48 protein-coding genes and 2 pseudogenes (1 of these 50 only partly in view) are annotated in these 56361 nt (G+C 72.0%); 25 read left to right on the top strand and 25 right to left on the bottom strand.

Translation table 11 applies throughout. The features are described from left to right. Nucleotides 1-1997, top strand: partial view of a DUF5107 domain-containing protein gene (locus ABZV34_RS19540; RefSeq protein WP_356277812.1) — the 3' portion only. 7 nt of this gene lie to the left of the window's left edge; 1997 of the gene's 2004 nt are visible here — the last part of the coding sequence; its start codon lies beyond the left edge, outside the window; its stop codon occupies nt 1995-1997. An 88-nt stretch (nt 1998-2085) separates the two neighbouring features. Here the strand turns inward: ABZV34_RS19540 and ABZV34_RS19535 are convergent, their stop codons facing one another. The 3 genes and pseudogenes from ABZV34_RS19535 to ABZV34_RS19525 form a co-directional block, all read right to left on the bottom strand. After that, complete coding sequence (locus ABZV34_RS19535; protein WP_356277809.1) at nt 2086-2439, bottom strand: VOC family protein; 354 nt, start codon at nt 2437-2439, stop codon at nt 2086-2088. Nucleotides 2440-2550: 111 nt separating this feature from the next. Continuing rightward, on the bottom strand, nt 2551-3372 hold the full coding sequence (locus tag ABZV34_RS19530) for a class I SAM-dependent methyltransferase (RefSeq protein WP_356277806.1): 822 nt from the start codon (nt 3370-3372) through the stop codon (nt 2551-2553). Between the two features lie 117 nt (nt 3373-3489). Beyond that, a pseudogene (locus ABZV34_RS19525) lies at nt 3490-4065 on the bottom strand (phosphatase PAP2 family protein); the annotation flags it as partial. A gap of 230 nt (nt 4066-4295) precedes the next feature. Here ABZV34_RS19525 and ABZV34_RS19520 point away from each other — a divergent pair. The 3 genes from ABZV34_RS19520 (at nt 4296) to ABZV34_RS19510 (ending at nt 7680) form a co-directional block, all read left to right on the top strand. Continuing rightward, nucleotides 4296-5915 (top strand): ATP-binding cassette domain-containing protein, encoded by a 1620-nt coding sequence (locus tag ABZV34_RS19520; protein ID WP_356277803.1) that lies wholly within the window; start codon nt 4296-4298, stop codon nt 5913-5915. 170 nt (nt 5916-6085) lie between these two features. Next, a complete protein-coding gene (locus ABZV34_RS19515; protein ID WP_356277800.1) occupies nt 6086-6322 on the top strand; it encodes a DUF6158 family protein in 237 nt (78 codons plus the stop codon). Between the two features lie 563 nt (nt 6323-6885). Beyond that, complete coding sequence (locus ABZV34_RS19510; protein ID WP_356277797.1) at nt 6886-7680, top strand: RNA polymerase sigma factor SigF; 795 nt, start codon at nt 6886-6888, stop codon at nt 7678-7680. Between the two features lie 108 nt (nt 7681-7788). Here ABZV34_RS19510 and ABZV34_RS19505 read toward each other — a convergent pair whose 3' ends face one another. After that, nucleotides 7789-8910, bottom strand: coding sequence for a PAS domain-containing protein (locus ABZV34_RS19505; RefSeq protein ID WP_356277794.1), 1122 nt, complete (start codon nt 8908-8910; stop codon nt 7789-7791). Between the two features lie 108 nt (nt 8911-9018). Between ABZV34_RS19505 and ABZV34_RS19500 the strand changes: the two genes are divergently transcribed. The 4 genes from ABZV34_RS19500 to ABZV34_RS19485 all read left to right on the top strand — a co-directional run bounded on the left by ABZV34_RS19500 (nt 9019) and on the right by ABZV34_RS19485 (nt 13842). After that, entirely contained in the window at nt 9019-9750 is a 732-nt protein-coding gene (locus ABZV34_RS19500; RefSeq protein ID WP_356277791.1) for a GAF and ANTAR domain-containing protein, read from the top strand. Nucleotides 9751-9902: 152 nt separating this feature from the next. After that, a complete protein-coding gene (locus ABZV34_RS19495) occupies nt 9903-11345 on the top strand; it encodes a hypothetical protein (protein ID WP_356277789.1) in 1443 nt (480 codons plus the stop codon). 152 nt (nt 11346-11497) lie between these two features. Further along, entirely contained in the window at nt 11498-12745 is a 1248-nt protein-coding gene (locus ABZV34_RS19490) for an aminotransferase class I/II-fold pyridoxal phosphate-dependent enzyme (RefSeq protein ID WP_356277990.1), read from the top strand. Continuing rightward, a complete protein-coding gene (locus ABZV34_RS19485) occupies nt 12742-13842 on the top strand; it encodes an MBL fold metallo-hydrolase (RefSeq protein WP_356277786.1) in 1101 nt (366 codons plus the stop codon). Before ABZV34_RS19490 ends, ABZV34_RS19485 begins: the two co-directional genes overlap by 4 nt. A gap of 107 nt (nt 13843-13949) precedes the next feature. On the opposite strand, the gene ABZV34_RS19480 is transcribed toward ABZV34_RS19485, so the two are convergent. Further along, nucleotides 13950-14570, bottom strand: a complete 621-nt coding sequence (locus tag ABZV34_RS19480) for a VTT domain-containing protein (protein ID WP_356277987.1) — start codon at nt 14568-14570, stop codon at nt 13950-13952. 119 nt (nt 14571-14689) lie between these two features. Then, a complete protein-coding gene (locus ABZV34_RS19475) occupies nt 14690-15463 on the bottom strand; it encodes an MBL fold metallo-hydrolase (RefSeq protein ID WP_356277783.1) in 774 nt (257 codons plus the stop codon). Between the two features lie 84 nt (nt 15464-15547). On the opposite strand from ABZV34_RS19475, the gene ABZV34_RS19470 reads away from it, so the two are divergent. The 6 genes from ABZV34_RS19470 (at nt 15548) to dnaK (ending at nt 23731) form a co-directional block, all read left to right on the top strand. After that, a complete protein-coding gene (locus ABZV34_RS19470; RefSeq protein ID WP_356277780.1) occupies nt 15548-15982 on the top strand; it encodes a hypothetical protein in 435 nt (144 codons plus the stop codon). A gap of 177 nt (nt 15983-16159) precedes the next feature. Next, on the top strand, nt 16160-18223 hold the full coding sequence (locus ABZV34_RS19465; RefSeq protein ID WP_356277777.1) for a phage holin family protein: 2064 nt from the start codon (nt 16160-16162) through the stop codon (nt 18221-18223). A gap of 97 nt (nt 18224-18320) precedes the next feature. Next, nucleotides 18321-19382 carry a MoxR family ATPase gene (locus tag ABZV34_RS19460; RefSeq protein ID WP_356277774.1) on the top strand — a complete coding sequence of 354 codons (1062 nt, stop codon included), beginning with the start codon at nt 18321-18323 and terminating at the stop codon, nt 19380-19382. Then, nucleotides 19379-21181 (top strand): hypothetical protein, encoded by a 1803-nt coding sequence (locus ABZV34_RS19455; RefSeq protein ID WP_356277771.1) that lies wholly within the window; start codon nt 19379-19381, stop codon nt 21179-21181. Before ABZV34_RS19460 ends, ABZV34_RS19455 begins: the two co-directional genes overlap by 4 nt. A 95-nt stretch (nt 21182-21276) precedes the next feature. After that, a complete protein-coding gene (locus tag ABZV34_RS19450; protein WP_329320403.1) occupies nt 21277-21702 on the top strand; it encodes an OsmC family protein in 426 nt (141 codons plus the stop codon). Nucleotides 21703-21847: 145 nt separating this feature from the next. After that, on the top strand, nt 21848-23731 hold the full coding sequence (dnaK, locus tag ABZV34_RS19445; protein WP_356277767.1) for a molecular chaperone DnaK: 1884 nt from the start codon (nt 21848-21850) through the stop codon (nt 23729-23731). A 160-nt stretch (nt 23732-23891) separates the two neighbouring features. On the opposite strand, the gene ABZV34_RS19440 is transcribed toward dnaK, so the two are convergent. From ABZV34_RS19440 to ABZV34_RS19425, 4 genes are all read right to left on the bottom strand, one after another. Continuing rightward, a complete protein-coding gene (locus tag ABZV34_RS19440) occupies nt 23892-24758 on the bottom strand; it encodes a helix-turn-helix transcriptional regulator (RefSeq protein WP_356277763.1) in 867 nt (288 codons plus the stop codon). Nucleotides 24759-24868: 110 nt separating this feature from the next. Continuing rightward, nucleotides 24869-25708: a helix-turn-helix transcriptional regulator gene (locus ABZV34_RS19435; RefSeq protein WP_356277760.1), complete on the bottom strand. Its 840-nt coding sequence runs from the start codon at nt 25706-25708 to the stop codon at nt 24869-24871. A gap of 267 nt (nt 25709-25975) precedes the next feature. Beyond that, entirely contained in the window at nt 25976-26881 is a 906-nt protein-coding gene (locus ABZV34_RS19430) for an NADP-dependent oxidoreductase (RefSeq protein WP_356277757.1), read from the bottom strand. 91 nt (nt 26882-26972) lie between these two features. Further along, nucleotides 26973-28043, bottom strand: coding sequence for an alkene reductase (locus ABZV34_RS19425; protein WP_356277754.1), 1071 nt, complete (start codon nt 28041-28043; stop codon nt 26973-26975). 272 nt (nt 28044-28315) lie between these two features. Here ABZV34_RS19425 and ABZV34_RS19420 point away from each other — a divergent pair, with 272 nt between their 5' ends. Both ABZV34_RS19420 and ABZV34_RS19415 read left to right on the top strand, forming a co-directional pair. Next, the gene (locus ABZV34_RS19420; RefSeq protein ID WP_356277751.1) at nt 28316-28900 is read left to right on the top strand and encodes a MarR family transcriptional regulator; all 585 of its coding nucleotides are present in this window, start codon (nt 28316-28318) and stop codon (nt 28898-28900) included. 767 nt (nt 28901-29667) lie between these two features. Then, nucleotides 29668-31044 carry an IS1380 family transposase gene (locus ABZV34_RS19415; protein ID WP_356277748.1) on the top strand — a complete coding sequence of 459 codons (1377 nt, stop codon included), beginning with the start codon at nt 29668-29670 and terminating at the stop codon, nt 31042-31044. Nucleotides 31045-31206: 162 nt separating this feature from the next. Here ABZV34_RS19415 and ABZV34_RS19410 read toward each other — a convergent pair whose 3' ends face one another. Continuing rightward, nucleotides 31207-31854 (bottom strand): LysE family translocator, encoded by a 648-nt coding sequence (locus ABZV34_RS19410; RefSeq protein ID WP_356277745.1) that lies wholly within the window; start codon nt 31852-31854, stop codon nt 31207-31209. 380 nt (nt 31855-32234) lie between these two features. On the opposite strand from ABZV34_RS19410, the gene ABZV34_RS19405 reads away from it, so the two are divergent. The 3 genes from ABZV34_RS19405 (at nt 32235) to ABZV34_RS19395 (ending at nt 33955) form a co-directional block, all read left to right on the top strand. Further along, on the top strand, nt 32235-32489 hold the full coding sequence (locus tag ABZV34_RS19405; protein ID WP_356277742.1) for a hypothetical protein: 255 nt from the start codon (nt 32235-32237) through the stop codon (nt 32487-32489). Between the two features lie 405 nt (nt 32490-32894). Then, entirely contained in the window at nt 32895-33200 is a 306-nt protein-coding gene (locus ABZV34_RS19400; RefSeq protein WP_356277739.1) for a 4a-hydroxytetrahydrobiopterin dehydratase, read from the top strand. A 5-nt stretch (nt 33201-33205) separates the two neighbouring features. Then, on the top strand, nt 33206-33955 hold the full coding sequence (locus ABZV34_RS19395) for a class I SAM-dependent methyltransferase (protein ID WP_356277736.1): 750 nt from the start codon (nt 33206-33208) through the stop codon (nt 33953-33955). On the opposite strand, the gene ABZV34_RS19390 is transcribed toward ABZV34_RS19395, so the two are convergent. Together ABZV34_RS19390 and ABZV34_RS19385 are read right to left on the bottom strand one after the other, a co-directional pair. Next, nucleotides 33933-34403: a hypothetical protein gene (locus tag ABZV34_RS19390; protein ID WP_356277733.1), complete on the bottom strand. Its 471-nt coding sequence runs from the start codon at nt 34401-34403 to the stop codon at nt 33933-33935. The two genes, ABZV34_RS19395 and ABZV34_RS19390, sit on opposite strands and share 23 nt — an antisense overlap. After that, nucleotides 34400-34915 carry a hypothetical protein gene (locus ABZV34_RS19385; protein ID WP_356277730.1) on the bottom strand — a complete coding sequence of 172 codons (516 nt, stop codon included), beginning with the start codon at nt 34913-34915 and terminating at the stop codon, nt 34400-34402. Before ABZV34_RS19385 ends, ABZV34_RS19390 begins: the two co-directional genes overlap by 4 nt. A 138-nt stretch (nt 34916-35053) precedes the next feature. Between ABZV34_RS19385 and ABZV34_RS19380 the strand changes: the two genes are divergently transcribed. Further along, nucleotides 35054-35998 carry a YafY family protein gene (locus tag ABZV34_RS19380; RefSeq protein ID WP_356277727.1) on the top strand — a complete coding sequence of 315 codons (945 nt, stop codon included), beginning with the start codon at nt 35054-35056 and terminating at the stop codon, nt 35996-35998. Nucleotides 35999-36271: 273 nt separating this feature from the next. On the opposite strand, the gene ABZV34_RS19375 is transcribed toward ABZV34_RS19380, so the two are convergent. After that, nucleotides 36272-37042, bottom strand: a complete 771-nt coding sequence (locus ABZV34_RS19375) for a phytanoyl-CoA dioxygenase family protein (protein ID WP_356277724.1) — start codon at nt 37040-37042, stop codon at nt 36272-36274. A gap of 141 nt (nt 37043-37183) precedes the next feature. Between ABZV34_RS19375 and ABZV34_RS19370 the strand changes: the two genes are divergently transcribed. Then, nucleotides 37184-38107: a class I SAM-dependent methyltransferase gene (locus tag ABZV34_RS19370; protein ID WP_356277984.1), complete on the top strand. Its 924-nt coding sequence runs from the start codon at nt 37184-37186 to the stop codon at nt 38105-38107. A gap of 33 nt (nt 38108-38140) precedes the next feature. Then, nucleotides 38141-38417 (top strand): annotated as a pseudogene (locus tag ABZV34_RS19365) (short-chain dehydrogenase); the annotation flags it as partial. Between the two features lie 118 nt (nt 38418-38535). Here ABZV34_RS19365 and ABZV34_RS19360 read toward each other — a convergent pair. From ABZV34_RS19360 to ABZV34_RS19340, 5 genes are all read right to left on the bottom strand, one after another. Continuing rightward, the gene (locus ABZV34_RS19360; RefSeq protein ID WP_356277722.1) at nt 38536-39237 is read right to left on the bottom strand and encodes a glycoside hydrolase family 75 protein; all 702 of its coding nucleotides are present in this window, start codon (nt 39235-39237) and stop codon (nt 38536-38538) included. Between the two features lie 213 nt (nt 39238-39450). Beyond that, the gene (locus ABZV34_RS19355; protein WP_356277719.1) at nt 39451-40335 is read right to left on the bottom strand and encodes an aldo/keto reductase; all 885 of its coding nucleotides are present in this window, start codon (nt 40333-40335) and stop codon (nt 39451-39453) included. Between the two features lie 225 nt (nt 40336-40560). Then, entirely contained in the window at nt 40561-42387 is a 1827-nt protein-coding gene (locus ABZV34_RS19350; protein ID WP_356277716.1) for an AMP-dependent synthetase/ligase, read from the bottom strand. A 395-nt stretch (nt 42388-42782) separates the two neighbouring features. Beyond that, nucleotides 42783-43316, bottom strand: coding sequence for a GNAT family N-acetyltransferase (locus ABZV34_RS19345; RefSeq protein WP_356277713.1), 534 nt, complete (start codon nt 43314-43316; stop codon nt 42783-42785). Nucleotides 43317-43403: 87 nt separating this feature from the next. Then, entirely contained in the window at nt 43404-44306 is a 903-nt protein-coding gene (locus ABZV34_RS19340) for a LysR substrate-binding domain-containing protein (protein WP_356277710.1), read from the bottom strand. 135 nt (nt 44307-44441) lie between these two features. On the opposite strand from ABZV34_RS19340, the gene ABZV34_RS19335 reads away from it, so the two are divergent. Further along, a complete protein-coding gene (locus ABZV34_RS19335; protein ID WP_356277707.1) occupies nt 44442-45515 on the top strand; it encodes a bile acid:sodium symporter family protein in 1074 nt (357 codons plus the stop codon). A gap of 150 nt (nt 45516-45665) precedes the next feature. Here ABZV34_RS19335 and ABZV34_RS19330 read toward each other — a convergent pair whose 3' ends face one another. Beyond that, the gene (locus tag ABZV34_RS19330; protein ID WP_356277704.1) at nt 45666-47555 is read right to left on the bottom strand and encodes an exo-alpha-sialidase; all 1890 of its coding nucleotides are present in this window, start codon (nt 47553-47555) and stop codon (nt 45666-45668) included. A gap of 305 nt (nt 47556-47860) precedes the next feature. Here ABZV34_RS19330 and ABZV34_RS19325 point away from each other — a divergent pair, with 305 nt between their 5' ends. After that, nucleotides 47861-48403 (top strand): isochorismatase family protein, encoded by a 543-nt coding sequence (locus ABZV34_RS19325; RefSeq protein ID WP_356277701.1) that lies wholly within the window; start codon nt 47861-47863, stop codon nt 48401-48403. 145 nt (nt 48404-48548) lie between these two features. On the opposite strand, the gene fdhD is transcribed toward ABZV34_RS19325, so the two are convergent. Genes fdhD through ABZV34_RS19300 form a run of 5 tightly spaced genes read right to left on the bottom strand, consistent with a single transcriptional unit; the run spans nt 48549 to nt 54990 of the window. Continuing rightward, nucleotides 48549-49406 carry a formate dehydrogenase accessory sulfurtransferase FdhD gene (gene fdhD / locus ABZV34_RS19320; RefSeq protein ID WP_266703488.1) on the bottom strand — a complete coding sequence of 286 codons (858 nt, stop codon included), beginning with the start codon at nt 49404-49406 and terminating at the stop codon, nt 48549-48551. Nucleotides 49407-49413: 7 nt separating this feature from the next. Continuing rightward, nucleotides 49414-50274, bottom strand: a complete 861-nt coding sequence (locus ABZV34_RS19315; protein WP_356277697.1) for a 2Fe-2S iron-sulfur cluster-binding protein — start codon at nt 50272-50274, stop codon at nt 49414-49416. Then, nucleotides 50271-52094, bottom strand: coding sequence for an NAD(P)H-dependent oxidoreductase subunit E (locus tag ABZV34_RS19310; protein ID WP_356277694.1), 1824 nt, complete (start codon nt 52092-52094; stop codon nt 50271-50273). The genes ABZV34_RS19315 and ABZV34_RS19310 overlap by 4 nt, the downstream gene beginning before the upstream one ends. An 8-nt stretch (nt 52095-52102) precedes the next feature. Further along, nucleotides 52103-54022, bottom strand: a complete 1920-nt coding sequence (locus tag ABZV34_RS19305) for a molybdopterin-dependent oxidoreductase (protein WP_356277691.1) — start codon at nt 54020-54022, stop codon at nt 52103-52105. After that, nucleotides 54019-54990 carry a 2-dehydropantoate 2-reductase gene (locus tag ABZV34_RS19300; protein ID WP_356277688.1) on the bottom strand — a complete coding sequence of 324 codons (972 nt, stop codon included), beginning with the start codon at nt 54988-54990 and terminating at the stop codon, nt 54019-54021. Before ABZV34_RS19300 ends, ABZV34_RS19305 begins: the two co-directional genes overlap by 4 nt. A gap of 388 nt (nt 54991-55378) precedes the next feature. Between ABZV34_RS19300 and ABZV34_RS19295 the strand changes: the two genes are divergently transcribed. Then, complete coding sequence (locus tag ABZV34_RS19295; protein ID WP_356277685.1) at nt 55379-56278, top strand: aldo/keto reductase; 900 nt, start codon at nt 55379-55381, stop codon at nt 56276-56278. Nucleotides 56279-56361: the final 83 nt, after the last annotated feature.

Genomic DNA, 56361 nt, shown 5'->3' with positions numbered 1-56361 from the left:
TCGTGACGACGATCCGACGTGACGTAATGACGCTGCCGTCAGCGGAGTTGGGCCCCAGCAACCCCCTGCCGCCCCTGCGGCCGCTCGACGAGGCGCATCGCATCGACGACCGGGACCGCGAAGGACTGCCCCGGGACATGGCCCGGCAGATCGGCTACGAACCCCTGCGCGACATCCTGCCGGAGCGCCTCCGCGACGGCTACGACAGACACCGCACGCCCCGCGCGACCGACACGATCGTGATCGAGAACGACCGGCTGCGAGTCACCGTACTGCCGTCCCGCGGAGGCCGTGTCGCCTCCCTCTTCCACAAGCCCTCGCGGCGCGAACTCCTCTACCGCAACCCGGTGTTCCAGCCCGCCTGCTTCGCCCTCAACGGCGCCTGGTTCTCCGGCGGCATCGAGTGGAACATCGGCGCGACCGGCCACACCACCCTGTCCTGCGCACCCGTCCACGCGGCCCGGGTGGCGGCCCCCGACGGCGGCGAGATGCTCCGCCTGTGGGAGTGGGAACGGCTGCGCGACCTGCCCTTCCAGGTCGACCTGTGGCTGCCGGAGGGCTCCGACTTCCTGCACGTCGGCGTCCGCGTCCGCAACCCGCACGAGAAGCCCGCCCCCGTGTACTGGTGGTCCAACATCGCCGTCCCCGAGCGGCGCAGGGTGCTGGTACCGGCGGACGAGGCCTGGCACTTCGGCTACGAACGCCGGCTGCGCCGGGTACCGGTACCGGAGCACGAGGGCGTCGACCGCACCCGCCCGCCGCGCGCCGACTTCCCCGCCGACTACTTCTACGAAGTACCGGACGGCCAGCGCCGCTGGATCGCCGCCCTCGACGACGCGGGTGAGGGGCTCGTGCAGACGTCCACCGACGTACTGCGCGGACGCAAGCTGTTCGTCTGGGGTTCCGGCGCGGGCGGCCGGCGCTGGCAGGAGTGGCTCACCGAGCCCGGCACCGGCGGCTACTGCGAGATCCAGGCCGGGCTCGCCCGCACCCAGCTGGAGCATGTGCGGCTGGACGCGGAGAGCGAGGTCACCTGGCTGGAGTCGTACGGGCCGCTGGCGGGGGACGACGCCGGCGCGCGGACGGTCCACGGAGCCGACTGGGCCGCGGCGCGGGCGGAGGTGGAAAGCCGTCTGGAGCGCGCCCTGCCACGGGCCGACGTCGAGGCGGCGTACGCGGCCTGGCTCCCGCACGCCGACACCGAACCCGGCGAGGTGCTCCACGTCGGGTCCGGCTGGGGAGCCCTCGAAGTGCTGCGCGCCACCTACAAGTTGGCGGGGACGCCGTTCGACGAGTCCACGCTGGGAGCGGCACAGGCGCCGTGGGTGGAACTGCTCAGGACCGGTGCCTTTCCCGAGCAACGACGGGTCGCGCCGCCGGGCGAGACGCTGGTCGCCCCGCACTGGCGGGACATGCTGGAGACCGCGCCCGCCAAGCCGCTCGCCGAGTACCACCTCGGCGTCGCCCAGTGGCACGCGGGGGACGTGGCACAGGCTGTGCGCAGTTGGGAGCGAGCACTCGAACTCGCCCCGTCCCTCTGGCCGTTGCTGCGCTGTCTGGCCGTCGCGGACCAGCAGGCGGGCAACCGCGAGCGGGCCGCCGACCGGTACGCGGAGGCCTTCGACGACCTGTGCCAGGAGCGTCGCGACGACGGTGCGGCGTGGACCGCGGCCACGGCCGCGCTCGGGCGGGAGGCGCTGACGGCGCTGCTCGCGGTGCGGCGTACGGCGGAGGCGCGGAGGGTCTGGGATCGACTGCGGCCCGCCACCCGGACAAGGGGTCGATTCCGGCTGGTCGAGGCGGAGTTGCTGCTCGCGGAGGGGGACCGGGAAGGCGCGCGGGCCGTGTTCGACGCGGGGTTCGAGGTCGCCGATCTACGGGAGGGAGCAGAGGTGATCGGTGCGCTGTGGGCCCGGCTCACCGACGAGGCGCTGCCCGAACGGTACGACTTCCGGATGCGGCCCCCGGCGGTCGAATGGCGCGTCGATCCGGCCTGAACGGGACCCGCCCTCGTATGCCGGGATCCGGGGCGGACCGGCCCGCCCCGGATCCCGGCATACGAGGCCGGAAAGGGATCCGGACCGGCTACTGGGCCGTCCCGCGGTCCACGTACTCGTACACGGCTCCGTCCGGATGCATGGCGATCAGGTTGCGGCCCGCGGGTGTCCCCACGGGCCCCGCCAGAATGTGCGCGCCCAGTTCGCCGAGCACCCGATGGGCCTCCTCGACGTCCTTGACGGCGATGGTCGCGGCGACCTTGCGCAGGACGTCCAGCTCGGCCTCCGGTCCGCTCATCAGCAGGAAGCAGCCCACCGCGGCGACCGACACTCCGCCGCGCTCGAACCGCAGGGCGCGCACGCCCGCGAGCCTTTCGTAGAAGGGGACCGAAGTCTCCAGGTCGTCGACGCAGATGCGCAGCGTGGTTCCCAGAATCTCCATACGGGGGAGCCTAGTCGGGGCAGTCTCGGGAGGAGATCGTTTCGGACGCAGCCCAGGCGGCCGGTCCGCCGGTCGCGGAGCGGGCGGTCCCCTCGTCCTCGACCGGGCGGGTCACACGTCCTTCCGGCAGAGGATCTCCCCGTGCAGCACGGAGAACCAGCCGTCCTCCCGCCGCCCCCACTCACGCCACGCGTCCGACACGGCCCGCAGTCGTCCGGCGGTCGCGTGGCCGCCCTCGGTGGCCCGGTCCGCGTACGCCGAGGCCAGGGTGCGATCGGCCCACAGCCCGCTCCACCACTCCCGCTCGGCCTCGGTCGCGAAGGTCCAGGTGCTCGACGTCGCGGTGATGTCCGTGAGCCCCGCGGCCAGTGCCCACGACCTGAGACGGCGGCCCGCGGCCGGCTCGCCCCCGTTGGCACGGGCGACGCGCAGATACAGGTCCTGCCAGTCGGTCATGCCCGGCACCTCGGGATACCAGGTCATGGCCGAGTAGTCCGCGTCGCGCACGGCGATGAAGCCGCCGGGCCTGGTGACCCGGTGCATCTCGCGCAGCGCCTGCACCGGGTCGCCCACGTGCTGCAGCACCTGGTGGGCGTGGACGACGCAGAAGGTGTCGTCGGGGAAATCCAGGGCGTGCACGTCCGCGACCCCGAACTCCACGTTGCGCAGACCGCGGCCGGCCGCCGTGGCACGGGCCTGGTCCAGGATCCCGGGGGCGTGGTCGACGCCGGTGACCTGTCCGTCCGGAACCAGTTCCGCGAGGTCGGCGGTGATGGTGCCCGGGCCGCAGCCGATGTCCAGGATCTTCATGTGGGGCTTGAGCGAGTCGAGCAGGTAGGCCGCGGAGTTGGCCGCGGTGCGCCAGGTGTGCGAGCGCAGTACGGACTCGTGGTGGCCGTGCGTGTAGACGGCGGTCTCCTGCGGCTTCGGCATGACCGTTCCCCTTCGTCTGCTTCTCCTCGGTCATGGATCACCGTACGCCCGCGTGTCGGATGATGAGACCTGCGTCTCGCCATATGGGCATCGCGCTCAGTGACGCGGCCCGTGCTCCGGGAGCATGCCCCGTACGGCGTACGCGGCGGCGGCGCCCAGGGCCGCGCCCGCGAGGACGTCGCTCGGGAAGTGGGCTCCGGTGTAGACACGGGACAGGGCCACCGCCGTGGCCAGCGGTGCCACGGCGGCGCCCCAGCCGCGCGACTCCAGCGCCACGCCTGTCGCGAAGGCGGCGGCCGACGCGGAGTGACCCGACGGGAACGAGGTCGTGATCGGCTGGCGCTTGAGCCGGCGCGCCCGGGGGACCGGGGCGAGGGACGGGCGGGGGCGGCGCACCGTGCGTTTGCCGACCGTGTTGATCGTGGCGGAGGCGAGGCTCAGTGAGGCGAGACCCCTGGCCGCGGCCCGGCGCGCGTGGGGCGTGCGGGTGGCGGCGAGGGCCGCTGCCGTGGCGAACCACAGCAGGCCGTGGTTCGCGCTGCGGCTCAGCTTCGGCAGGAGACGGTCGCCGCCCGGCCAGTGGCGGGACGCGACGGCTTCGAAGAGGCGGGAGTCCGCCGTCAGGAAGCGGCTCCGAAGGGGGTGAGGGCCCGGGGGACCGGCGGTGAGGTCGATGTCAGGCGTGGTGGTCATGGGGTGCGACTACCCGCGCCGGGGCGTTTTCCGCCCCCCGCTGTCCGTCCCCCGCTGTCCGTCCCGGCCTGCGCCGCCCCGGCCGGGCACGGGACCCGGGATCGCGGGTGCGCCCCGGGCGGGGCGGGGGCGTGGTTCCGGGCTTCACCGGGCCCACGGGGACGTGTGATGGCCCACCCCTCGGATATGGGTTTGCCGGGCGGCCCCGCCTCCACGGAGAATGCCTCACCATGGGACACCTCGAAGCCGCACATCTTGAGTACTACCTTCCCGACGGGAGGGCGCTGCTCGGCGACGTGTCGTTTCGGGTGGGGGAAGGGGCCGTCGTCGCCCTGGTCGGACCGAACGGAGCCGGCAAGACCACGCTGCTCCGGCTGATCTCGGGGGAGCTGAAGCCGCACGGGGGGACCGTCACCGTCGGTGGCGGCCTCGGTGTGATGCGCCAGTTCGTCGGCTCGGTACGGGACGAGACGACCGTACGGGACCTGCTCGTCTCCGTGGCACCGCCCCGCATCCGGCAGGCCGCGAAGGCCGTCGACGCCGCCGAGCACGATCTCATGACCGTCGACGACGAGGCCTCCCAGCTCCGCTACGCGCAGGCCCTGTCCGACTGGGCCGAGGTGCGCGGATACGAGTCCGAGACGCTCTGGGACATGTGCGTCATGGCCGCGCTCGGCGTCCCGTACGAGAAGGCGCAGTGGCGTCTGGTGCGGACGCTGTCCGGCGGTGAGCAGAAGCGGCTGGTGCTGGAGGCCCTGCTGCGCGGCACCGACGAGGTCCTGCTCCTCGACGAGCCGGACAACTATCTCGACGTACCGGGAAAGCGCTGGCTGGAGGAGCGGCTCAAGGAGACCCGCAAGACCGTGCTGTTCGTCTCCCACGACCGGGAGCTGCTGGCGCGCGCCGCCGAGAAGATCGTCAGCGTCGAGCCCAGTCCGACCGGCGCCGACGCCTGGGTGCACGGCGCCGGCTTCGCGACGTACCACGAGGCCCGCCAGGAGCGCTTCGCCCGCTTCGAGGAGCTGCGCAGACGATGGGACGAGAAGCACGCCCAGCTGAAGAAGCTGGTGCTGAACCTGCGTCAGGCGGCGTCCATCAGCCATGAGCTGGCGTCCCGCTATCAGGCCGCGCAGACCCGGCTGAGGAAGTTCGAGGAGGCCGGCCCGCCGCCCGAGCCGCCGCGCGAGCAGGACATCAGGATGCGGCTGCACGGCGGACGGACCGGTGTACGGGCCATCACCTGCCAGGGGCTCGAGCTCACCGGTCTGATGAAACCCTTCGACCTGGAGGTCTTCTACGGCGAGCGCGTCGCCGTGCTCGGTTCCAACGGCTCCGGGAAGTCCCACTTCCTGCGCCTGCTCGCCGGGGACACCGTCGCGCACACCGGCGCCTGGAAACTCGGCGCGCGGGTCGTCGCGGGGCACTTCGCGCAGACGCACGCCCATCCCGAGCTGCAGGGGCGCACGCTTCTCGACATTCTGTGGAGCGAGCACTCCCAGGACCGTGGCGCCGCGATGTCCCGGCTGCGCCGCTACGAGCTGACCGCCCAGGCCGAGCAGCGGTTCGAGAAGCTCTCCGGCGGCCAGCAGGCCCGCTTCCAGATCCTGCTGCTGGAGCTGGAGGGCTCCACGGCCCTGCTGCTGGACGAGCCGACCGACAACCTGGACCTGGAGTCGGCGGAGGCACTCCAGGAGGGTCTGGAGGCGTACGAGGGGACGGTCCTCGCGGTCACCCACGACCGCTGGTTCGCCCGCTCCTTCGACCGCTACCTGGTCTTCGGTTCCGACGGACGGATCCGGGAGACGACGGAGCCGGTCTGGGACGAGCGGCGCGTGGAGCGCACCCGCTAGGCAGCGTCCGGCGCCCGTGGAATGCCCGGGACCCCGGATGTTCGTAGAGTGGAGGGAGGACGGCGAGATCCATGGTTCCCTCCCGGACGCCGCTCGGGTGCCGCTCGCGGGAGTGTGTGCCCGGCGGGCACCCGGACCGCGCCGCAGGACACGACGAGCGGGGTACCACCATGACCGGAGTCGACCCGGACCGGCTGGACGACCAGCAGCTGATGAGAGAGCTGGAGACGATCCACCGGACGCGCCACGACACGCTGCTCCACGGTTCGAACGACGCGCTGCGGACCCACAACGTGCGCATGGCCGAGCTGGAGGGCGAGTACCTGCGCCGCCACCCGCGCCGCCCGGTGGCCCCGGGCCGGACCCGCGACGGAGCCCGGGAACGGGTCTTCGGAGGATCCGTCTGAACGCTCCGGGCGGTGCCCCCGGCGGGGGCCCGGTCGCTCCCCTCGCACCCGCGACCGGACCCCCGCCGCTCCGGCGCCGTCACTGACACCGGCGCCGAGTCCGGCCGCCCCGTGCACGGATCGGCACGGCTGATGTCGGCGGGCGCCGAGCCGGGGGCCTCGGACACCGCGACGTCCCCGACCCGGGCCGACACGGCGACGTCCCCGACCCGCGCCGGCTCCGCGAGGTCCCGGCGACGGGCCGGCTCCACGCGCTGAACCCACTCCCCGCACGCATCGGACAGGGCCGCGGACCCTCGCCGGATTCTCGGCCGCCGGGATGCGGGTGCCTCAGCAGTACCCCCGAGACCGCGGCCCATGCCCGACGGATACGTATCAACCCGCCCGGTGCGCAAGGGGTTTGCCCCGACCGCGCAGGGGCAGGCGGAATTTCAGTGCTTCGGACAGGAGGCACGTCCGTGGGAGCCGTCAGGTTCTCGCCACGGGTGTGCCTGTCCGGCGTACCCCGCGCTCCCACGGTGACCGTCCAACCCAAGGCACTTATAAGGGAGTTGCGACGCATCATGGGAAACCGAGTGAGCGCGAAACGCCACCCGCACGACGACGCCCCCGACACCGCGGAGGCGTTCCGCAGGCTGGCCGCGCTCCCCGCGGGGAGCGCGCGCGACGCACTTCGCGAGGAGATCGTCGAGGCCTGGCTGCCCATGGCCGACCGGCTCGCGGGCCGGTTCCGCAACCGTGGCGAGAGCCTGGAGGATCTGCGGCAGGTGGCGGCACTCGGCCTGGTCAAGGCCGTCGACCGGTACGACCCCGAACTCGGGAACGCCTTCGAGAGCTACGCGGTGCCGACCGTGACCGGTGAGATCAAGCGCCACTTCCGCGACCACATGTGGACCGTCCATGTGCCGCGCCGGGTCCAGGACCTGCGCAACCGTGTGCGGTTCGCCCAGCAGGAACTGTCGGGGACCGTCTCCGGCCACGGGCCCACCGTCGCCGAGATCGCCGCGCACGCCCGGATGGACGAGGAGGACGTCCGGGCCGGCCTGGAGGCGCTGGAGAGCTTCAGCGCGCTCTCCCTCGACGCCGAGCTCCGGGGCGGCGACGACGGGTACTCGCTCAGCGACGCCCTCGGCTCGGCCGACCCCGCCCTCGACGTCGTGATCGACCGCGAGGCCGTCAAGCCCCGGCTGCGGGCCCTGCCCGAGCGTGAACGCACCATCCTCTACATGCGGTTCTTCGGCGACATGACCCAGAGCAGCATCGCCGAGCAGCTCGGCATCTCGCAGATGCACGTCTCCCGGCTGATCAGCCGCTGCTGCGCGCGGCTGCGGAACCAGATCCTGCGCGACGCGGTGTGACCGGTCCACCGGGCGCGGTCCGACCGGACCCGGCGGTGGGAAGGCACGGGTGAAGGCGGTCCGGCACCCGGACCCCCACGCGCCCGGCGGACGCGCCGTCATGGTGCGTCACCCGCGCTCCATGGCCAGGGCGATGTGGCGGGACATCATGTCCATCGCCTGGGCCTCCGCCATCGAGAAGGCGAGGCGGCCGCCGCCGCGGAACAGCGTCAGGACTCCGCTCGCGGGGCCGGCCCCGCGGAGCAGGGGGACGCACAGCAGCGAGGTCACGTTCGCGCGCACGAGGACGGGGGCGCCCGAGGTGTCACGGCCGAAGGCGTCCGGGTCGGCGGCCCGGACCTGGAGCACCGCCGAGCCGCCACGCGCGGCCTCGGCGACGAGAGGGCACGTGGCGGGATCCTGCCCGGCCACGGCACTCGCTCCCTCGGCGTCCTCGGCGGGGGCGAGCACCGTCGTACGCGACAGCCGCCCCGGACCCGTGTCGGCCACCACCCAGTCCGCGAACCTCCCGTGCAGCACAGCGGCAGCCCGGGCCAGTACCGCGGACGGAGCTCCGGCCGGTCCGCCGAGCAGCGCCGTGGTCATGGCGTCCACCAGGTCCATCAGGGCCGCGTGCCGGGTCGTCCCGGTGAGGTCCGGCACCGGGTCCGGCACCCGATCGTCCGACGGCACCCGGGAACCCGCGGGCTGCAGCACGACGAGGACGGCGGTGCGCGGCTCGCCGTTGGGGCGCAGGGCGGTCAGCGTCACCCGTACCGGCACCGAGGGATGCTGCTGGAGGTGCACGGTGAGACCGCGGTCGCCCTCCCCGCGCGCCACCGCCGCAGCCTGCGAACGGAACGCGGCGCGGTCGCCGTGCGCGAGGAACCCGGTCAGCGGCCGGCCGGTCGCGTAGCCGGCCCGGACACCGGTGAAGTCGGCCGCCGCGAAGTTCAGCCTGCGGACCACCGTCTCGCGGTCCACCAGCGCGACGGGCACCGGAACCCGCTGGAAGAGGGCCTTGAGAAGCTGCTGCTCCTGGCGGTCGACCGGAGCCACCGCGGCCGGCCCGCCGGAGGACAGCCGCTCGTACCGGGGCCACAACTGGCCCGCCACGTGGTCGAGTTCGAAGATCGCCGCGTCGAGCACCGTCGGCAGGGCGTCGGCCGGTACGGAACGCGCCGCCTTGAGTTCCGAGACGCGGCGCACGAAATCCGCGAGTTCTTCACCGAATTCGTCCGTGTGGGCCATGCGATGAACGTAACCCGAAGGACAGGTTCCGGGTGTGGGCAGGGTGTGTCCGGCCGAGTCGTTTTCCGTGCGGGGGAGCGGGAAAGCGCGCAGAGAGGAGGCGCGAACATGACGGACACCGGTCAACTCGGTCAACTGAGAGCGGAATCGGCGGAGTCGACACTTCCGGGCAGACGGCTGTCGGAACTGGCCGACCGGGCGGTCCGGTGCACCACCGACTGCTGCGGTGCCAGTTGCGTGGTCTCCGAGGGTGCCCCCGACCGGTCCGCCGCCGTCACCCACCCCGACCTCGCCGGACTCGTAGCCGTCCAGCTGCGCTCCGGCGACGGTCCGATCCCCACCGCGGTGGAACGCGGCGAGCCCGTCGACTCGGCGGACCTGCTGCGCGAGGAGCGCTGGCCGCAGTACCGCGCCCTGGCCCTCGACTCGGGGGTGCGCTCCACCGTCACGATCCCTTTCCGGCGCTCCGGGCTGACCGTCACCCTCAGCCTCTACAGCTTCCGGCCGGGCGCCCTGGAGGACGCCCCGCACGGCCCCGCCCGCGCGCTCGGCGAGCTCGCCGTGACCTGTCTCGTCCGCGACCGCTCCTACCGTTCCGCGCTGGCCGAGCTCGACCAGCTCGGCACCGCGCTGCGCACCCGGCCGGTGGTCGACCAGGCGTGCGGCATCGTCATGTACGTACTGGGCTGCGACGCGGACGCGGCCTTCGGGGTGCTGCGCCGCATCTCGCAGGGGAGCCAGCGCAAACTGGCCGACGTGGCCTCGACCGTCGTGGACAGGCGTGGCCGCGGTCTGGAACGGGAGATGCGTTTCCACTCGGACCGTCTCCTCCCGGACTGACGGGCGTCTCGCCGTTGTCACCCGCTCGGGTGCCGCCGTCCCGCGAATGGTGTCCGGCCGCGCGCGCCCCGGGGCAGGGCGGGCTGTGATGGGCTCGGGGAGCACGACGGCCGTGCCCCTTCAGACGCAGCCGTTCCGAAGGAGCCCAGCCGATGCGCCGTACCGCCCGTGTGCTGTCCGCCACCGCCCTGGCCTGTACCGCGCTGGGCGCGGCCGCCTCGGCCGCGTCCGCGGATCCGGGCGCCCAGGTCGTGCCGGTCTCCGTGAGACCCGGGGAGTTCGTCACCGTCTCGGTCTCCTGCGACGCGACGGGCGGTGCGCCGCCCGAGTTCGTCGACGCCCGCTCCGTCGCCTTCGAGGGGAGGGAGGTCCGGTTGCACCGGGTGAGCGACGGCGCGGACAAGAAGGCCGTGACCTACCGCGGAACGGCCCGTGTTCCGTCCCGGGCTCCGGCCCGCGGGGGTCCCGGCGGCGGCATCGGCACCGCGAGTCGTGCGGCGGGTCCCGGCGCCTCGCGCGGAGTCGGTGAGCGGGCTGTCGAGGGCGTGTGCCCCGGCGCGCCGGGTGGCCGCGCGAGACCGTGGAAGGCCTCGTACAGCGTGGCCCGCGACACCCCCGACACCGCGCACGGCACGTCTCGGAAGGTTCCGAGTGAGGCGGCCGACGTTCCCGGGAAGGCCCCGCGCGAGACGCCGGCTGTTCCCCGCGAAGCCGCGAGTGCGGCCCCGGCCGCCCCCCGGGAGGCTGGTCCGGGTGTGGCTTCGGTTGTTCCTCGGGAGGCTGGTCCGGGTGTGGCTTCGGCCGTCCCTCGGGAGGCTGGTCCGAGTGTGGCCTCCGCCGCCCCTCGGGAAGCCCCACGCGACGTCCCGGTCACCCCTGGGAGCACCGCAGGTGAGGGTGCTCCGGAGGGCGTTTCTCCGGGGACGGCCCGTGACAGCGCTCCGGTCATCCCCGGAGCGGCGGGTGCGCCGGCCGCTCCTCGGAAAGCTCAGGGCGACGTCCCGGTCGTTCCCGGGAGCGCCGCGGACGAGGGCCTCCAGGACCCGCTCGCGGGTGCCGCTCCCGACAGCGCCCCGGTGGTTCCCGGGAACCCGGCCCTTGAGGGTGTCCAGGATGTTCCTCCCGCAACGGCACGCGACAGCGCCCCGGTCGCCCCTGAGAAGGCGGTCGGCGGGGACGCCCAGGACGTACCTCTCGGTACCGTCCGTGAAGGCGGTCAGGACGTACCTCCGGGTACCGCTCGGGAAGGCGCTCAGGACGTACCTCCGGGTACCGCTCGGGAAGGCGGTCAGGACGTTCCTGGTGGCGCGGGTCGCGACCACGCACCCGGCACCGCCCAGTCCGCCCCCCACGACAGCGCCCCGGACCATCCGAAAGGCGCGGGGCGCGGGGACGCTCCTCAGGACGCCGGTCACGACGGCGCGGACGACACGGCGAACCGTCCCGCGGGCGCCCAGCACGGGGTGGAGGCCGGTGAGGGCGGCTCCTTCGGTGAGTCCGTCCCGGCCCTGATCGCCGGAGCGCTTCTCATCGCGTGTGCGCTGGGCGCGGCCGCCCACCGTCTGTGCCGCGAGCGCCTGTCCACCGGCCGCTGACGATGTGACGGGCGCGACCCGGCGGCCGCCCATGGCGGGACCGAAGCGTGGGTACGGAGTCACCGAAGCGGATCACGCACGGCGACGCGGCGGAGCGTAGGGCAGCGGCGGCGGAGACAGGGCACGGCATCACGGACTGCGCGGAGGCACGGATGCGGCGGACGGTTCCGGAAGGGCACGGTCCGGTCCGCTACGGCCCGCCGCTCCCCGATCAGGGACTGCCGGTGCTGCCGGAACTGCGCGCCGCCCTCGCCGCCGCCGCGGACCACACCGAGGCGGAGCCCCCCGGCGGCGGCCCCGACCTCCTCGACGCCGCCCGCGGCTACTGGAACCGGCGGGGTCTGGCCGCCGAACGCGACCGGGTGGCCGCCGCCCCCGGCGCCCCCGCGCTGCTCCTCGCGCTGACCGGCGCCCTCGGTGGTGACGTCCTGGTGCCGAGGCCGTGCGCCGCCTGGTGGGCGCCGCAGGTGCGGTTGCTGGGCCGGTCCGTGTTCCATGTGGCGACGCCCGCGGAGTGCGGCGGCCTGCCGGACCCGTATGCGCTGCTGGAGACGGTCCGCAGGGTCCGTGCCGAGGGCGGCGATCCACGGCTGCTCGTCCTCTCCGTCGCCGACGACCCCACGGCCACCGTCGCGCCGCCCGAGGTGGTCCACGAGACCGTCGAGGCCGCCGTGGCCGAGGGGCTGCACGTGGTCAGCGACGAGACCTGGCGAGACACCCTGCACCGGCCGCACGACACCATGCTGCTCAGCCCCGCCGAGATGCTTCCCGGAAAGGTCACCGTCATCGCGGACCTCTCCGGGGCCTTCCTGCCGCAGGGCTGGCCCGCCGCCGTGGCCCGCTTCCCGGTCACCGACGCGGGTGTCCTGCTGCGCGCCCGCGTCCTCGACGTACTCACCGTGCTCGGGGCCCGCGTCGCGCGACCGGTCGCCGTCGCGGCCTCGTACGCGCTCGGCGAGCCGGACGCGGTCACCGAGCGGCTCACGGTGGCCGTAGGCCTGCACGCGCGCGTGGCCGACGCCGTGCACCGCGCGGTGACCGGCGCGGGTGCCCTCGCGCGGCCGCCCCGGGCCGGCCGGCATCTGTACGTGGATCTCGGCCCGTTGCGCACCGCGCTCACCGCGCACGGCGTCGGCGACGCACAGGAACTGGAGGACTTCCTCACCGCCCGGCTCGGCATGCCCGCGCCGGGCGGCCATCGCTTCGGCGACGATCTCGGAGCGCTGCGGGTCCGGCTGGGGACGGGACCGCTGTTGGGAGCGAGCGACGAGGAGCGGACGGAATGCCTCAGTTCATCCGCGCCGTTGGAACTGCCACATGTGCAACGTGCGTTGACCCTCTTGGGGTCGACCTTCGACGATCTCCGCGACGACGCTCAGCGATGGGAGCCTCTTCGATGACGCAGCAGTCCCGGTCGACCACGAGCACCGACGCCGGCGCACCGGACACCGACGAGCCGGCGTCCTCCCCGGCTCCGGCGGCGCGTTCCTCGCCCGCCACCCCACCTGTCGTACCGCTTCGTCCCGCCGTTCCGCTCGCCGAGCCCCGACCGCTCGGCGAGCGGCGTGTGTGGCCGAGATCGTTCGTCGACCGGCTGACCGCTCCGCTGCCGGGGCTGCGGGCCTTCGCCCGGTTGGCCCGCGAGGGCGCGCTGCGGCCGCGGCCCGAGGGGCTCGCCGACATCCCCTCACTGCCGTTCGAACCGGTACCGCTGCCCCGGGTCGGCGCGCGCGCCGTCGCCGTCTCCTGGGCGGGGCACGCGAGTTGGGTGGTCCACATAGGCGGGCTCACCGTCCTCACCGACCCGGTCTGGTCCCGCAGGATCCTCGGCACCCCGGCCCGGATCACCCCCGTCGGCGTGCCCTGGAGCGCGCTGCCGCACGTCGACGCGGTCGTCATCAGCCACAACCACTACGACCATCTGGACGCCCCGACCCTGAGCCGTCTCCCGCGTCACACACCGGTGTTCGTACCGGCCGGACTCGGGCGCTGGTTCCGGCGCCGCCGGTTCACCCGGGTCACCGAGCTGGACTGGTGGGAGGCGGCCGAACTCGACGGTGTGCGCTTCGACTTCGTGCCCGCCCACCACTGGTCCAAGCGCGGTCTCACCGACACCTGCCGGACCCTGTGGGGTGGTTGGGTCCTGACGGAGCCCGGCGGACAACGGGTGTACTTCGCGGGGGACACGGTGTACGGCCACTGGTTCGAGCGCATCGGCCGGCGGTATCCGGGCATCGGCCTCGCCCTGCTGCCCATCGGCGCGTACGACCCCCGGTGGTGGCTCAGTGACGTCCACTGCGATCCGGAGGAGGCCGTCCAGGCAGCCGTCGACCTCGGCGCCCGCCGGATGGCGCCCATGCACTGGGGGACGTTCGTGCTCTCGGCGGAGCCGGTGATGGAGCCCTTGGCCAGAGTGCGGGCGGCCTGGGAGCGGGCGGGACTCGAGCGTGCGGATCTGTGGGATCTGCCGGTGGGGGGTTCCCGGGTGCTGGGGTGAGGACACACGGGCGGGAGTGGTGGGTGAGGGCAGGGGGTGGCAGGGGATGGTGCGAAGGCGAAGGCGAACGTGACGGTACGGGGAGGGCGCGGGCCGTCAACGGGCCGTCAGCGGTTGCCCGGGTCGCCCGCGGGGTTCTCCGTACCCCTGCCGGGACCCTCGCGCGGCTCGGTCCCGCGCACACGGCGCCACAGCCCCGGCGCCAGGCCGAGAGCCACCGTCAGGACGACCGCCGCCACCACTCCCTCCCAGGGTTGGTCGAAGAGGGATCCGCCCAGAATGCCGATGACCTGGTAGGTGGCCGCCCAGGCCAGGCACGCGGGTATGTCGCCGCGGGCGAAGGCGCGCAGCGGCATCTTCGCCAGCAGACAGGCCAACATGACCGGTATGCGGCCCGCCGGGACCAGCCGGGACAGCACGAGTACGGTGGCGCCGTGGTCGCTCAGCTTCTCCTGGGCCTGGGCGAGCCGGTCCTCGGGGGCCCGGACCCGGATCGCCTCCAGCCAGCGCGAACCGTTCTTGGACCGCATGCCGCGCCGGCCGAGCCAGTACAGCGCCACGTCGCCGAGGAACGCGGCGAGGGAGGCCACCACGAACACCAGCAGCAGCGCGAACGGCGCCGTCTGATGGAAGGCCACCACGGCCGCCGAACTCACCAGCGCGCCCGTCGGTACCACCGGCACCAGCGCGCCGATCAGCACCAGCAGGAACAGCGACGGATATCCGATGGCCTGCTGCGTGGTCTCCGGTGTGACGGCCGCGCCCGTGGCGGCGAGGAACGCCGCCCCGGCGCTGTTCCTCGCGGACAGGAAGAGCGCCGGGGTCGTGCCCGCGGCGGACAGCGATATCACCGCGCGACCTCCGGCCGCACGCTCTGGCCGTGGTCGAGCCGGTGCACCGCCACCTCGGGCGCCGACTCGGCGGCCAGGCGCACGAACTCATCACCCGGCGCATGGAATTCATGGGGGCGCACTCCGTCCATGCCGATCGGCCAGTATGTGCCGTAGTGCACCGGCACAGCGCTGCGCGGCATCAGACGGGCGAGCGCCTGTGCCGCCCGGCCCGCGTCCAGATGTCCCTCCCCGAGGAAGGGCCCCCAGCCGCCGACCGGCAACAGCGCCACATCGACCGGTCCGACCTCCTCGGCCATCGAGTCGAACAGCCCGGTGTCCCCGGCGAAATAGGTCCGCGCCTGGCCCTCGACCACGAACCCCAGCGCGGGCGAGCGGTGCGGTCCGACCGGCAGCCGTCGCCCGTCGTGCCGCGCCGACACGGCACGAACCACCAGGTCACCGACCTGGATCCGGTCCCCGGGCGCCACTTCGGTGAGCCGCAGGTGGTCCAGCCTGCGCAGCGTGGGCACCGAGCGCCCGGCCCCCTCGGGAACCAGTACCAGCGTGCCCGGCGCGAGCCGTTGCAGCGAGGGCGTGTGCAGATGGTCGGCGTGCAGATGCGAGACCAGCACCACGTCGGCGGCCGCCGCCTCGGGAGGGGGCGGCGCCCCGCGCCTGCGCCGCAGGTGCGCGAGCCGGCGCGCGAAGAGCGGATCCGTCAGGACGCGTGTACCGGAGTCCTCCAGCGTGCAGGTGGCGTGCCCCCACCAGGTGATCTCCACCGGCACCTCTTTGTCTCCTTCGTGCGACTCCCCCCGAGCCTACGGGCAGGAGTAGGGTCGGCGGCGAAACCCGGAGGTGAGGGGGACGCCATGGGAAACACGCGCAGAGCCTCCGCCGCGCCGGCCACGGTGCGCGTCATGGCCATCGCGAGCCTGACGCCCCTGGAGGAGCTCGAGGCGGACCCCTTCCTCGTCGACTCCCGCGGCCAGCACGCGATGTGCGCCCGCTGGGCCGCCGAGCGGGGCTACGTCGTCACCCGGGAGCTTCTCGTCCGGGGGCTGCGGCCCGACCACCGCACTCTGTGGACCGACGTCGAGGCGGGCCTCGTCGACCTGTTCGTCGCGCCGAGCCACCGTGTCCTGGAGCGCGCCCTCGCCTCCGTCGACGAGTTCACCGCGGAGTGCGCCCGCCGGGGCGTCCGGATCGAGACGGTGGGCAGCGCCGAACCCGCCTACGACGCCCAGATGAAGGCCCGGGTCCACCGCCGGCTGTCGATGCCGACCGCGGGATACGACGGCCGCTGACCGCTGACCGCTGACCGCTGACCGCCGACGGGCGAGCGCCGACCGGCGGACGCCGACCGGCGGACGCGACCGCACCGCGAGCGTGGAGACGGGCACATCAGGCCGTCCCGGCCCGTTGTGACAGGGTGGGAGCAGGCCTCGCGGACCGGGCGGGCCGGGACGTGAGGTGGACAGGGCGTGGGTGGAGGACGGTGGCGACGGGTCCTCAGCGGGGTCGGACGGAGCATCGCGGTATGGGCCGTGTCCACGGTCACGATGCTGGTGCTGGCCGGCGCGCTGCCCGATTTCCAGCTCCAGTCCGACAACGGGGACAGTGCCACCCGCATCGCCGTCACGGCGGCGGCCGGCGCGGGCGTCTTCGGTCTGCTGTCGTCGCTGGTGTGGCCGCTGCTCGTGCGGGCCCTGCTGCTCGTGCCCGCGCTGATACTCGGTCTGCTCGTCTTCTTCCTGAACGGCTCGCTGCTGCTGCTCGCCCTGCGCGTCAACCCCTCCGGACAGAGCGAGGCAGCGCCGGAGACCGCCGTGGTCGTCGCCGCCGTGATGTCGGCGGTCGCCTCCGCGACGGGGGGCGCTCTCGCCGTCCGGGACGACGACGCCTACCGGCGCAGGCTCTACCGGCTCGCGGCCCGCCGCCGCGACCGGTCCGACGGCCATGCCGGTCCCTCGACCCCCGGCGTCGTCTTCGTCCAGCTCGACGGCGTGGGACACGACGTGCTCGAGGAGGCGACGGGCAAGGGCCTCATGCCGACCGTCGCGCGGTGGCTCGGCACCACCCACCGGCTCACCCCCTGGCGCACCGACTGGTCGAGCCAGACCGGCGCCAGCCAGCTCGGCATCCTGCACGGCAGCAACCACGACATCCCGGCCTTCAGGTGGTACGAGAAGGAGACCCACGAGGTCATGGTCTGCAACCGGCCCAGCAGCGCCGCCGAACTCCAGCGCCGGGCCATCGGGTACACCGGCGACGGGGGACTGCTCACCGTCGACGGAGCCAGCCGCGGCAACCTCTTCAGCGGTGGCGCGGACGAGTTGGCCCTCGTGCTCTCCATGGCCGCGCGCAGAGGCCGGGAGAACCGTTCCCGCTCGGGCTACTTCGCCTACTTCTCGGACCCCGCCAACGCCGTCCGCACGGCGATGTCCTTCGTCGCCGAAGTGTTCCGCGAGACCGGCCAGTCCACCCGCGCCCGGTTGCGGAAGCGCCGCCCGCGGGTCGGGCGCGGCGGGCTGTACCCCATCGTCCGCGCCTTCGCCACCGTCGTCGAGCGGGACGTCGTCGTCGCCGCGGTGATCGGCGACATGCTCGCCGGGCGCAACGCGGTCTACGCGGATCTGGTGGCGTACGACGAGGTGGCGCACCACTCCGGGCCGCGCGGCCGGGACACGGAGAAGGTCCTTGAGCGCCTCGACCGCTCGCTCGCGCTGATCGAGAAGGTCGCCGAACACGCCCCCCGGCCCTACCGGATCGTCGTCCTGTCGGACCACGGGCAGAGCCCCGGCGAGACCTTCCTGACCCGCTACGGCCTCAGCCTCGGCAACCTGGTCCGGGCCGGCTGCGGGCTGCCCGTGCCGCGCCGGGCGCGGGGCACGCACAGCGGTACCGAGGCGCGGGCGGCCGTCCGGGCAGCGCTGCGCCGGCCCGTCGAGGAGAGCGGTGGCCGCCACCGTCCCTCGCGCCACTCCGAACCCGTCGTCCTGGCCTCCGGCAACCTCGGCCTCGTCTCCTTCCCGGACGTGCCGCACCGGATGAGCCGCGAGGAGATCGATCGCCGCCACCCCGCTCTGCTGTCCACGCTCGCCAATCACCCCGGCGTCGGCTTCCTGCTCGTGCGCAGCGAGGAACACGGCGGGCTGGTGATCGGCGCGCACGGCGCGGAGGCGCCCGTCGACACGCTCGACGACGAACACCCGGGCCCGCTCGCCGACTTCGGCCCCGGCGCCGCCGACGCCGTACGGCGCACGCACACGTTCCCGCACACCGCCGACATCATGGTGAACTCCTGGTACGACCCCGAGGAGGGCGAGGTGCTCGCCTTCGAGGAGCAGATCGGCTCGCACGGCGGACTCGGTGGCGCGCAGGGACATCCGTTCCTGATGTCGCCGCTCGCCCTGTCCGAGCCGGCCGACGACGACGGCGACCTGGTGGGCGCCGAGCGGGTGCACCGCGTCCTGCGCGGCTGGCTGCGCGAGTGCGACGGACCCCAGGTGCCGCTGCCGGCGGCCGGGAGCGAGCGCGTCGCCTGAAAATGGGCTGCGGTGAACGGACCCACGCGCACACACTGGCCGTCCCGGACACCGCGCGACCGCGCGCTCCACCCGAACACCTCCCAGGAGTCCGTGCGTGCACGCAGCCGTCACCGTCACCCCCGCCCGCCTCCCGGAGCTGCTGCTCGGTCTCGCCACCGTGCGGCCCGTCTTCGTCTGGGGCGCTCCCGGCATCGGAAAGTCCTCCCTGGTACGGGAGTTCGCCGAATCGCTGGGACTGGAGTGCGTGAGCCTGCTCGGCACCCAGCTCGCGCCCGAGGACCTCATCGGAGTTCCGCAGATCCGTGACGGACGGTCCGTCTTCTGCCCGCCGGAGGCGATCGCCCGCGACGAGCCGTACTGCCTGTTCCTGGACGAGCTGAACGCGGCGACGCCCGACGTCCAGAAGGCCTTCTACTCGCTGATCCTGGACCGCCGCATCGGCAACTACGAGCTCCCCGCCGGGTCGATCGTGATCGGAGCGGGCAACCGCGCGACCGACAACGCGCTGGCCCGCCCGATCGCCTCCGCGCTCGTCAACCGCCTCGCCCATGTGCACCTGGAGGCCTCGCCGAAGGACTGGCTGGTCTGGGCCGCGGGCAACGGCATCCACCCCTGGGTCGTGGACCACCTCACCGACCGCCCCGACCACCTGTGGTCCAAGCCGCCCAAGACGGAGGAGCCCTTCTCCACGCCCCGTTCCTGGCACATCCTCTCCGACGCCCTGCACTCGTTCGGTCCCGCTCTCGACGAGGCCACCCTGGGCGTGATCGCGCACGGCACGCTGACGCCCGCGCACGCGGTCGCCTTCCGCGGCTACGTCAAGATCGTGCGCAGCCGGTTCGGCATCGAGGCCGTCCTCAAGGGCGACGCCCGCTGGCCGCACCGCCCGGAGGACCGCGACCTGCTCTACTACCTCGCCGAGTCCTTCCGCGGACGGCTGGTCAAGGAGCTGCCCGCGAGCAAGGACCACCTCTCGGCGGCCGGACAGCAGACCGCGTTCCGAGCCAAGTCGCTGCTGGTGCAGCTCGCCGAGATCTCGGTGGAGGTCGCCCAGAGCGTCATCTCCCCGGACACCGACGGCAACCCCGTCCTGCCCGCGTGGTTCCTGGTCGAGGCCGCCCGGGACCTGCCCCGGCTGGTGGAGGCCCGCCGGTGAGCCGCGCACGCGCCCGGGACAAGCAGAAGAAGGACCCGGCGGGGGAGGCGTTCGCCGAGGGCATGCGACTGGTCAGGGCCAACCGCGCGCTCGCCGCCATCGGGTTCAGCACCTGCCGCCAGGAGAAATGTGCCGCGTCGCCCCGCGAGGGCCTCGTCCGGGTCGACTCCGACGGCGTCCTGCACGTCCACCCCACCCGCCGCGCCGAACCCGCCGAGTGGGCCTGGGCGGTCGCGCACGGGGCCATCCACCTCGGCTTCGGTCACGTCCCCGCGGCGGCGGGCCGGCGCGAGCAGCCCGACCGCCACGACCTCGCCGCCCGCTGCGCCGTGGTCAACCGCTTCCTGCTCCATTTCCCCGTCGGCACCACCCCCGACGACCTTCCGCCCTCGTACCCCGGCGGCGACGAGGAGCAGCTCGCCGCGCGCTGGCGCCGCGACGGGATCCCGGCCGCGTACGACCGCTGCGGCACGGCCGGCTCCGACCCGGACCAGCTGCTGGTGCCCTGGAACAGCTGGAAGGGCGGCACCGCCCCCGACTGGCAGCTCGCCTTCGCGCACGCCCTGACGCGCACCGTGGCCACGGCGATGGACGTGGCGGGCGGCCGCCGGTCCTCGATGCGCGGGGGACCCACCCGGCTCCAGCCCTGGGAGCGGGCGCTGAGCTGGTTCGTCTCCTCCTACCCGCTGCTCGGCGGCATCGCGGCCGGCATCACCCTGGTCGCCGACGCCGAACTGGCCCGCGCGTACGACATCTCCGTCGCCGCGGTCGACGCGGCGGCGGGCGAGATCTACATCAATCCGCTGCGCGAGCTCGACGACGAGGAATGGCGGTTCGTCCTCGCCCACGAGATGCTGCACGCCGCGCTGCGCCACGGCGACCGGTGCGGCACCCGCGACCCGTACCTCTTCAACGTCGCCTGCGACTACGTCGTCAACGGCTGGCTGTGCGCGATGCAGGTCGGCACGATGCCCGACGGACTGCTGTACGACGCGGAGTTGACGGACCTGTCGGCGGAGGAGGTCTACGACCGGATCGCGACCGACCTGCGCCGGATGCGCCGCCTGTCCACCCTGCGCGGCAAGGGCGCCGGCGACATCCTCGGCGGTCCGATCGGCTCGCCGCGCGACTACGTCGACCTCGACGAGCTGTACCGCCGCGGGCTGGCCCGGGGCCTCGACCTGCACCAGTACCAGGAGCGCGGCCTCCTGCCGGGCGGCCTGGTGGAGGAGATCCGCGCGCTCAGCCACCCGCCGCTGCCCTGGGACGCCCGGCTGGCCCGCTGGTTCGACGAGTTCGTGCCACGCCCCGAGCCCGTACGGACGTACGCGCGTCCGGCACGGCGGCAGGCCTCGACCCCCGACATCCCGCGCGCCGGACGGTACTTCCCGCCCGAGGAGATCGCCCGCTGCACCTTCGGCGTCGTCCTCGACACCTCCGGCTCCATGGACCGCACGCTGCTCGGCAAGGCGCTGGGCGCGATCGCCTCGTACGCCGAGGCCCGTGACGTACCCGCCGCACGCGTCGTCTTCTGCGACAGCGCGCCGCACGACGCGGGCTTTCTGCCGGTCACCGAGATCGCGGGCCGCGTCCGGGTGCACGGCCGCGGCGGTACGGTGCTGCAGCCCGGCATCGACCTGCTGCACCGCGCGGACGACTTCCCGCCCGGCGCACCGGTACTGGTCATCACGGACGGCTGGTGCGACGTGCTGCGGGTGCGGCGCGAGCACGCGTATCTGATCCCGGACGGCGCGCGGCTCCCGTTCACGGCGCGGGGGCCGGTCTTCCGCGTCCGGTGAGCCGTCATTCTGGGTGAGCGGCGCGCGGGTGTGATCGGATGGTGCGTACGGACCCGGAAAACGGGACCCCATCCGCCCCATCGAAGGGATTCATCGTGGCAACCACGCGCACCGCGCACACCGTGTGGGAAGGCAACCTGCTCGAGGGCAGCGGCGTCGTCACCTTCGACTCCTCCGGCATCGGCGAGCAGCCGGTGACGTGGGCGTCGCGGGCGCAGGACGCCAACGGGAAGACCAGCCCCGAGGAGCTGATCGCCGCCGCCCACTCCAGCTGCTTCTCCATGGCGCTGTCGCACGCCCTCGCGGGCGCCGGCACCCCGCCCACCAAGCTGATCACCAACGCCGACGTCACGTTCCAGCCCGGTGAGGGCATCACCGGCATCCACCTCACCGTCGAGGGCACGGTGCCGGGCCTCGACAACGACGGCTTCGTGGCCGCGGCCGAGGACGCCAAGAAGAACTGCCCGGTCAGCGCTGCCCTGACGGGTACGACCATCACCCTGACCGCCAAGCTCGCCTGACACCCCGTACGGCATGGTGCCGCGGTCCCACGGGGCCGCGGCACCATGGTGTCCGGACCCGCCGGAGAAGCACGCCCCATTGACAAGACGGCACTCAAGTTTTGTGCTGGAGGCCGGGCAGCACCCCGGCGGAAGGGGATGGACAATGGCACGTGCGGTCGGGATCGACCTCGGTACGACGAACTCGGTGGTGGCCCTCCTCGAAGGGGGCGACCCCACCGTCGTCACCAACGCGGAGGGCGCGCGCACCACACCCTCCGTGGTGGCCTTCGCCAAGAACGGCGAGGTGCTCGTCGGGGAGGTCGCCAAGCGGCAGGCCGTGACGAACGTGGAGCGCACCGCCCGCTCGGTCAAGCGGTACATGGGCGACGCGGACTGGCGCTTCCCGGAGCAGGGCTCCGTCGACGGCACCCGCTACCGCGCCCAGGAACTGTCGGCACGCGTGCTGCAGAAGCTGAAGCGGGACGCGGAGGCGTATCTCGGCGAGGACGTCACGGATGCCGTGATCACTGTGCCCGCCCACTTCGACGACGCCCAGCGACAGGCCACCAAGGAGGCCGGCGAGATCGCGGGTCTGAGGGTCCTGCGCATCATCAACGAGCCGACGGCCGCCGCCCTCGCGTACGGGCTCGACCGGGGCGAGGAACAGACCGTCCTCGTCTTCGACCTGGGCGGCGGCACCTTCGACGTCTCGCTCCTGGAGATCGGCGACGGGGTCATCGAGGTCAAGGCCACCAACGGCGACACCCGGCTCGGCGGGGACGACTGGGACCAGCGGATCGTCGAACATCTCGCCCAGCGCTTCAAGGGCTCCCACGGCATCGATCTGGGCCGTGACAAGATGGCGCTGCAACGTCTGCGCGAGGGCGCCGAGAAGGCCAAGATCGAGCTCTCCAGCTCCTCCGAGACCACCGTCAACCTGCCCTACATCACCGCCTCCGCCGAGGGTCCCCTGCACCTGGAGGAGAAACTGACGCGCGCTCAGTTCCAGGAACTGACCGCCGATCTGCTCGACCGCTGCAGGACGCCCTTCCACCGGGCGGTCAAGGACGCGGGCGTGCGACTCGCCGCCATCGACCACGTGATCCTGGTCGGCGGCTCGACCAGGATGCCCGCGGTGACGGACCTGGTCCGTGAACTCACCGGCAAGGACCCGCACAAGGGCGTCAACCCGGACGAGGTCGTGGCGCTCGGAGCGGCTCTCCAGGCGGGCGTCATCCGGGGTGATGTCAAGGACGTGCTGCTCCTCGACGTCACCCCGCTCTCCCTCGGCATCGAGACCAAGGGCGGCATCATGACCACGCTGATCGAGCGCAACACCACGATCCCGACGCGCCGTTCAGAGATCTTCACGACGGCGGCCGACAACCAGCCGTCGGTCGGCATCCAGGTCTACCAGGGCGAGCGGGAGATCGCCGCGTACAACAAGAAGCTCGGTGTCTTCGACCTGGCAGGGCTGCCGCCCTCGCCGCGCGGGGTCCCGCAGATCGAGGTCGCCTTCGACATCGACGCCAACGGGATCATGCACGTCTCCGCGAAGGACCTGGCCACCGGACGCGAGCAGAAGATGACGGTCACCGGCGGCTCCGCACTGCCCAAGGACGCCATCGACCGGATGATGCGCGAGGCCGAGCAGTACGCCGACGAGGACCGTGCGCGCCGTGAGGCCGCCGAGACCCGCAACCAGGCCGAGCAACTCGTCTACCAGACCGAGAAGTTCCTCCGCGAGAACGACGAGCGCATACCGCCCGCCACCAGGCCGGAGGTCGAGTCCGCGATCGCCGACCTCAAACGGCTCCTGGTGGACTCCGCCGACGACACGACCGCGCTGCGGACCGGCGTCGAGAACCTGGCCTCCGTGAGCCAGCGAATGGGCCAGGCGATGTACGCGCAGGCCGCGCAGACCCCCCGCGACGAAGCGGCCGACGAGCACGCCCCGGCCGATGAGCACGCCCCGGCCGAGGAGGACGGCGTGGTGGACGCGGAGATCGTGGACGACGACAGGGAGGCGAGGGGCGGCGCGGCGTAGGTGAACCGCATGGAGGGCAGGGGACCCGGGAGTCGGGGTGCGGGGCCGGTGTGCTCCTCCTCACCGGGACCCCGTCCGTGTGGGAGTCGCGTACGTCCGGAAGTCACGTCCGTGTGGAACTCGCGTCCGCGCGGAACTCCCGTCCGGACCGGGGCTCCCGTCAGTAGGAGTCCCGCAGTTCCCGCAGGATCTCCTTCGTGCGGGGGACGGAGGCGGCCTGGGCCGACATGTGGTCCAGGACCTCCAGATGCGTGGCCACCTCGCGCCGCGAGTCGAGATAGACGGCGCCGGTCAGGTACTCGCTGTAGACCATGTCCGGCAGTTCCGGCTCCGCGAAGCGGAACAGCGCGAAGGACGTGTACGTCCCCGGATGCGGCCCGCTCGCGTACTCGGCCACCTGGAGGGAGATGTCGTCGCTCTCCAACTCCCGCAGCAGCCGGTCGATCTGGTTGCGCATCACCTCACCGCGGATGCTCACGGGCCGCCGCAGCGCGGTCTCGTCCATGATCACCCAGAGGCGGGGCCGGTTCTCCCGCCCCAGCAGCAGCTGTTGCCGCGTCATGCGCAGCGTGACATGCCGCTCGATGGCCTCCGGACCCGTCTGCCCGACCGTCCCGGCCTCCAGCACGGCCCGCGCGTACTCCTCGGTCTGCAACAGGCCGGGCACGAAGTGCGGCTCGTACGAGCGGATCATGCGGGCGGCGCCCTCCAGGCTGACATGCAGGCTGAACCAGTCCGGCAGCACGTCGTGGAACCGTTGCCACCACCCCGGCCGGTTCGCCTCCTCGGCCAGCGCGACGAAGGCGGTGACCTCCTCGTCGGCGACCCCGTACGTCGTCAGCAGTACCTGAAGGTAAGGGATCTTGAGGGCGACCTCGGCCATCTCCATGCGGCGCACGGTCGCCGGAGCCACCCGCAGCACACGCGCGGCCTCCTCGCGCCGCAGACCGGTGGCTTCCCGCAACTCCTGCAGCCGCCGCCCGAGCACCACTTGCCCCACGGTGGGCGCAGCCCGCCGCTCACTCACGCCAGGCCCTCCCCACGCGCCGAAACCCCCGAGCAGTGTGTCATGCGACCCCGGTGCCCTCATGGGGTCGGACAGGACGGGACCGACTCAAACGGATCGTTGACCATTCGTCAAGACGCAAGTGACTGAAGGTACTTGAGTGTGGCGGGGTCGGCGGGCAGGAACGTCTCGATGGCCAGCTCGGCGACCGTCACGTCCATCGGGGTGTTGAAGGTGGAGATGGACGACATGAACGACAGGATCCGCCCGTCGTGCTCGATCCTCATCGGCAGCGCGAAGTACGGAACGGGCTCGGCGGCCTCCGCGTCGGCCGGCTCCGGATCCACGGACGGAACCGGGTACGCGGCCACCTCCTCGTACAGCGCGCGCAGTGGTGCGGAGCGCCGCAGGGCGATCCGGCGCTCCATCTGCGCGAGCAGGTGATCACGCCATTCCCGCAGGTTGCGGATGCGCGGAGCCAGGCCCTGGGGGTGCAGGGTGAGCCGCATCGCGTTCAGCGGCGGCGCGAGCAGCGACTCGGGGACACCGTCGAGGAACATGGCGACACCCCGGTTCGCGGCGAGCACGGTGTACGTGGCGTCGACCACCAGCGCCGGGTAGGGCTCGTAACCCCGGATCAGCCGCTCCATGCCCTCACGCACCGCCTCCATCGCCGGGGCGTCGAGGGGGGTCTCCGGATAGTGCGGGGCGTAACCGGCGGCCAGCAGCAGCGCGTTGCGTTCGCGTACCGGCACGTCGAGGTGTTCGGCCAGCCGCAGCACCATCTCCTCGCTCGGACGGGAGCGTCCCGTCTCGATGAAGCTGATGTGCCGGGCGGAGGAGTCGGCCCGCAGCGCCAGCTCCAGTTGGCTGACCCGGCGCTGCTCCCGCCAGCCGCGCAGCAGCGGGCCGACTCCCGCGCCGGCCGGGGGAATCGGTGGCGTGCTCGAACCGGAGGTGACCATGGGCATACGCCGACCGTAGTCGAGGAGCGGGCGGGCGCGCGCTGTTGAACCGGGGTCGGCCCTGGGCGGCCGGAGCCGTTTTCCTCGTCTCTGCCGTTCCTGCCGTTCCTGCCGTTCCTGCCCAACCCGTTCTGTGTCCGGGGGCTGCCGCCTCTCGGACACTCGCTCCGGTCTGAACCGGTGCGCACCCGAACGCCGGACGGGCCGAGAGGACAGAACCGCCTGCCGCCTGTCGCCTCGCCGGCTCCGGCGGCGAGGCGGCGGCACGGAGATTCAGGGAAGCAGAACGACCTTGCCCTTGTTGCGGCGGGCCTCGACGTCCCGGTGGGCGGTGGCGGCCTGGTCGAGCGGGTACGTACGCCACACGGGGACGTCGAGTTCGCCGGCCGCGGCCAGCTGAACCAGCCGCGGCAGGAAGTCTTCGGCCTGGTCGGCGCTGCCGGCGCTGAAGCGGACACCGTGCTCGGCGGCGGACATGTCGGCGATGGTGATCACGCGCGCGCTGTCGCCGGCCAGGGCGACGGAGTCGGCGAGGACGCCGGCCCCGGAGGCGTCGAAGACGAGGTCGACTCCCTCGGGGGCCGCTGCCCTCACGCGCTCCGCCCAGCCGTCGCCATAGCGGACCGCGGTGGCGCCCTGCGCGGTGAGGCGCTCGACGTCGTGCTCGCCGACGGTCCCGACGACGGTGATGCCGCGAGCGACGGCCAGTTGCACCGCGATGGTGCCCACACTGCCCCCGGCGCCGTGGACGAGCAGGGTCTGCCCGGCCCGCGCACCCAGCTGCCGCAGGACACGGGACGCGGTCTCGCCGACCGTGACCAGCGAGGCGGCGACCTCCCACGACAGGGCCCGGGGCCTGCCCACCGGCCGCTCCAGCAGGGCGTACTCGGCGTAGCTGCCGCCGACGGTGAAACCGAGGACCTCGTCCCCCACGGCCGCACCGGCTCCCTCGCCGACGGCGTCGACGACACCGGCCGCGTCCAGGCCGGGGACCACGGGGAGGCGCGCCGGGGCGGCCTGCGCCATCAGACCGGACCGGTACTTGAGGTCGAAGGGGTTCACGGAGGCGGCCCGTACCCGGATCCGGACCTGGCCGGGCGCGGGCTCCGGCGGGGTGACCTCCGACGGCCGCAGCACCTCGGGCGCGCCGTACTCGGAGAAGGTGATTGCCTTGGACATCGAAAACTCCCAGGTCAGGGGTGAGAGGGAAGAGAAGGGACGACTGCAGGCGCGGTGACTCACCGAGCGGCCGCCTCGGGACGGTCGGCGCTCAGGCGGTGAGGGTGGGGTAGTCGGTGTAGCCGCGATGGTCGCCGCCGTAGAAGGTGGCCTGGTCGGGGTCGTTGAAGGGGCCGCCGGAGGCGAGGCGCCGGGGCAGGTCGGGGTTGGCGAGGAACAGCGCACCGTAGGCCACCATGTCCGCGCTCCCGTCCTCGATCAGACCCAGCGCGTCGGCGCCGGTGACGTCGGGATGGGTGAACGGGTTGAGGACGAACGTGCCGGGCCAGACCTTGCGCAGCCGCGGGGTCAGGTCGCGGTTCGACCCCTCCATCAGGTGGAGGTAGGCCAGGTCCAGGCCGGCGAGCCGGTCGAGCAGGGCGAGGTAGACCTCGTCCGGGGTGTCCTCGGAGATGTCGTTGAACCGGTTCCCGGGCGAGATCCGCAGGCCCACCCGGTCGCCGCCGATCGCCTCGGCCACGGCGGTGACGACCTCGACGGCGAAGCGGATCCGGCCCTCGGTGGTGCCGCCCCACTCGTCGGTGCGGATGTTGGTGTTGGGCGCGAGGAACTGGTGGATCAGGTAGCCGTTGGCACCGTGCAGCTCCACGCCGTCGAACCCGGCATCGAGCGCGTTGCGGGCGGCTTCGGCGAAGTCGGCGACGGTCCGCCTGATCTCCGCCCCGCTCAGCGCCTTCGGCGTCACGAACTCCTTCGGCCCCTCGCGGGTGTAGACCCGCCCCTCGGCGGCCACGGCCGACGGCCCCACCGGCACCAGCCCGTCGGGCAGCAGGCTCGGGTGCCCGATCCGGCCGGTGTGCATCAGCTGCGCGAAGATCGCACCGCCCTCGCGGTGCACGGCGTCGGTCACCGTCCGCCATGCCCGTACCTGCCCGGGAGTGTGCAGGCCGGCGGTGTCGGGGTAGCCCTGGCCGAGCGGCGAGGGCTGGATGCCCTCCGTGACGATCAGCCCGGCGGTGGCGCGCTGTGCGTAGTACGTCGCCATCAGCTCGGTCGGCTCGGCGCCGGGACCGTAGGCACGGCTGCGGGTCATCGGCGCCATCACGAGGCGGTTCGCCAGGCGCTTGCCGCCCAGGTCGATCGGATCGAAAGCAGTGGTCATGGGTTTCTTGCTCCCGGTGAGTGGTGCGGCGAGTAGTGCGGTGAGCGGGGCTCCGCGGCGAGGCGCTCACGAGCCCGCACCAGCAGATGCCTGTCTGAACAAGTAAATCACCTGTCCGAACAGGTAACTGGACCGGTTCCATTCCCGCCTTCCCGTGTGAAGCGCGCAACACGGCGCCAACGATCCCTATATGTCCTCATATCTCTGCGGTTCCGCCGGGTACGGCAAGGGAAGGTAGGCTTATGCTGCCCAAGCAGGAAAGTGAGGTTCTGATGACGCAGTCCACACCGGAAGCCGGAGAAGGCCTCGCAGGGGCGGGGCAGGAGGTCACCGTTCCGGTACCGGCCGCGGCCGGCAGCGGACCGGTCAGTCACGCGATCTTCCGTCTGGCCCGCCTGCACCGCATGTTCGCCGGACAGCTGCTGCGCCGGATCGGCCTGCATCCGGGCCAGGAGCTGGTGATGATGCACCTGTGGGAGCTCGGCCCCCAGAGGCAGGCCGACCTGGTGCGGCTGATGGACTCCGACGCCGCCACGATGACCCGTACCGTCCGGCGCCTGGAGCAGGCCGGCTTCGTCCGCCGACGTCCCTCGCCCACCGACGGGCGTGCCTCACTCATCGAACCTACGGCGGCCAGCCATGCCCTGCGCCGCGAGGTCGAGCAGGTCTGGAGCCACCTGGAGGACCTCTCCACGGCAGGACTCACCGCCGACGAGCGAACCGTCGCCCTGCACACCCTCGAACGCCTGGAACAGAACCTCGTCCGGGCCGCCGCCGATTCTGACGGGGCGTGCGGGGAGAGTGACCGTCTTGACGGTCGCCGTGGCGGCAAAAAGGGCGTCGGACAAGGAGATTGACTTACCGTCAGTGGAGGAGTCCGACCCGCTCACGCTTACGGGGTTGTTCGCGGTCGGCTATTTGACGGGGCTGTTGTGGAACCTGTCCTTGTGCGCCGGTGTTCGCCCTCGTTGATGTCGAGAGTGGACGCCACCGACGTGGCGCGTGGCCGGGGCTTCCATCCGGCACGGAGGTAGATGGCCACGGACCAGTGGCGGTGGAGAAGCGTAGGCGCAGACTGTCCCTGGTCCAGTCACAGTTGCACTCCGATGCGAACGGTCCGGCCGGTGCGGATGAAGGTATGCGAGGCAGCACCAGCCGAGAGCCGACCGGCCGGTTCGAAGATCGATCGCTCGCGATTTAATGATGCCCGACCTAGCCTCGGGCTTTCACCAGCCGGGCTTGTCCAGGCTTGATCGCGGCCGGGGGACATGCCCTCTGGCCAGCACGATTGGGGCTTGTCGAGGGTCCTGTTGGGTGCGAGCAAGGAAGCACCTCCCAGGTGAAGCGGCACGTCGCCATCCACTTGGGGCTTCCCGACGGGTCTCCCGTGACCGTTTATGCTCGCAACGATGAGGTCGCCCGCACGGTAAAGAACGGGACCCGGGGTGCGGACAGGGTCGTTTGCCTCGTCACCTTCACATGGTCGACTCCGCGTAGTTCACCTCGAGGAGTCGCCGGTGCGGGTTGTCCGAAGGGTGGTCAGGAAAGCAGAAAGTGCCTCTGACCAGCAAGAATGAGGATTGTCGAGGTCCTTGTTCCTGCCACCGTCGGAGGCACTTCCCAGGTGAAGAAGCGTATCGGGTCCTACCCGCGTGTCCGCGTCGAGGGTGGTGGCCGGGCAGTGGTCTCGCAGGCGGGAGGCGTCCTGCTCGTGGAGACGGCCCGCAAGACCGGGCTGGACCAGACGATATCTGCGGCTCTGACGCCGTGGCGCAAACCGCGGGCGGTGCACGATCCGGGGAAGATACTGCTGGATGTGGCGATGGCGATCGCGCTCGGCGGGGACTGTCTCGCGGATGTGGGCATGCTGCGGGCCGAGCCGGCGGTGTTCGGGCCGGTTGCTTCCGACCCGACCGTCTCGCGGCTCATCGACACCCTCGCCGCAGCCGGCCCAAAGGCCCTGGATGCGATCCGTGCTGCCCGGGGCGAAGTACCCGCGCGGGTATGGAAGTTGGCCGGGACGTCGGCGCCGGATGCCGCAGGCGAAGTGATCGTGGACCTGGACGGTGTGCTGGTGCTGGCGCACTCCGAGAAGCAGGACGCGGCAGCGACCTGGAAGAAATCCTTCGGCCACCACCCGCTGATGGGCTTCGTCGATCACGGAAGCGGCGGCACCGGAGAGCCTGTCGCGGCCCTGCTCCGGCCGGGGAACGCGGGCAGCAACACCGCCGCCGACCACATCACCACCACCCGACTCGCCCTGGCCCAGCTCCCGAAACGGCATCGGCGAGGCCGCTCCACACTGATTCGCACCGACTCCGCAGGCGGCACTCACGAGTTCCTGGCCTGGCTCTCGCAGCGCGGCAGGTGGCTGTCGTACTCGGTCGGGATGACCATCACCGACGCCATTCATCAGGCCGTGCTGAAGGTCCCGGCCTCCGCCTGGACACCCGCCGTCGAACCCGGAGGCGAGATCCGCGAGGGCGCCTGGACCGCCGAACTCGACGGCGACGTCCTCAAGGGCTGGCCCAGGGGGATGCGGCTGGTGGTCCGCAAGGAACGGCCGCACCCCGGCGCCCAATTGCGTTTCACCGATGCCGACGGACTACGGCTCACCTGCTTCGCCACCAACACATCGGACGGGAAGATCACGGACCTGGAACTGCGGCACCGCCGACGGGCCAGGGCGGAGGACCGCATCCGCAATGCGCGTGCCACCGGCCTGCGCAACCTGCCCCTGCACGACACCGCCCAGAACCGGATCTGGCTGGAGATCGTCCAGCTCGCACTCGACCTACTGGCCTGGCTGCCCATGCTCGCGCTGACCGGCAAGCCCCGGCTCTGGGAACCCCGCCGACTACGTCTGCGGCTCTTCTCCGCCGCCGCTCAGCTGGTCAGCACCGCTCGTCGACAACACCTCCGGTTCGCCCGCCACTGGCCCTGGACCGACGTCATCACCGACGCTGTCCAGCGACTCGCCGCCCTTCCGAACCCAGGCTGACCAGCCACAACATCCCGCCCCTGCACCAGCAGCACCCCGCCGGAAACGTGGAAACCGGCGTCCACCCGGCACGACAATCGGGCCGCAACCCTGCCCAGAATCCGTACGACAAGCCAAAACGGCCCACCGAAAAAACCGACGGACCGTCACGAAAGATCGAGGCTAGAGGAATACAGGGATGATCAACCTGACTCCGAAGGTGAGTAGGACAACGCCGGCAACGCAATCCAGGGCGCGTTGAACGATGGGTTTATTGAGCCAGTATCCCAGGAAATGGACACCGAGTATCAACAGACTGAACCAAATCAAGTCAATAGTGTTATGAATCAAAGCCAGAATCAGTCCCATGAGGAAATGAGGCGCCCCATCTGGGATGAACTGAGGCAACATGGCCATATAGAAGAGTCCGAAGCGTGGATTGAGCAGATTCGAAAAGAACCCTCGCGACCAGGCGCGAAAGTGAATAGCTTTGCCAGCTGTTGAAGCCGTGGCATCGGTATCGGAAGTCTGCTCGCTCCATCCTCGTCTGCGAGCTCGACGGAGCATGCCGATTCCCAGCCAGATCAAGTAACCGGCCCCCGCGACACAGAGGGCGGTATAAGCGGTTGGCGAGGCCACCAGAATCGCACTCGCGCCGACAGCGGCAGCCAAGCCCCAACACAACACGCCGACGCAGATGCCGAAGACAGTGGCATAGGCAATTCGTGTTCCTTGACGCGCTGCTGCCCGGAGGACGAGTGTGGTGTCCAATCCTGGAGTAATAGTGAGAACTGTAGCGACGGCGACGAATGTGCCGATCTCTGATGCCATGCTCACGCGATCAAACCCTTTACGGCACAAAGAGGACGTAGGCTGTACCCGCTCCGTCCCGGGTGGGCCAGGACGTTAGCGGGCTGCAGGTTGCCCGAACGGTCTGAGGGAACGGTCTCGAAAAACGTGAGGACGCGAAAGCGCCTCCATCGGCCCGGATCTTGCCCACTCCGCAGCTGGTCAGAAGGGGTGCCTCACCTTGATCTTGTTCTGTCACGCTGTCGATCAGTGCGTGTGGACCAGGCGCGGACCAGGCCCGTGCCGATCTCGCGCCGGTACTGCTGGACCACGACGGTCATCGCAACCTGCGCTCGGGTGACCCGGCAGGCATCGAATCTGAGATATGGTCCCTGCTCACGTTCTGTCAGGCGCTACGCGCCGTGATGGTCGACGCAGTCGAGTCCCTGCCCGGTACCGACCCGGACCGCTGCTGTTTCAGCATCACGCTCCACACCGCCCGCGACCAGGTGATCCAGGCCACCGGCATCATCCCCGCGGACACCGATCGCGACACCCTCCTCGGAACGCTCGGCCGCCGGATCCTGATCGGCCTGCTCCCGCCCCGCCGGCAACGGGTCAGCACCCGCAAGGTCAAGTCACCAATGTCCCGCTACAGCGAGTGTGTATTGCCCTGAGGTTGGGGACGCGGCTGGCGGGTGGTTGGCCTTTGAGCGCGGTGAGTCCGCGGTGGTGATTGTAGGTGCGCAGCCACTGCGGGAACGCCTCACGCCGTTCCCGCTCCGAGCGGTAGGGGCGGGTGCGCTTGTGGGTGATCCCGGCTGTGGCCAGCAGGTCGCGCCAGTCGCGTGAGCAGTGGTACGAGAGTGGGATGGCATCGGATACGGCAGGACACGAACCCCCGACACCCGCTTCAGGAGGGCGCGTGCGGAAGCCGCCCGGCGGGGCATGGGACGGACAGGGGCGGCGGGGACGCGGAACCCGGTGACGAGACCGGGCCCAAGGACTGTGGCACGCTGGGAAACACCCCGCCCGCCGCGCCGTACCGAAGCCGTACCGAAGCCGTACCGAAGGAGCAAGTCATGCCCGTCGAGCCCCTGTCGCGGAAGGAGATCGAGGCGCGCCTGCCGGACCTGCCCGGCTGGTCGCTCGACGGCGACCACCTCAGGCGCTCCTACCGCCTGGCCTCACACACCGCCGCGACCGCGATGGTCGTGCACATCGCCCAGGTGCAGGAGGAACTCGACCACCACTCCGACCTGACACTCGGCTACGACACGATCACGCTCACCGTGAACACGCACAGCGTCGGCGGCGCCGTCACCGACCTCGACTTCGCGCTCGCCCGCAGGGTGGAGAGGCTCGCCCCGGGACACGGCGCCGCCTGACCCGCATGCTGGACTACGAGAAGGAAGCCGCCGTCTACGACGCCAGCCGCGGTGGTGAACCCCGCGCCGAGGCGGCCGCGAACGCGGTGCTCGGCCTCGTCCCCGAGGACGCGCGCGACCTGCTCGACACGGCCTGCGGTACGGGAACGGTCACCCGACGCCTCACCGCCGCACGTCCACGGCTGCGGGTGACGGGCGCGGACGCCGCGCACAGCATGACGCGGATGGCCGCGGCACGGCTCCCGGGCTCCGTGATACGCGCCGACAGCCGTCGACTGCCCTTCGCCGACGGCTCGTTCGACGCCGTCACCAGCGTATGGCTGCTGCATCTGGCCGACAGCGGCGCGGACGTCCGGGACATCGTCGCCGAGTGCGCACGGGTACTGCGTCCGGGCGGGGTGTACGTCACCACCGTCGACAAGGCCGCCGCGCACGACGTCGGCAGCGACATCGACGCCGTACTCGCCCCACGTCCGCGACGGCCCGCCCGGGACGCGGCGGACCGGGTGACGGCGTACGCCGGTGAGTACGGCCTCGTCCCGGCCGGCCGGAGCCGGTTCTGGGGCCATGGGCAGGGCCGCAGCCCGCAGCGCACCGTGGCGGACCTGCGGCGCGGCTGGTTCACCAGGCTGGCGCCCGGCGAACCGCTGACGGAGCACTTCGTCACGCTGCTCGAGGCGCTGCCCGATCAGGACGTCCCGCGCCCCGAACCGCGGTTCGCGCTGCGCGCGTTCAGGAAGCCGCCGGCCGGGTGAACTCCATGACCCAGTTCGTCACCCAGGTTCTCTCCCCGTCCACGGAGAAGGCCTGTTCCCAACGGGCCGTGGTCGCGGAGATCCCCGACCACACGAACCGCACCCGTACGTCCCTCCCGTCGTGGGTGTCGTCGCCGTGGAACACCCCGCGTCCCTCGCTCCCGAACGCCCCGGTGACCGGCGGGAACAGCTTCCCGCTGCGGCTGGAGGACCAGTTCAGCGACCACACCCGCGCCGCCGGGTCGAACAACCGCAGGGTGAGCCCCTTCCAGCCCTGACCCGGCACCGCCATCTCGTCGATGTTCGCGGCCGCGTCGAACAGACTCCAGCAGCGGCTCGTGGCCGGGAACTCCTCCCAGCCGCTGGCGTCGTCGAGAAAGTCCGCCAGACGCCGGTGGTGGACGTTCCAGTCGCCGTGCAGGAAGTCGAAGTCGTGCGGGCCGCTCATGAGCGGTCTCCCGTCGTGCCCCCGGAAAGCGAGTCGGCGAGGTAGGCGCCGAGGTCGGGGACCTTCGGTGAGAGCAAGTGCCGTACCCAGGCGTCGCGTTCGTGCAGGATCGGCGGCAGCTCCCAGACGCAGCCGATCCAGGGCATCGCGACCGTCCCGAAGTGGGTGGGGTCCCGGTCCGGGCAGCCCAGTACCGGCTGGCCCGCCGCCGCGCCCCGGAAGTGCAGCACGTTGTCCCACACCCAGCTGTACACGTTGAGGTAGGCGCCGTCGTCCCCGCCCCGGTGCAGGACGACGAACGACGCCGGCGGGGTGCCGTCCGGCTCCGGCAGCAGCTCCGGCAGCAGCGCGTACGCCGCCTCCTCGACCTCGGGCGCGATGCCCGCCGGGTCGGCGGTCACGTGATAGCGCTTGACCCACCGCCCCGCCACCTCGATGGGCGGCGGCACGGTCAGCAGCTTCTCCTCGAAGCCCGTGGAGGCAGGGGAGCCCGTGGAGCCCGGGGATGTCATGGATGGCGCCGCGGTCGTGGCGGTCGGAGGGTTCGTCGGTGACCGGGGAGGCGCCGTACTCGTCGAGGTGTCTGGATTCGCGGGGGTCGTCGAGGTCATGGCAGGACGGTAGAACCGCTCCACTGACATCCTGTGTCAGTGAAGTCCAGCCGCCTGGTGTCCATTCTTCTGCTGCTGCAGACCCGCGACCGGATGACGGCCGCCCAGCTCGCCGAGGAGCTGGAGGTGTCGGTGCGGACCGTGTACCGGGACGTGGAGTCGCTGCACGCGGCCGGTGTACCGCTCTACGGCGACGCGGGGCACGCGGGCGGCTACCGGCTCCTGGACGGCTACCGCACCCGGCTCACCGGACTCACGGCCGGCGAGGCCGAGGCGCTGTTCCTCGCGGGCGTGCCCGGCCCCGCCGCCGAGCTCGGACTCGGCCGGGTCCTTGCCGCGGCCCGGCTGAAGGTCCGTGCGGCTCTCCCGCGCGAGCTGCGTGCCCACGCCGACCGGATCAGCGACCGATTCCACCTCGACGCGCCCGGCTGGTACGCGGACGCCGCCGACATCCCGTACCTCCCCGCCGTCGCCGACGCCGTCTGGAACGGCCGAGTCCTGAGCGTCCTGTACCGGCGGTGGCGCGAGCCCACCGATGTACGGCGCCGACTGGAGCCGTACGGCCTGGTCCTGAAGGCGGGCCGCTGGTACGTGGTGGCGGGACCCGGGCCGCGCACCTTCCGTGTCGATCAGATCCTCCAACTCGACCTCTGCGGAGAGGAGTTCACGCTCCCCGGGGACTTCGACCTGGCCGCGTACTGGACGGCGTACCAACGGGACTTCCACGACCGGCTGCACCAGGGCGAGGCGGTGATCCGGGTGGCGCCGGGAACCCGGCTCACCGGCGCGGCGGGCGACGCCCTGGCGGCGGGCGGTGTACGGGAGCCGGACGGCTGGACCCGGGCCATCGTCCCGATCGAGTCCGTGGACCGTGCCCATGACGAGTTCCTCGCCCTCGGGGCCGGGATCGAGGTGCTGGAGCCCTTCGACCTGCGGGACCGGATCGCGCGGACGGCGGCCGCGCTGGCCCGGCTGTACGCGTAGAGCTCGCTCGACTCGGGCGCACCGACGGAGCCGCCGTCGACCGGCATGCGCCCGAACCGCGCGTCCCCGGCTACCACCACATCGCCGCCGTACGGGAATTGACGGCGAAGGCCGAGGCGCACGGCATGACCCCGCTGGTCGAATCGCACCGGAGCCACGGCCAGTACACCGCAACTCCGCGGGCCGCCCCGACGTGCGCGCCACCTGCCGGTAGCCGATGACGAACGGGTGTCCCGCCGCTGCGGGCCCTGCGGCTGGGCGATCCGCCGGGCGTCAAGCCTCCTGGGCCAGTCCCCGGCGGATCGCGGACTCCACCGCCGAGTAGCCGCCGTCCGCCCGCTCCAGCTCGTGGGGCACCGCCGGGTACAGGGGCGGCTGCGCCATGAGACGCGGGCGCGTGCCGTGGTGCGGCTGCGCCGCGTGCACCAGGAACGGGTGACAGAGGTACACGTCGCCGGGCCGTCCGGTGGCCAGGGCTAGCGGGCGGTGGGCGGACGCCTCGGCCACCTTCGGACCGAGTTCGAGGAACGAGGCGCCCGCCTCGCCGTAGGGCTCCAGGACCGGCGGCACGTCGAGGTGCGAGCCCACCCTGACACGGGTCGGGGCGTCGTCCTCGGTCACGTCGCTGAACAGGAAGAGCATCAGCAGCGCCCGGTCCCGCGAGGAGAGGTTGGAGTGGTACAGCGACTGGCCGTCCGGGAGATAACTCCCTTCGATGTGCCACCCCGCGTCGTCCGGCTCGTCCGGGTGCGGGAACCGCAGCGGGAAGCTGCCCAGTGCGTACCGTGGCTGCCAGCGCCGCTCGCCGACCAGCAGGTCGAAGGCCCGGTGCAGCGCGGGGGAGTTGGCCGCGGCGGCGAACGGACCCTGCGCCATGCTGCTCACCCAGCGCACGGGGTCCTCCCAGGTGCCGGGGTTGTCCGGGTCGTACCCCGTCTCCTTCCACAGCAGCCTCGCACCGTCCTCGGCGACGCGCGGCGGGAAGGCGCCCTCGATCCGCACGAACCCGTCCTCGACGAACCGCTCCACCATGTCGTCGTCCATGGGTCCATGCTCGGGGACGGGCCGCCCCGGGCGCACCGGATTTTTTCCTGTCGCCGAATTTGCCGTTTGAGCAATGCCATTGGCCGTTTCCGGGAGCCGGGGAGCACGCTGTGCACCAACCCGGACGAGAGGCCGACCACCATGGCGCACGACCACGACCACGACCACGAGAACATCCACCGGCACGAGCACGGGAGCACTCCCCGGCACGCCCACGACCACCTCCACATGGACTTCGCCGACATGGGTGCCCTGCTGGAGCAGGAGGCGGAGCTGTTCAGCCCGCTGTATGTGGAGGCGGCGGCCTGGCTGCGGGAGCAGCGGCCCGGGACCGGGCTGATAGTGGACGCGGGCAGTGGCCCCGGCGTCATCTCGTGTCTCCTCGCGGACGCCTTCCCGGCGGCGCGGGTCGTCGCCGTGGACGGTGTCGAATCCCTGCTCGAGCGCGCCCGCGAGCGTGCCGGCCGGCTCGGCGTCGGTGACCGCTTCAGCACGGTGCGGGCCGACCTCGCCGACGGACTGGGGGACGTGGAGTACCCGGCCGACCTGCTGTGGGCCAGCAGGTCCCTGCACCATGTGGGGGACCAGGGCGCCGCACTCGCCGGGTTCGCGCGCGCTCTCGCGCCCGGCGGCACCCTCGCCCTCCTGGAGGGCGGTCTGCCCCCGCGCTACCTCCCGCGCGACATCGGTATGGGCCGCCCCGGTCTGCAGTCCAGGATCGACGTGGTCCACGACGAGTTCTTCGACCGGATGCGGGCCGATCTGCCCGGAGCGGTGGCGGAGACCGAGGACTGGCCCGCCCTGCTGACGGCGGCCGGTCTGCGCCACACGGCGACCCGGACCTTCCTCGTCGATCTTCCCGCCCCGCTGTCGGAGGAGGCCCGCGCCTTCGTGGTCACGGCCCTCACCCGCCTGCGGGATTCCCTCGGCGAAGGGCTCGGCCCGGACGACCTCGCCACCCTCGACCGGCTCCTCGATCCGGAGGACAAGGCGGGCGTGCACCACCGCCAGGACGTGTTCCTGCTGACGGCGCACACGGTCCATGTCGCGGTGAAGCCGGAGTGACCCGGCCGGCGGCCACGCGCAGCGCTGGGCGCCTTCGGTGAGGAATCAGGCCGTCCCGAAAGGCTGTTGACGGTCGTGGGCGACGCGGCCGGGCACGACGACGTACGGGCGGCGGTCGAGTCGACGCTCAAGGAGTTCGGCCGCCTGGACACCGTCGTCGCCGACGCACCGTTCCGGGACGGCTACGGGAGCCTTCCGCCCGGTGCTCTCCTGACGGCCGATCGGCCGGCCGAGTCGATCGTCCGGGCGATCGACTCGGCCCGCGGGCGTCGACGTGAACACCCCGGTGGTACGGCCGATCGGTCAGCCCGTCCGACGGGCGCGGGGAGCCCTTTCAGTGGCTCGGGCCAATGATCCGTGCGGGTACGACGGGTGGGCGCCGCACCGGCCCACGACACCCGCGCCCACCCGTTGAGTCTGCGCGGGCCTCAGTTGTTCTGCAGGAACTGCTTCGCCAGGGAGTCTCCGAGGGACACGGCCGCGGTGTGACTCTCGATCGGCGACACCTGCGAGTTCTTGAACAGGATGTACGTCACGCCGGAGTCCGCGCCGCCGGTCTCCGGGTCGGGGTCGATACCGAGGGCCTTGGCCGTGGCGTACGAGGCCTCACCGATGATCTGCGTCGGCCCGGTGTCGCCCACGACGGCGTACTCGACCTTGTTGTTGTAGATCACCGCGACGACCCCGCCGCCCTTGATCCCGTAGCTGGTGTACTTCCAGATGCTGCTGGTGCTCGGGACCACGACGTACGGCAGCGACTCGGCCCGCAGCGGCTTGCCGTCGGACTGGTGGAAGGCGGTGTCGTCCTGGAACCAGGGATCGGCGTCGCCGTTGCACTGTGCGGTGACCTGGCCGTCGCAGTCGATGTCCATGTCGGCCTTCCAGAACACGGCGCCGTTCTTGCCGCACACGGGGATGGTGGCCGAGGTCTCGTCGTCGGTCTTGTACTTCCCGCTCGATATCTGCGAACAGGACGTCACCTTGGCGAGCAGGGCGGACGCGCTGACCGAGCCCTCCTGGGCGGAGGCGGGGGATTTGGCGCCGGACGGGGCGGCGGTGGCCGGGAGGGCGGCGGTGGCGAGGAGCGCGGCACCGGCGACGGCCGCGAGGGTCAGTGTTCGAGAACGCATGTGGGGGACCCCTCTGTTAGGAAAGTTTCCTTACCGGGTTGCGACACAAGGTGGCCCTGTTTGCATGGCCCCGTCAAGACCTTCGGCGGAGTTGGTCCGGTCCAGGAATCGGATCGAGGGGTGTTCCGGGAGCTGACGCCGGTTCAGGGGGTCGGAAAGCCGCCGGCCCGGACACGCGGGGCGTGTCCGGGCCGGCGGAGGGGCAGGTGCTGGTCAGCCCACGTCGAAGGCGGCCGGGTCGGGACCGATGCGACGGTCCTCGTTCAGCGCGCTGATCGCCGCGATGTCCTCGGCGTCGAGGGAGAAGTCGAACACGTCGATGTTCTCCGCGATCCGGGCCGGGGTCACGGACTTGGGGATCACGACGTTGCCCAGCTGGATGTGCCAGCGGAGCACGATCTGTGCCGGGGTGCGACCGTGCTTCTGGGCGATGGCGACGATCGCGGGGACCTCGAGCAGACCCTTGCCCTGGCCGAGCGGGGACCAGGCCTCGGTGGCGATGCCCTGCTCCGCGTGGAACTCGCGCGCCGCACGCTGCTGGAGGTGCGGGTGCAGCTCGATCTGGTTGACGGCCGGGATGACGGACGTCGCCTCGATCAGCTTCTCCAGGTGTTCCGGAAGGAAGTTGGAGGTGCCGATGGCCTTGGCGCGGCCGTCGGCGTGGATCTTCTCGAAGGCCCTGTACGTGTCGACGTATCGATCCCGGGACGGCAGCGGCCAGTGGATCAGATACAGGTCCACGTATTCCAGACCGAGCTTCTCCAGGGAGACGTCGAACGCGCGGAGTGTCGCGTCGTACCCCTGGTCGCTGTTCCAGAGCTTGGTGGTGACGAAGAGGTCCTCGCGAGCGACGCCGGAGGAGGCGATGGCCTTGCCGGTACCCTCCTCGTTGCCGTAGATCGCCGCCGTGTCGATGCTGCGGTATCCGCTCTCCAGCGCCGTGGCGACGGCTCGCTCCGCCTCGTCGTCCGGGACCTGCCAGACGCCGAAGCCCAGCTGCGGCATCTCGACACCGTTGTTCAGGATGATCGGGGGGACCTTGCTCACGAGCTCTCGATCCTTCAGTCGTCGGGTGGTACTCCCATGGTCAACGATCATCGGCCCTGATGCATTCCTGACCGGCTGATTCCCGGTGGAATGACGACGGGGCCCGGAGATTGGCCGGAAATGAGCCCGGCGGCGCGGCCGCGGTCGTCGCCGGCGACAAGGGTGGCGGGACGTCGCCGACGGGGACGAGGGCGGGCGGGACGCTCGCGGACGGAGGCGGCGGATCATCCCGGGCGGAGACGGCAGGTCGCTCCCGGGCGGGACAGCGGGGAGTGTCTACGCCTGGTACAGCGCCTCGACCTCCGTCGAGTACGCCTTCTCGATCGCCTTCCGCTTCAGCTTCAGCGAAGGCGTCAGCAACCCGTGTTCCTCGGTGAACTGGTGGGCCAGTATCCGGAAGGTGCGGATCGACTCGGCCTGCGAGACGAGGGTGTTCGCCGCGACCACCGCGCGCCGCACCTCGGTCTCCAGGTCCGTGTCGTGTACCAGGTCTGCGGTGGACAGCGGGGGTTTGCCCCGCATCTGGAGCCAGTGTTCGACGGCTTCTCCGTCGAGGGTGACGAGCGCCGCGATGTACGGCCGGTCGTTGCCGACGACGATGCACTGCGCGACCAGCGGATGATCGCGCACCCGCTCCTCCAGGACGCCCGGCGAGACGCTCTTGCCGCCGGAGGTCACCAGGATCTCCTTCTTGCGTCCGGTGATGGTGAGGTAGCCGTCCTCGTCGAGGGAGCCCAGGTCGCCGGTGGCGAGCCAGCCGTCGTGCAGGGTGGCGTCGGTGGCCTTGGGGTCGTTGAGATAGCCCTGGAAGACGTTCCCGCCGTTCAGCCAGATCTCCCCGTCGTCCGCGATGTGCACGGAGGTGCCGGGGATGGCCTGGCCGACGGTGCCGAACCGGGTGCGTTCGGGGGGGTTGGCGGTGGCGGCCGCGGTGGACTCGGTGAGCCCGTACCCCTCGTACACGACGACACCCGCGCCGGCGAAGAACAGCCCGAGCCGCCGGTCCATCGCCGAACCGCCCGACATCGCGTGTCTGACCCGGCCGCCCATCGCGGCCCGCACCTTGGAGTAGACGACCTTGTCGAAGAACTGGTGCTGCACCCGCAGTGCCGCCGAGGGGCCGGGTCCGATGCCCCAGGCCTTCTCCTCGATCGCGTCCGCGTAGCGCACGGCGACCTCGACGGCCTTCTCGAACGGTCCTGACCTGCCCTCTTTCTCGGCCTTGCGGCGGGCGGCGTTGAAGACCTTCTCGAAGATGTACGGCACCGCGAGGAAGAACGTCGGCCGGAACGCGGCCAGGTCCGGCAGCAGGGCCGCCGCGTTGAGCTGCGGCTGGTGGCCGAACTTGACCTTCCCGCGGAACGCCGCGACCTGCACCATCCGCCCGAAGACATGCGCGAGGGGCAGGAACAGCAGGGTGGCGGCCTGGTCTCCGCGCCGTGAGTGGAAGACCGGCTCCCAGCGCTCGATGACGGTGTCCGCCTCGAACATGAAGTTCGCGTGCGAGAGGACACAGCCCTTGGGGCGACCGGTGGTGCCCGAGGTGTAGATGATCGTCGCTATGGACTCGGGCGTGACCGCGCGCCGGTGCCGGTGCACCACCTCGTCGTCGAGGTGCGCGCCCGCTTCGTACAGCTCCTGCACCGCGCCGTTGTCCAGCTGCCACAGCTTGTGCAGCTGCGGCAGCCGGTCGACGACGGTGGCGACCGTCATCGCGTGGTCCTCGTGCTCGACCATGATCGCCGACACCTGGGCGTCGTGCAGCATCCAGAAGACCTGCTCGGCGGAGGAGGTCGGGTAGACGGGTACGACCTGGGCGCCGATCGTCCACAACGCGAAGTCGAAGAGCGTCCACTCGTAGCGCGTCGGGCACATGATCGCGATCCGGTCCCCGAACCGGATGCCGTGGGCGAGCAGACCCTTGGCCAGGGCGAGGACCTCGTCACGGAACTCGGCCGACGTCACGTCGCGCCACTGTCCCTGCTCGTCCTTGCGTCCGAGCGCGATGTACAGCGGATCCTCCCGGGCATGGTCGAACACGACGTCGGCCAGGCCGCCCACCGGCGGCGCCGACGCCGCCAGAGGGTTGGTGAACTCGCGCAATCCCGCTCCTAGTGGCGCTCCGCACAGCGCCGTGAAAGCTACCCCACCGGGCCGTCGGACGGGAGGGGCGCCGGAGCGGCGGAGCGCGCGGCGTCCGCACAGGTCAGCCACGGAAATGCCCGCACATGGGAAGGGGTCGGACAGAATCCCTTACGGCTCCGTAGGTTTCGATCCCGTAATCTCCACGGAATCTGTACGACCTGACGGCGCCTCGGCGGCAGCATGCCGGGTGCCGGATTTGCCGGCCTCGCGCGTCGGCGGGACCGCGTGCGACGGCCCTTCGCGGGGCAGGATCGCGTGCGACGGCTGCCGTCGGGCCGGTGGCGCGCGAAGGCCCCCGCGGGGCGAGCGCGGCGGGGGCCCGGCAGTGGTCGGGGGCGGCGGTCAGGCGCGGTCTAACCCTGGAATTCCGTCAGGTCGATCCCGAACACCCGCAGGTCGTTCCCGTGCACCGGATCCTGCGCGCTGCCCTCCGGCCGCATGCCGAGCTTGCCCAGCACGTTCGTGGAAGCGGTGTCCCCGGTCCGGCACACGGCGACGACCCGGTCCAGGCCGCGGTCCTGCAGCGCGAACTCCAGCGCGCCGTGCGCCGCCTCCGACGCGTAACCCTGCCCCCAGAACGCCCGCCCGAGCCGCCAGCCGATCGCCACCTCGCCCGCGATCGCGGACGGGGTGTCGGCCAGGTACAGACCCACCGCTCCGGCCAGCTCCCCGGAGCCCAGGAGCTCGACGGCGAAGATCCCGAAGCCCTCCTCGTCCCACTCCTCCTCCCACGCCTCGATGTCCTCGGCGGTCTCCTCCAGGGAACGCGTCGCGCCGTCGCCGATCCACCGCATCACCTCGGGGTCGGCGTGGATCTCGGACAGGGGGACAAGGTCGTCGTCCAGCCAGCGGCGCAGGAGAAGACGGGGGGTATGGATCTCGCTCATGGCCCCATCCTGCCGATACGCGGGCGTGAGGGCGAATGACGGCGGGATCGGCCCGGCGGCGACAGGATCGGCCCGAGGGCGACGGGATCAGCCAGGTGGCGGCAGCGGGCGGCCGCGCGGTCCCGGCTGTCCCCGGTGCAGCCGGTCCCCGCCGCCCAGGATCGCCGCCGCCAGGGCGTCCGCCGCCTCCTGCGCGGACGCCTGGCGCTGTCCGTGCAGGAGGACGAAGTCGACCTCGCCGAGCTCCGGCAGTCCCGCCCGCTCCGGGACCGTGACCAGGCCGGGCGGTACGAGCCCCCGGGAGTGGGCCATCACACCGAGGCCCGCGCGGGCCGCTGCGACCAGGCCGTTCAGGCTGCCGCTGGTGCAGGCGACGCGCCAGGACCGGCCCTGGCGCTCCAGCGCCTCCAGAGCCAGGGCGCGAGTGATGCCAGGGGGCGGGTAGACGATCAGCGGGACCGGACGGTCGGGGTCGAGGCGCAGCCGTTCCGCCCCGATCCAGACCAGACGGTCGTGCCGGACCAGCTGGCCCCGCGGGTCCTCGGGCCGCCGCTTGGCCAGCACCAGGTCGAGTCTGCCCGCCGCGAGCTGCTCGTGCAGCGTGCCGGACAGTTCGACCGTCAGCTCCAGATCCACTTCGGGATGGTCGTACCGGAAACCCTCCAGGATCTCCGGCAGCCGGGTCAGTACGAAGTCCTCCGAGGCGCCGAAGCGGAGGCGGCCGCGCAGCCGGGTGCCCGTGAAGAACGCGGTCGCCTGTTCGTGCACCTCCAGGATGCGGCGCGCGAAGCCCAGCATCGCCTCGCCGTCCACCGTGAGTTCCACGGAGTGCGTGTCGCGCGAGAACAGCTGCCGGCCGGCGGCGTCCTCCAGCCTGCGCACGTGCTGGCTGACCGTCGACTGGCGCAGCCCCAGCCGCCGGGCGGCCTGCGTGAAGCTCAGAGTTTGGGCCACCGCGAGGAAGGTACGCAGCTGGGACGGGTCGTACATCCCTACAGGTTATCGCGGAACGTGATGTCAGTCAGAGCGGTATGACGGATTCCCGATCACGGAAGCGAGGAGGACGATGGAGAGGGCACGACCCGCCTCGGCGGGCGATCTACGACAAGCGAGCAGTGGAGCACCGTGAAACGCCTGCAGTGGCCGAGTTGGATGCCGATCGACCCCTACATCCTGCTGTTGCTCGGGACGGTGGGCCTCGCGGCCCTTCTCCCGGCGCGCGGCGCGGGCGCCGATGTCGCCTCGGGTGCGTCCACGGCGGCGATCGCCTTCCTCTTCTTCCTGTACGGCGCACGGCTCTCCACCCGGGAGGCGATGGACGGGCTCAAGCACTGGCGGCTCCACGTCACGGTGCTGGCCTGTACCTTCGTCGTCTTCCCGCTGCTCGGTCTCGCCGCGCGCGGACTCGAACCGGTGTTCCTGACGCACGACCTCTACACCGGTCTGCTCTTCCTGACGCTCGTTCCCTCGACGATCCAGTCGTCGATCGCGTTCACCTCCATCGCCCGCGGCAACGTGCCCGCCGCGATCTGCGCCGGCTCCTTCTCCTCGCTCGCGGGCATCGTCGTCACCCCGCTGCTCGCGGCGGTCCTGCTCGGCAGCAGCGGCGGCGGGTTCTCCTCGGACTCGCTGGTCAAGATCGTGCTGCAGCTGCTGGTGCCGTTCCTCGCCGGGCAACTGCTGCGGCGCTGGATCGGCGGGTTCATCACACGGAACAAGAGGGTCCTCGGGTACGTCGACCGCGGCTCGATCCTGCTGGTCGTCTACACCGCGTTCAGTGAGGGCATGGTGCAGGGCATCTGGCACCAGGTCAGCGTGGTCCGGCTGGCCGGACTGCTGCTCGTCGAGGCCCTGCTGCTCGCGGTGATGCTGGCGCTGACCGGGTACGGCGGGAAGGCGCTGGGCTTCGGCCGGGGCGACCGGATCGCGATCCAGTTCGCCGGGTCGAAGAAGTCCCTCGCGTCCGGGCTTCCCATGGCCGGCGTGCTGTTCGGCGCGCACGCCTCGCTCGCCGTGCTCCCGCTGATGCTCTTCCACCAGATGCAGCTCATGGTGTGCGCGGTGATCGCGAAGCGCCGTGCCCGCGATCCCGAGGCGAGCGAGACCGCCGGGGACGGCAAGGACGCCGGGGACGCACGGGCGGTCCGGCCGGCCGCGGGCTCACGAACCGCGGTCGGTACGGCGCGGCGTTCCGACTGAGATCCACCCGCGCCGCCGGGAAGGGAGCACACGGCCGGGCACGCGTCGCCGCCCTCTCCGTCGTCGTGGGGGAGGGCGGCGAGCGGTACACCGAGGCCGGCCGCGGGCCGTCGTCGTCGTACGCGTGCGTCGTCGGGCACGGACGGGACGTCAGTGGCCGCCGCCCACATGGTCCAGGGGCAGATACAGGACGGTGTCCCGGGTCACCTTCCGGTCCGGTGCGGCGGACAGCTCCGCGTCGCTCAACGCCCGGTCGTAGACCCGGACCTCGTCGATGGCCCCGGTGAAGTGGGCCCGGCTGTCCATCCGTTGCCCCACGTGCACCCCGAACGGCGAGTTGCGGCTGACCGATCCGGGTACGTCCGGTGTGCTCAGCGACGTACCGTCGACGAAGAGCGTGAGCAGCCCGGCGGCCCGGTCGCGGCGCAGTACGAGATGATGCCACTGGCCGTCGTCGCGGGCGCCCGGGACGCGTACCGACGCGGTGGCCGGGGCCGTCGCGCCGTCGCGGGTGGTGATCAGCGCGGTGATCCGGTCGGACGACGGCTCGGCACGCATCCACACCTGCGGCTGGGTCGTGCCGATTCCGCCCATCCACAGCAGCGGCTGCTCCCCGGTGGTGGCCGTGTAGCGGAACCACAGGGTCGCCGTGAAGTCCTCGGTGCCGAGTGTGAGGCGGTTCTGGTACGGCAGCCGTACGGCGTCGTCGGCGCCGTCGAACTCCAGGGCGCCGCCCAGGACGCCCGCCGCCCCGTGGGCGCCTCCGAGCACCGCGGCCCGTGCGGTGTGCGGGGCGAGGTCGGCCGTCGTCGGGTCAGGTCCGCGGCGCGGCGTGAGCCAGTCCTCGGTGAAGCGGGCGAAGCGGATCTCGTCGCGCGCGTCGACCGCGCCGCCCTCGTACAGCAGGCCCACGGCGGCGCCGTCGATCCGGGTCAGGTCCGAGTAGCCGGACCAGTCCGTGGTGACGACCGTGCCGCGGTCCACGCTGTCCCAGGTGCGGCCGCCGTCGTAGGAGGAGCGGATCATCATGGTCCTGCGCCGGTCGGGGTCGCCGGGGCAGGCCAGCAGGATCCGGTCGTCCAGGCGCAGGACGGAGCCCTGGACCTGGGGCGCGTAGAGGTCCGGGAGGTCGCGGAAGGGGGCGGTGAAGCTGTCGCCGCCGTCACGGCTGACGGTCTGGGTCCGGTGGCCGAGATCGGTGCCGTCCTGCTCGCGCCCGCTGACGAGGACGGCACCGTCGGCGCGCTGGACGAGCGTCAGCTCCGACGGCTTCTGGCGGAAGGTGCCGTCGCCGGCGATCGGCCACGAGTCCGTCGCGCCGATCCTCCAGTGGTCGCCGCCGTCGTCGCTGGTGATGAGGGCGGCGTTGTTGGCGGTGACCCGGCCGCCGTCCCAGGTCTCGGTGTTGACGCCGAAGACGAGGCGTCCGGAGTGCCGGCCGCGGGTCAGCTGGATGCCGTGCACGGGGCCGGTGGCGTACCAGGAGTTCCAGTCCGGCGGGAGGATCTCGTCGCTCAGGTCCCGCGGCCGGGACCAGCTGAGACCGTCGTCGTCGCTGTACTGCAGATGCGGGGTGCGGTCGCAGGGGACGGCGCAGCCGCGGCCGTCCGTGCGGCCCGTGTTGTACGTCTCCGCCAGCACCACGCGGCCGGTCTCGCGGTCCACGACGGGCGCGGGGTTGCCGTGCGTGTCGCCCGCGCCCTCGTTCACGACCTGGAGCGGGCCCCAGCTGCGGCCGCCGTCCGTCGACCGTTTGACGACGATGTCGATGTCGCCCGCGTCGCCGCAGTCGTGGACGCGCCCCTCGGCGAACGCCAGCAGGGTGCCCCGCGGGGTCCGTACGACGGCCGGGATGCGGAAACACGCGTAGCCGGGATCCTGGGCGGCCTTGAAGAGCACCTGTTGCTCGAACTCGCCGGTCGCTGAGCTCGGTTGGGCTCCGGCCGGGCTGGGCAGCGCGATCAGCGCGGCCGCGGTGAGGGCGGCCGTGAGAACGGCTGCCGCGGTGGATCTCAGACGTGCGCGGAGGCTTGACGGCATGGTGCGACCTGCCCTTCATGCGTCTGGGCGACCTGGGTGTTCCGGAGGTCGGACATCCGACATCCGACATCCGACGTCCGATGTCTGGGCCACAGACGCTACTTGGGCCCTCAAGCACCCCACAAGGAGCATGCACCGGTCGTGTTCACGCCAGATTTTGCGGGGCTCGGGCCGCGCGGAGTCCGTGCCGCGCGCGGCGAACGGCGACCCGCGAGCCCCGCGCCTGACGGCCGAACGGGATCAGTTCACGGGTTCGTTGATCCGGATTTCCGGTACGGACGGCTAAGGGCGGCTAACGTTCCGTCATGACCGCACCTCGAACCGCACCCCGCCTCGCCCTCGATCCCGCGCGCACCGCCCTGGTGCTCGTGGATCTGATGGACCGTATCGTCGGGCTGCCCGTGGAACCCCGCGACGGCACCGCAGTCCTCTCCGCCGCCGAGGAACTGGCGACCGCCTTCCGTAAGGTGGGCGCGCTCGTCGTCCTGGTCCGGGTCGAACGGCCCGGGGCGGCCGAGCAGCCGCCCGGCAGCGGCCTGGTCGCCGGACTCTCCGCGCTGGGCGACCTGGAGATCGTCAAGCGGTCCATCGGCGGATTCCAGGGCACCGGTCTCGACGAGCGGCTGCGGGAACGCGGCATCTCCACGCTGGTGTTCGGCGGGATCGCCACCAACCTCGGGGTCGAGTCCACCGCCCGCGCCGCCGGAGACCTCGGCTACGACCTGGTCTTCGCCGAGAACGCGATGGCGGCCCTCACCGCCGCCGAGCACGAGGCCTCCGTCCGCCTCGACTTCCCCCGGCTGGGCACGGTCGTCACCGTCGAGCAGGTGCGCTTCAGCGCCGGGTGAGGGAGCCGAAGGGGTCCTGGGACCCCCTGCGCCGGCCGGCACCCGCCGGGGCGGACCGGGCGCGGACATGACACAGCGGGACCCCTTCGGCGCAGGGGGCGCTCCCCGCCGGTCGGGGCCCCGCCGCCGTGTCGCGGGGAGCCGGTCAGCCCTGGGCGGCCGCGGCCCGCAGGGCGATGCGGTGCTCGCCCGCGTACACGTTCATGGAGGCGCCGCGCAGGAAGCCGACGAGGGTCAGGCCCGACTCCGCGGCGAGGTCCACGGCGAGGGACGAGGGTGCGGAGACCGCCGCGAGCACCGGGATGCCCGCCATGACCGCCTTCTGCGCCAGCTCGAAGGAGGCCCGCCCCGACACCAGCAGGACGGTCCGGGAGAGCGGGAGCCTGCCGTCCTGGAGGGCGCGCCCGACCAGCTTGTCGACCGCGTTGTGCCGGCCCACGTCCTCGCGTACGTCGAGGAGCTCGCCGTCCTCGGTGAACAGCGCCGCGGCGTGCAGACCCCCGGTCCGGTCGAAGACCCGCTGCGCCGCACGCAGCCGGTCGGGGAGGACGGCGAGGAGCGCGGGCTCCAGCCGGACCGGGGGAGCGTCGTCACCGTCGTCGATGGTCCAGCGCGCCGTCGTGCGGACCGCGTCCAGGCTCGCCTTGCCGCACAGACCGCAGGACGACGTCGTGTACACGTTGCGTTCGAGGGTGATGTCGGGCATGACGACGCCGGGCGCCGTCCGTACGTCCACGACGTTGTACGTGTTCGAGCCGTCCACCGTCGCTCCCGCGCAGTAGACGATGCTCTGCAGCTCGTCCGCCCGGCCGAGGACCCCCTCGCTGACCAGGAAGCCCGCCGCGAGCGCGAAGTCGTCGCCCGGGGTGCGCATGGTGATGGCGAGCGCCTTGCCGTTGAGGCGGATCTCCAGGGGTTCCTCGGCGACCAGTGTGTCGGGGCGGGTGCTCTCGGCGCCGTCCCGGATGCGGATCACCTTGCGTCGTTCCGTGACTCGTCCCATGTCCTGATCAGTCCCGGTTCTGTACGTGCTGGTAGCCGAAGCGGCCCTTGATGCAGAGATTGCCGTGGGTCACCGGGTTGTCGTGCGGAGAGGTGACCTTGACGATCTCATTGTCCTGCACGTGCAGCGTGAGGTTGCAGCCCACACCGCAGTAGGCGCACACCGTGGTCGTCGCGGTCTGCGCCGGCTCGTCCCACGTACCCGCCTGACGCATGTCGAACTCCGACCTGAAGGAGAGCGCGCCCGTCGGGCAGACCTCGATGCAGTTCCCGCAGTACACGCACGCCGAGTCGGTCAGCGGGGCGTCGTGCTCGACGGCGATCCGGGCGTCGAAGCCGCGTCCGGAGACCGAGATCGCGAAGGTGTTCTGCCACTGGTCGCCACAGGCGTCCACGCACTTGTAGCAGAGGACGCACTTGTCGTAGTCGCGCACGTACAGGGTGTTGTCGATCCGGGGTTCCTCGTCGACGCGGGCCGCGGCGGGGCCGTACCGGTCCGGCTCGGCCCCGTACTCCCCGATCCACCCCGCCACCCCGGGAGTGGTGGAGAGGTCCACCGAGGAGGCGAGCAGTTCGAGGACGATCCGGCGGCTGTGGCGGACGCGCTCGGTGTCCGTCCGCACCCGCATGCCCTCCTCCGCCCCGCGCGAGCAGGCCGGAGCGAGGGTGCGGGCGCCCTCGACCTCGACGACACAGAGCCGGCAGGCGTTCTTCGGGGCCAGCGTGTCGCCCTGGCACAGGGTGGGGACGTCCTTGCCCGCGGCACGGCAGGCGTCGAGGATCGTCGATCCCTCCGGCGCGCGCACCGGTTCACCGTCAAGGGTGAATTCGAGCAGCCGGCGGGGAGTCCCGAGCGGTATCGCGGTCATTCGTAGGCCCCCAGACGGTCGATCGCGGATTCCACGGCGTTCCACGCGGTCTGCCCCAGACCGCAGATCGAGGCGTCCCGCATCGCGCGGCCGACCTCTCTGAGCAGGGCGATGTCGCCTTCCGCGGCCGCGCCGGTCCGCTCGGCGATCCGGTGCAGCGCCTCCTCCTGGCGCACGGTCCCGACCCGGCACGGCACACACTGCCCGCACGACTCGTCACGGAAGAACGCGGCGATGCGCAGCAGCAGGCGCGGGAGGGGGACCGAGTCGTCGAAGGCCATGACCACGCCCGAGCCGAGGGTCGTGCCCGCCTCCCGGGTGCCCTCGAAGGTGAGCGGGACGTCCAGTTCGTCGGGCCGTACGAAGCCCCCCGCCGCGCCGCCGAGCAGCACCGCCCGCAGACCCTCCCGTACGCCCGCCTGCTCCAGCAGTTCGCCCAGGGTCGCCCCGAAGGGCAGCTCGTAGACGCCGGGCCGCTCCACGCCGCCGGACACGCAGAACAGCTTCGGGCCTGTGGAACCCGGGGTGCCGATCGCCGCGTACGCCTCGGCGCCCATGGTCAGGACCGGAAGGACGTTCACGAGCGTCTCGACGTTGTTCTCGGCGGTGGGTCTGCCGAACAGGCCCTTCTCCACGGGGAAGGGCGGTTTGGAACGCGGCTCGCCCCGGAACCCCTCGATCGAGTTGAAGAGGGCGGTCTCCTCGCCGCAGATGTACGCGCCCGCGCCACGCCGGATCTCGATGTCGAAGGCGTACCCCTGCCCGAGGACGTCGTCGCCGAGCAGCCCCCGCGCACGTGCCTGGCCGATGGCGTGCTCCATGCGGCGCAGGGCGCGCGGATACTCGCCCCGCAGATACAGGTAGCCCTGGTGCGCGCCGACCGCGTACGCGGCGATGGTCATCGCCTCGACGAGCGCGTACGGGTCGCCCTCCATGACCACCCGGTCCTTGAAGGTGCCCGGCTCGGACTCGTCGGCGTTGCACACGAGATAGTGGGGTGTGCCGGGCGCGGACGCCGTGGCCCGCCATTTGCGGCCGGTGGGGAAGGCGGCTCCGCCCCGCCCGGTCAGGCCCGCGTCGGTGACCTCGCGGATGACCCCGGCGGGGCCGAGCGCGAAGGCCCGCCGCAACGCGGCGTACCCGCCGTGTGCCCGGTAGTCGTCCAGGTCCGCGGGATCGACCACGCCGACGCGGCCCAGCAGGATCAGGGCCGGGTCACCGGCCTGCGGGACGGCCAGCTCCGCGGGCGGCTCCTCGGGCGCCGATCCCGGCGCGGCCGCCGCCAGCACGGCCCGCTCGACGGTGGCGGGCGCCGCCACGGCCGTACGCACCGGATCTCCCGCCCTGACCGCGAGCGCGGCCGGAGCCCGCTCGCACAGGCCGAGGCACGGTCCGCGCTCCACGGTCACCCCGCTGCCGGGGCCGAGCCGGGACTCGATCCCCTCGCACAGCTCCGGGGCCCCCGCCGCCATGCAGGCCAGGTCCGTGCAGACGTGGAGCACGGTCGCCGGGCGCGGCTTCAGCGAGAACATCGCGTAGAAGGTCGCGACACCGTAGGCCTCCGCCGGCGGTACGGTCAGCCGGCGGCACAGATGGCCGAGCGCGCCCTCGCTGATCCAGCCGACCCGGTCGTTGACGGCGTGCAGCCCCGGCAGCAGCAGGTCCCGGCGGGCGCGGGCCTCGCGGCCGCCGCGCGCCCACCTGAGGTCGGCGTCGGACCGGTCGGCGCCCTCCCACGAGGACTCCGGAGGACCGAGCAGGGCGTCGACGGCCGCCCGCTCCTCGTCCGTCGGCTTGCTGTCACCGAAGTGCAGATCCATGTCCCGCCTCAGCTCCTCACGTGGGCGGCCGGCAGCTTGTCGATCCGGATCGCCGACGCCTTGAACTCCGCCGTCCCCGCGATCGGGCAGTTCGCCTCGATCGTCAGCCGGTTGGTGTCCACGTCGTCGGGGAAGTGCATCGTCATGAACGCCAGCCCGGGGCGCAGCGCGGTGTCGATCCACACGGGCGCGAGCACGGAGCCCCGGCGCGAGGAGACCCGGACCTCCTCGCCCACCACGACCCCGTGGCGCTCGGCGTCCTCCGGGCACAGTTCGACGTACTCGCCGCGTCGCAGCGGGGAGGCGAATCCGCCGCTCTGCACACCGGTGTTGTAGGAGTCGAGGCGCCGCCCGGTGGTGAGGCGGATCGGGTACGTCTCGTCCGTCAGGTCCACCGGCGGGTCGTGCCGGACGATTCCGAAGGGTGCGCGCCGGCCGCGCTCGGCGGGGTCGTCGGCCCACAACCGGCCGTGCAGATAGGTCGGTTCGAGACGGGTGGGGTCCGGGCAGGGCCACTGGATGCCCTGCTCCTTCTCCAGACGCGCGTACGTCATCCCGTAGTGGTCCGGGGAGAGCGAGCGCAGTTCGTTCCAGACGGCCTCGGAGTCGGTGTACTTCCACTCGTGTCCGAGGCGCGCGGCGAGGCCGAGGAGGATGTCGATGTCCTCCCGGGCCTCGCCGGGCGGGGTCACCGCCGCGCGCACCCGCTGGACGCGCCGTTCGCTGTTGGTGGTGGTGCCCTCCGTCTCCGCCCACCCGGCGGTCGCGGGCAGCACCACGTCGGCGAGTTCCGCCGTCCTGGTGAGGAAGATGTCCTGGACGACGAGGAAGTCGAGGGCGCGAAGCCGCCGGACGGCCTGCTCGCTGTCGGCCTCCGACTGCGCCGGGTTCTCCCCGATGCAGTAGACCGCCTTGAGCGTGCCCTCCTCCATCGCCTCGAACATCTCCGTGAGGTTCAGTCCGTAGTGCGGCTCGATGACGGTGTCCCACGCGGTCTCGAACTTCAGCCGCGCGTCCGGGTCGAGGATGTCCTGGAAGCCGGGGAACCGGTTGGGGATGGCGCCCATGTCGCCGCCGCCCTGCACGTTGTTCTGCCCGCGCAGCGGTTGCAGTCCGGAGCCGTGGCGGCCCACGTGGCCGGTCAGCAGGGACAGGTTGATCAGCGCGCGGACGTTGTCGGTGCCGTTGTGGTGCTCGGTGATGCCGAGCGTCCAGCACAGCTGGGCGCGCTCGGCGCGGGCGTACGCGTGGGCCAACTCCCTTATCGCGGAGGCCGGTACGCCCGTCACCTTCTCCGCGAGGGACAAGGTCCAGGGTTCGACGAGCCTCGTGTACTCCTCGAAGCCGCTGGTCGCCCGCCGGACGAAGGCGTGGTTGACGAGGCCCGTGTGGATGATCTCGCGGCCGATCGCGTGCGCCATCGGGATGTCGGTGCCGACGTTCAGACCGAGCCACCCCTCCGCCCACTCGGCCGTCGACGTGCGACGGGGGTCGACCGCGTACATCCGGGCGCCGTTCCTGATCCCCCTCAGTACGTGCTGGAAGAAGATGGGGTGTGCGAAGCGGGCGTTGGAGCCCCACATCACCACGAGGTCGGTCTCCTCGACCTCCGCGTACGAGGAGGTCCCGCCGCCCGAGCCGAAGGCCGCCGAGAGACCGGCGACGCTCGGGGCGTGACAGGTGCGGTTGCAGGAGTCGACGTTGTTGGTGCCCATGACGACCCGCGCGAACTTCTGGGCCACGTAGTTCATCTCGTTGGTCGCGCGGGCGCAGGAGAACAGGCCGAACGCCCCGCGCGCGGCACGCAGCCCCGCGGCCGCGCGGTTCAGGGCCTCGTCCCAGCCGGCCTGCCGGAAGGGTTCGCCGCGGCTGTCCCGCACCAGCGGGTGCGTGAGCCGCGTGTAGATCCTCGGGTCGCGTTTCCTCATGCGGCGGTCCTCGATGCGAGCAGATCCGAAAGGGCGTGCACGGTACGGAGGGTGGGGACCGGGACCCCGGTGATCTCCGCCAGTTCCACGACGGCCGCGAGCAGCACGTCGAGTTCGAGCGGCTTGCCGCGTTCCAGGTCCTGCAGGGTGGAGGTGCGGTGGTCGCCGACGCGTTCGGCGCCGGCCAGCCGGCGTTCGATGGAGACGCCGACCTCGCAGCCGAGTGCCTCGGCGACGGCGAGCGTCTCGGCCATCATGATCTCGATGACCCTGCGGGTTCCGCCGTGCAGGCACATCTGCCGCATGGTCGCGCGGGACAGCGCGCTGATGGGGTTGAAGGAGATGTTGCCCAGCAGCTTCAGCCAGATGTCGTTGCGCAGGTCCGGCTCGACGGGACACCTGAGGCCGCCCGCCCGCATGGCCTCGCTGAACGTCCGGCAGCGGGCGGAGAGCGAGCGGTCGGGCTCGCCGATGGAGAAGCGGGTGCCCTCCAGGTGGCGGACGACTCCCGGTCCCTCCAGTTCCGTCGCCGCGTACACCACGCATCCGACGGCCCGTTCGGGCGCGAGCACCGCACTGACCGCGCCGCCGGGGTCGACGCTCTCCACACGGTGGCCGTCGTGCGGGCCGCCGTGCCGGTGGAAGTACCACCAGGGGATGCCGTTCTGGGCGGCGATCACCGCCGTGTCCCGGTGCAGCAGGGGCTCGATCAGCGGCCCGCACGCCGCGTACGAGTTGGCCTTCAGACCGAGGAAGACGTAGTCGGCGGGCCCGACTTCGGCGGGGTCGTCGGTGGCGTGTACGCGCGCGGTGAAGTCGCCGCGCGGGCTGTGTACCTGGACTCCGTGCCGCCTCATGGCCGCCAGATGCGGTCCACGGGCGATGAGATGCACATCGGCGCCTGCGCGGTGCAGCGCGGCGCCGACGTAGGCGCCGATCGCACCGGCGCCGAGAACGGCGACTTTCACTGTGGCTCGCTCCGTTCGGTCGAGGGTACCGAGGAACTGCCGAACTCTGTCGACGAAATATTGTCTACAGTATGGAAGTTGGGGCGGCAAGGCTTCGCACAGCACCCGGGTCGGCCGTGACCTCGTGGACAGCGGCCCCGCTCCGATGCCCCCGCTGGTGGAAGCTTCGGACGCACCGCTAGAATCCCGGCCGTCACCTGAGCCTTCTCGGCGCGGACCGCGATCCGCCGGAAGGCTTTTTTCATGCCCGGATCCGGCCTGTCCCGGCAGCAAGTGCCGTCGCGGGCGGACCCGCTGCGAAGGCGGTAGCCCCGCCGACCGGCCCGAACGGCCGTTGCCGCCCTCGGCCGTTCCGAATGCCCAGCCCCCGCAGAAGGAGATCCACCTCATGAGCGCACGGACGAACGCCCCTGTATCCACGCGTACGTGGCGACTCGGTGACCTCACCGTCAACCGTGTCGGGTTCGGAGCGATGCGCCTGACCGGTACCGCGCCCTTCGGCGGCGGCGTGCCGCGCGACCGCGAGCGGTCGATCGGCGTGCTCCGGCGGCCCGTCGAACTCGGTGTGAACCACATCGACACCGCCGCGTTCTACTTCTCGGCGACGCGCTCCGCCAACGAGCTGATCAACCGGGCGCTGGCGCCGTACCCGGAGGACCTGGTCATCGCCACCAAGGTCTGGCCGGGCCGCGATCCCTCGGGTGCCTGGTGGTGGGCCACCCCGGCGCAGTTGCGCGGCCAGGTCGAGGAGAACCTGCGCCAACTCGGCCGCGACCACCTGGACGTGGTGAACCTGCGGGTACCGCCGAGCCGGCGCACCGGCTCGATCGGCGACCACTTCGGCGCGCTGGCCGGGCTGCGCGAGGCCGGGCTGATCCGCCACCTCGGTGTCTCCCACGTGACGTCCGGGCAGCTGGCCGAGGCCCGGGCCATCGCTCCGGTCGTGTGCGTGCAGAACCCCTACGGGATCGGTTCGCCGAGCGAGGACAGGTCCCTCCTGCGGCTCTGCGGTGAACTCGGCGTCGCCTTCGTCCCGTTCTTCGCGATCGCCGGTTCCGGACGCGAGGCGGGTCCGGCCGCCCGTGACAGCGAGACGGTGTACGCCGTCGCCCGCGCGCACCAGGTGTCCGTCGCGCAGGTCCGGCTGGCCTGGACCCTGCGGCAGGGGCCGCACGTGCTGGCGATCCCGGGCACCGGCGATCCGGACCACCTCGCGCAGAACATGGCGGCGGCCACACTGCGCCTCTCGGACGACGAGTCGGCACGCCTCGGCTCGGTGGGACAGTGACACGCCGCGGCCCGCCGGATCCGGCGGGCCGCCCAGGTGAACCCGCTCCCGCCACCGCACTCTTGACCACGCGCCGACGCCGC

The organism is Streptomyces sp. NPDC005195 (assembly GCF_040608315.1).
In the GTDB taxonomy this organism is placed as follows: Bacteria; Actinomycetota; Actinomycetes; order Streptomycetales; family Streptomycetaceae; genus Streptomyces; species Streptomyces kaempferi.
This window is presented reverse-complemented; position numbering and strand designations above follow the sequence as displayed.

Excerpts from the sequence above, each read along its gene's own strand:
- ABZV34_RS19535 (WP_356277809.1), bottom strand. The coding sequence starts at position 2,439 with ATGGAGATTCTGGGAACCACGCTGCGCATCTGCGTCGACGACCTGGAG.
- ABZV34_RS19530 (WP_356277806.1), bottom strand. The coding sequence starts at position 3,372 with ATGCCGAAGCCGCAGGAGACCGCCGTCTACACGCACGGCCACCACGAG.
- ABZV34_RS19520 (WP_356277803.1), top strand. The coding sequence starts at position 4,296 with ATGGGACACCTCGAAGCCGCACATCTTGAGTACTACCTTCCCGACGGG.
- ABZV34_RS19515 (WP_356277800.1), top strand. The coding sequence starts at position 6,086 with ATGACCGGAGTCGACCCGGACCGGCTGGACGACCAGCAGCTGATGAGA.
- ABZV34_RS19510 (WP_356277797.1), top strand. The coding sequence starts at position 6,886 with ATGGGAAACCGAGTGAGCGCGAAACGCCACCCGCACGACGACGCCCCC.
- ABZV34_RS19505 (WP_356277794.1), bottom strand. The coding sequence starts at position 8,910 with ATGGCCCACACGGACGAATTCGGTGAAGAACTCGCGGATTTCGTGCGC.
- ABZV34_RS19500 (WP_356277791.1), top strand. The coding sequence starts at position 9,019 with ATGACGGACACCGGTCAACTCGGTCAACTGAGAGCGGAATCGGCGGAG.
- ABZV34_RS19495 (WP_356277789.1), top strand. The coding sequence starts at position 9,903 with ATGCGCCGTACCGCCCGTGTGCTGTCCGCCACCGCCCTGGCCTGTACC.
- ABZV34_RS19490 (WP_356277990.1), top strand. The coding sequence starts at position 11,498 with ATGCGGCGGACGGTTCCGGAAGGGCACGGTCCGGTCCGCTACGGCCCG.
- ABZV34_RS19485 (WP_356277786.1), top strand. The coding sequence starts at position 12,742 with ATGACGCAGCAGTCCCGGTCGACCACGAGCACCGACGCCGGCGCACCG.
- ABZV34_RS19470 (WP_356277780.1), top strand. The coding sequence starts at position 15,548 with ATGGGAAACACGCGCAGAGCCTCCGCCGCGCCGGCCACGGTGCGCGTC.
- dnaK (WP_356277767.1), top strand. The coding sequence starts at position 21,848 with ATGGCACGTGCGGTCGGGATCGACCTCGGTACGACGAACTCGGTGGTG.
- ABZV34_RS19435 (WP_356277760.1), bottom strand. The coding sequence starts at position 25,708 with ATGCCCATGGTCACCTCCGGTTCGAGCACGCCACCGATTCCCCCGGCC.
- ABZV34_RS19430 (WP_356277757.1), bottom strand. The coding sequence starts at position 26,881 with ATGTCCAAGGCAATCACCTTCTCCGAGTACGGCGCGCCCGAGGTGCTG.
- ABZV34_RS19425 (WP_356277754.1), bottom strand. The coding sequence starts at position 28,043 with ATGACCACTGCTTTCGATCCGATCGACCTGGGCGGCAAGCGCCTGGCG.
- ABZV34_RS19420 (WP_356277751.1), top strand. The coding sequence starts at position 28,316 with ATGACGCAGTCCACACCGGAAGCCGGAGAAGGCCTCGCAGGGGCGGGG.
- ABZV34_RS19410 (WP_356277745.1), bottom strand. The coding sequence starts at position 31,854 with ATGGCATCAGAGATCGGCACATTCGTCGCCGTCGCTACAGTTCTCACT.
- ABZV34_RS19400 (WP_356277739.1), top strand. The coding sequence starts at position 32,895 with ATGCCCGTCGAGCCCCTGTCGCGGAAGGAGATCGAGGCGCGCCTGCCG.
- ABZV34_RS19395 (WP_356277736.1), top strand. The coding sequence starts at position 33,206 with ATGCTGGACTACGAGAAGGAAGCCGCCGTCTACGACGCCAGCCGCGGT.
- ABZV34_RS19390 (WP_356277733.1), bottom strand. The coding sequence starts at position 34,403 with ATGAGCGGCCCGCACGACTTCGACTTCCTGCACGGCGACTGGAACGTC.
- ABZV34_RS19385 (WP_356277730.1), bottom strand. The coding sequence starts at position 34,915 with ATGACATCCCCGGGCTCCACGGGCTCCCCTGCCTCCACGGGCTTCGAG.
- ABZV34_RS19375 (WP_356277724.1), bottom strand. The coding sequence starts at position 37,042 with ATGGACGACGACATGGTGGAGCGGTTCGTCGAGGACGGGTTCGTGCGG.
- ABZV34_RS19370 (WP_356277984.1), top strand. The coding sequence starts at position 37,184 with ATGGCGCACGACCACGACCACGACCACGAGAACATCCACCGGCACGAG.
- ABZV34_RS19360 (WP_356277722.1), bottom strand. The coding sequence starts at position 39,237 with ATGCGTTCTCGAACACTGACCCTCGCGGCCGTCGCCGGTGCCGCGCTC.
- ABZV34_RS19355 (WP_356277719.1), bottom strand. The coding sequence starts at position 40,335 with ATGATCGTTGACCATGGGAGTACCACCCGACGACTGAAGGATCGAGAG.
- ABZV34_RS19345 (WP_356277713.1), bottom strand. The coding sequence starts at position 43,316 with ATGAGCGAGATCCATACCCCCCGTCTTCTCCTGCGCCGCTGGCTGGAC.
- ABZV34_RS19340 (WP_356277710.1), bottom strand. The coding sequence starts at position 44,306 with ATGTACGACCCGTCCCAGCTGCGTACCTTCCTCGCGGTGGCCCAAACT.
- ABZV34_RS19330 (WP_356277704.1), bottom strand. The coding sequence starts at position 47,555 with ATGCCGTCAAGCCTCCGCGCACGTCTGAGATCCACCGCGGCAGCCGTT.
- ABZV34_RS19325 (WP_356277701.1), top strand. The coding sequence starts at position 47,861 with ATGACCGCACCTCGAACCGCACCCCGCCTCGCCCTCGATCCCGCGCGC.
- fdhD (WP_266703488.1), bottom strand. The coding sequence starts at position 49,406 with ATGGGACGAGTCACGGAACGACGCAAGGTGATCCGCATCCGGGACGGC.
- ABZV34_RS19315 (WP_356277697.1), bottom strand. The coding sequence starts at position 50,274 with ATGACCGCGATACCGCTCGGGACTCCCCGCCGGCTGCTCGAATTCACC.
- ABZV34_RS19310 (WP_356277694.1), bottom strand. The coding sequence starts at position 52,094 with ATGGATCTGCACTTCGGTGACAGCAAGCCGACGGACGAGGAGCGGGCG.
- ABZV34_RS19305 (WP_356277691.1), bottom strand. The coding sequence starts at position 54,022 with ATGAGGAAACGCGACCCGAGGATCTACACGCGGCTCACGCACCCGCTG.
- ABZV34_RS19295 (WP_356277685.1), top strand. The coding sequence starts at position 55,379 with ATGAGCGCACGGACGAACGCCCCTGTATCCACGCGTACGTGGCGACTC.